The 56,138-nt window shown below is 61.3% G+C and carries 54 protein-coding genes and 1 pseudogene (1 of these 55 running past the window's edge); 32 read left to right on the plus strand and 23 right to left on the minus strand.

Going from position 1 to position 56,138, the window contains the following annotated elements:
* Positions 1-236 (minus strand): annotated as a pseudogene (locus tag L6D63_RS16695) (type II secretion system protein N); the annotation flags it as partial.
* A gap of 132 nt (positions 237-368) precedes the next feature.
* Here L6D63_RS16695 and gspH point away from each other — a divergent pair.
* Together gspH and L6D63_RS16705 are read left to right on the plus strand one after the other, a co-directional pair.
* Positions 369-821, plus strand: a complete 453-nt coding sequence (gene gspH, locus L6D63_RS16700) for a type II secretion system minor pseudopilin GspH (protein ID WP_131670272.1) — start codon at positions 369-371, stop codon at positions 819-821.
* Positions 818-1,426: a prepilin-type N-terminal cleavage/methylation domain-containing protein gene (locus tag L6D63_RS16705; protein ID WP_131670271.1), complete on the plus strand. Its 609-nt coding sequence runs from the start codon at positions 818-820 to the stop codon at positions 1,424-1,426. The genes gspH and L6D63_RS16705 overlap by 4 nt, the downstream gene beginning before the upstream one ends.
* 150 nt (positions 1,427-1,576) lie before the next feature.
* On the opposite strand, the gene L6D63_RS16710 is transcribed toward L6D63_RS16705, so the two are convergent.
* Genes L6D63_RS16710 through L6D63_RS16720 form a run of 3 tightly spaced genes read right to left on the minus strand, consistent with a single transcriptional unit; the run spans position 1,577 to position 3,760 of the window.
* On the minus strand, positions 1,577-2,515 hold the full coding sequence (locus tag L6D63_RS16710) for a FecR family protein (RefSeq protein WP_131670270.1): 939 nt from the start codon (positions 2,513-2,515) through the stop codon (positions 1,577-1,579).
* A gap of 31 nt (positions 2,516-2,546) precedes the next feature.
* Positions 2,547-3,098 (minus strand): RNA polymerase sigma factor, encoded by a 552-nt coding sequence (locus L6D63_RS16715; RefSeq protein WP_041062424.1) that lies wholly within the window; start codon positions 3,096-3,098, stop codon positions 2,547-2,549.
* Positions 3,095-3,760, minus strand: a complete 666-nt coding sequence (locus tag L6D63_RS16720; protein WP_236170358.1) for a secretin and TonB N-terminal domain-containing protein — start codon at positions 3,758-3,760, stop codon at positions 3,095-3,097. Before L6D63_RS16720 ends, L6D63_RS16715 begins: the two co-directional genes overlap by 4 nt.
* Before the next feature lie 206 nt (positions 3,761-3,966).
* On the opposite strand from L6D63_RS16720, the gene L6D63_RS16725 reads away from it, so the two are divergent.
* Positions 3,967-4,311 carry a hypothetical protein gene (locus L6D63_RS16725; protein ID WP_131670268.1) on the plus strand — a complete coding sequence of 115 codons (345 nt, stop codon included), beginning with the start codon at positions 3,967-3,969 and terminating at the stop codon, positions 4,309-4,311.
* Positions 4,312-4,528: 217 nt separating this feature from the next.
* On the opposite strand, the gene L6D63_RS16730 is transcribed toward L6D63_RS16725, so the two are convergent.
* Together L6D63_RS16730 and L6D63_RS16735 are read right to left on the minus strand one after the other, a co-directional pair.
* Entirely contained in the window at positions 4,529-4,969 is a 441-nt protein-coding gene (locus tag L6D63_RS16730) for a carboxymuconolactone decarboxylase family protein (protein ID WP_041062432.1), read from the minus strand.
* A 56-nt stretch (positions 4,970-5,025) separates the two neighbouring features.
* A complete protein-coding gene (locus L6D63_RS16735) occupies positions 5,026-5,295 on the minus strand; it encodes a hypothetical protein (RefSeq protein WP_131670267.1) in 270 nt (89 codons plus the stop codon).
* Here L6D63_RS16735 and pdxR point away from each other — a divergent pair.
* From pdxR to L6D63_RS16755, 4 genes are all read left to right on the plus strand, one after another.
* Entirely contained in the window at positions 5,284-6,717 is a 1,434-nt protein-coding gene (gene pdxR, locus L6D63_RS16740) for a MocR-like pyridoxine biosynthesis transcription factor PdxR (RefSeq protein ID WP_131670266.1), read from the plus strand. The genes L6D63_RS16735 and pdxR overlap by 12 nt on opposite strands.
* A gap of 123 nt (positions 6,718-6,840) precedes the next feature.
* Positions 6,841-7,134: a putative quinol monooxygenase gene (locus L6D63_RS16745; protein ID WP_047293918.1), complete on the plus strand. Its 294-nt coding sequence runs from the start codon at positions 6,841-6,843 to the stop codon at positions 7,132-7,134.
* Between the two features lie 197 nt (positions 7,135-7,331).
* On the plus strand, positions 7,332-7,733 hold the full coding sequence (locus L6D63_RS16750; protein ID WP_131670265.1) for a cupin domain-containing protein: 402 nt from the start codon (positions 7,332-7,334) through the stop codon (positions 7,731-7,733).
* A gap of 241 nt (positions 7,734-7,974) precedes the next feature.
* The gene (locus L6D63_RS16755) at positions 7,975-8,688 is read left to right on the plus strand and encodes a hypothetical protein (protein ID WP_047293914.1); all 714 of its coding nucleotides are present in this window, start codon (positions 7,975-7,977) and stop codon (positions 8,686-8,688) included.
* A 205-nt stretch (positions 8,689-8,893) separates the two neighbouring features.
* Here L6D63_RS16755 and L6D63_RS16760 read toward each other — a convergent pair whose 3' ends face one another.
* Positions 8,894-13,789: an NAD-glutamate dehydrogenase gene (locus L6D63_RS16760; protein ID WP_047293913.1), complete on the minus strand. Its 4,896-nt coding sequence runs from the start codon at positions 13,787-13,789 to the stop codon at positions 8,894-8,896.
* Positions 13,790-14,292: 503 nt separating this feature from the next.
* Between L6D63_RS16760 and L6D63_RS16765 the strand changes: the two genes are divergently transcribed.
* From L6D63_RS16765 to L6D63_RS16810, 10 genes are all read left to right on the plus strand, one after another.
* Positions 14,293-14,646, plus strand: a complete 354-nt coding sequence (locus tag L6D63_RS16765; protein ID WP_131670264.1) for a hypothetical protein — start codon at positions 14,293-14,295, stop codon at positions 14,644-14,646.
* 290 nt (positions 14,647-14,936) lie between these two features.
* A complete protein-coding gene (locus L6D63_RS16770; protein WP_003218556.1) occupies positions 14,937-15,896 on the plus strand; it encodes an AAA family ATPase in 960 nt (319 codons plus the stop codon).
* A 5-nt stretch (positions 15,897-15,901) separates the two neighbouring features.
* Positions 15,902-16,846: a DUF58 domain-containing protein gene (locus L6D63_RS16775; RefSeq protein ID WP_047293911.1), complete on the plus strand. Its 945-nt coding sequence runs from the start codon at positions 15,902-15,904 to the stop codon at positions 16,844-16,846.
* The gene (locus tag L6D63_RS16780; RefSeq protein ID WP_047293910.1) at positions 16,843-17,340 is read left to right on the plus strand and encodes a DUF4381 domain-containing protein; all 498 of its coding nucleotides are present in this window, start codon (positions 16,843-16,845) and stop codon (positions 17,338-17,340) included. The genes L6D63_RS16775 and L6D63_RS16780 overlap by 4 nt, the downstream gene beginning before the upstream one ends.
* Positions 17,333-18,412: a vWA domain-containing protein gene (locus L6D63_RS16785; RefSeq protein ID WP_131670263.1), complete on the plus strand. Its 1,080-nt coding sequence runs from the start codon at positions 17,333-17,335 to the stop codon at positions 18,410-18,412. Before L6D63_RS16780 ends, L6D63_RS16785 begins: the two co-directional genes overlap by 8 nt.
* The gene (locus L6D63_RS16790) at positions 18,409-20,145 is read left to right on the plus strand and encodes a tetratricopeptide repeat protein (RefSeq protein ID WP_131670262.1); all 1,737 of its coding nucleotides are present in this window, start codon (positions 18,409-18,411) and stop codon (positions 20,143-20,145) included. Before L6D63_RS16785 ends, L6D63_RS16790 begins: the two co-directional genes overlap by 4 nt.
* On the plus strand, positions 20,142-21,779 hold the full coding sequence (locus L6D63_RS16795) for a BatD family protein (RefSeq protein WP_131670261.1): 1,638 nt from the start codon (positions 20,142-20,144) through the stop codon (positions 21,777-21,779). The genes L6D63_RS16790 and L6D63_RS16795 overlap by 4 nt, the downstream gene beginning before the upstream one ends.
* Positions 21,780-22,077: 298 nt before the next feature.
* A complete protein-coding gene (locus L6D63_RS16800) occupies positions 22,078-23,322 on the plus strand; it encodes an exonuclease SbcCD subunit D C-terminal domain-containing protein (RefSeq protein ID WP_131670260.1) in 1,245 nt (414 codons plus the stop codon).
* Positions 23,319-26,960, plus strand: coding sequence for an AAA family ATPase (locus tag L6D63_RS16805; RefSeq protein WP_131670259.1), 3,642 nt, complete (start codon positions 23,319-23,321; stop codon positions 26,958-26,960). The genes L6D63_RS16800 and L6D63_RS16805 overlap by 4 nt, the downstream gene beginning before the upstream one ends.
* Entirely contained in the window at positions 26,957-27,541 is a 585-nt protein-coding gene (locus tag L6D63_RS16810) for a glutathione S-transferase (RefSeq protein WP_131670258.1), read from the plus strand. Before L6D63_RS16805 ends, L6D63_RS16810 begins: the two co-directional genes overlap by 4 nt.
* 160 nt (positions 27,542-27,701) lie before the next feature.
* On the opposite strand, the gene L6D63_RS16815 is transcribed toward L6D63_RS16810, so the two are convergent.
* From L6D63_RS16815 to L6D63_RS16850, 8 genes are all read right to left on the minus strand, one after another.
* Complete coding sequence (locus L6D63_RS16815; RefSeq protein WP_047598405.1) at positions 27,702-27,959, minus strand: hypothetical protein; 258 nt, start codon at positions 27,957-27,959, stop codon at positions 27,702-27,704.
* A complete protein-coding gene (locus tag L6D63_RS16820) occupies positions 27,956-28,165 on the minus strand; it encodes a hypothetical protein (RefSeq protein ID WP_047293899.1) in 210 nt (69 codons plus the stop codon). The genes L6D63_RS16815 and L6D63_RS16820 overlap by 4 nt, the downstream gene beginning before the upstream one ends.
* 261 nt (positions 28,166-28,426) lie before the next feature.
* Positions 28,427-28,606 carry a hypothetical protein gene (locus L6D63_RS16825; RefSeq protein WP_041062495.1) on the minus strand — a complete coding sequence of 60 codons (180 nt, stop codon included), beginning with the start codon at positions 28,604-28,606 and terminating at the stop codon, positions 28,427-28,429.
* A gap of 157 nt (positions 28,607-28,763) precedes the next feature.
* Positions 28,764-29,939: a lactonase family protein gene (locus L6D63_RS16830; RefSeq protein ID WP_131670257.1), complete on the minus strand. Its 1,176-nt coding sequence runs from the start codon at positions 29,937-29,939 to the stop codon at positions 28,764-28,766.
* On the minus strand, positions 29,939-30,238 hold the full coding sequence (locus L6D63_RS16835; protein WP_131670256.1) for a DUF5629 family protein: 300 nt from the start codon (positions 30,236-30,238) through the stop codon (positions 29,939-29,941). Before L6D63_RS16835 ends, L6D63_RS16830 begins: the two co-directional genes overlap by 1 nt.
* A gap of 154 nt (positions 30,239-30,392) precedes the next feature.
* Entirely contained in the window at positions 30,393-31,973 is a 1,581-nt protein-coding gene (locus L6D63_RS16840) for an aldehyde dehydrogenase (NADP(+)) (protein WP_131670255.1), read from the minus strand.
* Between the two features lie 9 nt (positions 31,974-31,982).
* Positions 31,983-32,975 carry an AraD1 family protein gene (gene araD1, locus L6D63_RS16845; protein WP_121185031.1) on the minus strand — a complete coding sequence of 331 codons (993 nt, stop codon included), beginning with the start codon at positions 32,973-32,975 and terminating at the stop codon, positions 31,983-31,985.
* 158 nt (positions 32,976-33,133) lie between these two features.
* Positions 33,134-34,456: an MFS transporter gene (locus L6D63_RS16850; RefSeq protein ID WP_047293892.1), complete on the minus strand. Its 1,323-nt coding sequence runs from the start codon at positions 34,454-34,456 to the stop codon at positions 33,134-33,136.
* A 194-nt stretch (positions 34,457-34,650) separates the two neighbouring features.
* Here L6D63_RS16850 and L6D63_RS16855 point away from each other — a divergent pair, with 194 nt between their 5' ends.
* Together L6D63_RS16855 and L6D63_RS16860 are read left to right on the plus strand one after the other, a co-directional pair.
* Positions 34,651-36,387: an IlvD/Edd family dehydratase gene (locus L6D63_RS16855; protein WP_095666801.1), complete on the plus strand. Its 1,737-nt coding sequence runs from the start codon at positions 34,651-34,653 to the stop codon at positions 36,385-36,387.
* 186 nt (positions 36,388-36,573) lie between these two features.
* Positions 36,574-37,293: a FadR/GntR family transcriptional regulator gene (locus L6D63_RS16860; RefSeq protein WP_131670253.1), complete on the plus strand. Its 720-nt coding sequence runs from the start codon at positions 36,574-36,576 to the stop codon at positions 37,291-37,293.
* Positions 37,294-37,471: 178 nt separating this feature from the next.
* Here the strand turns inward: L6D63_RS16860 and L6D63_RS16865 are convergent, their stop codons facing one another.
* Positions 37,472-39,856, minus strand: a complete 2,385-nt coding sequence (locus L6D63_RS16865) for an efflux RND transporter permease subunit (protein ID WP_047293887.1) — start codon at positions 39,854-39,856, stop codon at positions 37,472-37,474.
* Positions 39,853-40,896, minus strand: a complete 1,044-nt coding sequence (locus L6D63_RS16870) for a WD40/YVTN/BNR-like repeat-containing protein (protein WP_047293884.1) — start codon at positions 40,894-40,896, stop codon at positions 39,853-39,855. Before L6D63_RS16870 ends, L6D63_RS16865 begins: the two co-directional genes overlap by 4 nt.
* Before the next feature lie 448 nt (positions 40,897-41,344).
* Here L6D63_RS16870 and L6D63_RS16875 point away from each other — a divergent pair, with 448 nt between their 5' ends.
* From L6D63_RS16875 to L6D63_RS16905, 7 genes are all read left to right on the plus strand, one after another.
* Positions 41,345-41,935 (plus strand): amino acid synthesis family protein, encoded by a 591-nt coding sequence (locus L6D63_RS16875; RefSeq protein WP_007968626.1) that lies wholly within the window; start codon positions 41,345-41,347, stop codon positions 41,933-41,935.
* A 31-nt stretch (positions 41,936-41,966) separates the two neighbouring features.
* Entirely contained in the window at positions 41,967-42,800 is an 834-nt protein-coding gene (locus L6D63_RS16880) for an alpha/beta fold hydrolase (protein WP_095666804.1), read from the plus strand.
* Entirely contained in the window at positions 42,797-44,278 is a 1,482-nt protein-coding gene (locus tag L6D63_RS16885) for an aldehyde dehydrogenase (RefSeq protein ID WP_121185025.1), read from the plus strand. Before L6D63_RS16880 ends, L6D63_RS16885 begins: the two co-directional genes overlap by 4 nt.
* Before the next feature lie 12 nt (positions 44,279-44,290).
* Complete coding sequence (locus tag L6D63_RS16890) at positions 44,291-44,776, plus strand: flavin reductase family protein (RefSeq protein ID WP_041062538.1); 486 nt, start codon at positions 44,291-44,293, stop codon at positions 44,774-44,776.
* A 206-nt stretch (positions 44,777-44,982) separates the two neighbouring features.
* Positions 44,983-45,372, plus strand: coding sequence for a carboxymuconolactone decarboxylase family protein (locus tag L6D63_RS16895; protein WP_047293876.1), 390 nt, complete (start codon positions 44,983-44,985; stop codon positions 45,370-45,372).
* Positions 45,373-45,430: 58 nt separating this feature from the next.
* On the plus strand, positions 45,431-46,183 hold the full coding sequence (locus L6D63_RS16900) for a GntR family transcriptional regulator (protein ID WP_007968636.1): 753 nt from the start codon (positions 45,431-45,433) through the stop codon (positions 46,181-46,183).
* 1 nt (position 46,184) lies between these two features.
* Positions 46,185-46,748: an NUDIX hydrolase gene (locus tag L6D63_RS16905; protein ID WP_047293875.1), complete on the plus strand. Its 564-nt coding sequence runs from the start codon at positions 46,185-46,187 to the stop codon at positions 46,746-46,748.
* Positions 46,749-46,805: 57 nt separating this feature from the next.
* Here the strand turns inward: L6D63_RS16905 and L6D63_RS16910 are convergent, their stop codons facing one another.
* The 3 genes from L6D63_RS16910 to L6D63_RS16920 are packed head-to-tail and all read right to left on the minus strand — an operon-like array spanning position 46,806 to position 48,461.
* Positions 46,806-47,282 carry a hypothetical protein gene (locus tag L6D63_RS16910; protein WP_047293872.1) on the minus strand — a complete coding sequence of 159 codons (477 nt, stop codon included), beginning with the start codon at positions 47,280-47,282 and terminating at the stop codon, positions 46,806-46,808.
* Positions 47,257-47,955 (minus strand): hypothetical protein, encoded by a 699-nt coding sequence (locus L6D63_RS16915; protein ID WP_052912742.1) that lies wholly within the window; start codon positions 47,953-47,955, stop codon positions 47,257-47,259. The genes L6D63_RS16910 and L6D63_RS16915 overlap by 26 nt, the downstream gene beginning before the upstream one ends.
* The gene (locus L6D63_RS16920; RefSeq protein WP_080963269.1) at positions 47,955-48,461 is read right to left on the minus strand and encodes a PAAR domain-containing protein; all 507 of its coding nucleotides are present in this window, start codon (positions 48,459-48,461) and stop codon (positions 47,955-47,957) included. The genes L6D63_RS16915 and L6D63_RS16920 overlap by 1 nt, the downstream gene beginning before the upstream one ends.
* 523 nt (positions 48,462-48,984) lie before the next feature.
* Here L6D63_RS16920 and L6D63_RS16925 point away from each other — a divergent pair.
* A complete protein-coding gene (locus L6D63_RS16925) occupies positions 48,985-49,251 on the plus strand; it encodes a hypothetical protein (protein ID WP_047293867.1) in 267 nt (88 codons plus the stop codon).
* Positions 49,252-49,345: 94 nt separating this feature from the next.
* Here the strand turns inward: L6D63_RS16925 and L6D63_RS16930 are convergent, their stop codons facing one another.
* On the minus strand, positions 49,346-49,639 hold the full coding sequence (locus tag L6D63_RS16930) for a DUF1330 domain-containing protein (protein WP_131670252.1): 294 nt from the start codon (positions 49,637-49,639) through the stop codon (positions 49,346-49,348).
* A gap of 65 nt (positions 49,640-49,704) precedes the next feature.
* Here L6D63_RS16930 and ribBA point away from each other — a divergent pair, with 65 nt between their 5' ends.
* The 5 genes from ribBA (at position 49,705) to L6D63_RS16955 (ending at position 55,066) form a co-directional block, all read left to right on the plus strand.
* Positions 49,705-50,814 (plus strand): bifunctional 3,4-dihydroxy-2-butanone-4-phosphate synthase/GTP cyclohydrolase II, encoded by a 1,110-nt coding sequence (gene ribBA / locus L6D63_RS16935; protein WP_131670251.1) that lies wholly within the window; start codon positions 49,705-49,707, stop codon positions 50,812-50,814.
* Positions 50,815-51,141: 327 nt separating this feature from the next.
* On the plus strand, positions 51,142-52,167 hold the full coding sequence (locus tag L6D63_RS16940; protein ID WP_047293862.1) for an ABC transporter substrate-binding protein: 1,026 nt from the start codon (positions 51,142-51,144) through the stop codon (positions 52,165-52,167).
* Entirely contained in the window at positions 52,164-53,078 is a 915-nt protein-coding gene (locus L6D63_RS16945; protein WP_047293860.1) for an ABC transporter permease, read from the plus strand. Before L6D63_RS16940 ends, L6D63_RS16945 begins: the two co-directional genes overlap by 4 nt.
* Positions 53,079-53,084: 6 nt before the next feature.
* The gene (locus L6D63_RS16950) at positions 53,085-53,894 is read left to right on the plus strand and encodes an ABC transporter permease (protein ID WP_025111627.1); all 810 of its coding nucleotides are present in this window, start codon (positions 53,085-53,087) and stop codon (positions 53,892-53,894) included.
* Positions 53,895-53,911: 17 nt separating this feature from the next.
* The gene (locus tag L6D63_RS16955) at positions 53,912-55,066 is read left to right on the plus strand and encodes an ABC transporter ATP-binding protein (RefSeq protein WP_131670250.1); all 1,155 of its coding nucleotides are present in this window, start codon (positions 53,912-53,914) and stop codon (positions 55,064-55,066) included.
* A 112-nt stretch (positions 55,067-55,178) separates the two neighbouring features.
* On the opposite strand, the gene map is transcribed toward L6D63_RS16955, so the two are convergent.
* Both map and L6D63_RS16965 read right to left on the minus strand, forming a co-directional pair.
* Positions 55,179-55,970 carry a type I methionyl aminopeptidase gene (gene map, locus L6D63_RS16960; RefSeq protein ID WP_047293856.1) on the minus strand — a complete coding sequence of 264 codons (792 nt, stop codon included), beginning with the start codon at positions 55,968-55,970 and terminating at the stop codon, positions 55,179-55,181.
* Positions 55,967-56,138, minus strand: partial view of a ParD-like family protein gene (locus tag L6D63_RS16965; RefSeq protein WP_003225727.1) — the 3' portion only. It continues 56 nt past the right edge of the window; 172 of the gene's 228 nt are visible here — the last part of the coding sequence; its start codon lies off the right edge, out of view — the gene reads right to left on this strand; its stop codon occupies positions 55,967-55,969. Before L6D63_RS16965 ends, map begins: the two co-directional genes overlap by 4 nt.

A 56,138-nucleotide genomic window follows, 5' to 3' on the forward strand; every position in this document is an offset into this window, starting at 1 on the left:
CGACTGCCCGCCATCACCCCGCTCACTTTGATATCTACCGGCGCCGTCTGGTTAGAAAACCACTGCAACGCCGGGCTATCGCTGCGTGCCGCAAGCATTTGCGGGGGCGCTGGTGGGGTGTGGGATTCGGCGGAGGTCAGGAGCAGAGACGACCAGGTCGCGACGCCGACCAGGGCGGCGAGCAGTGCGAGGGCCTGGACGGTTTGCGGGGGGGAAATGCGGGTGGTGAGCATCATGGGCTGAATCTCCTTTTAGTCCCTGCTGACAGGCTACGCGGCAATTCTCACGGTTTTATTTCACACGCCTTACATGTTGGCCGTGCAGGATGTTTTTTTGGGACGGGCAAGACGCAACGGAGCGCGCAACCGATGAAGGTGGGCAAGCAACAGGGCTTTACGCTGATCGAGTTGATGGTGGTGCTGGTAATCATCGGGATCGCCAGTGCGGCGATCAGCCTGAGTATCAAGCCGGATCCGCTGCAGTTGCTGCGCAAGGACGCCGAGCGTGTGGCGCAGTTGCTGCAGGTGGCGCAGGCGGAGGCCCGCGCCGATGGCCGGCCGATTGTGTGGGTGAGTGATGGCAAGGGCTTTCGGTTCAGTCGGCGCAGTGACGGTGGTCGGGGGTTTGAGCATTTCAAGGATGACCCGCAGTTGCGGCCGCGCACCTGGCAGAGTCCGAAGCTGGAGGTGCGGGTGGAGCCGAAGCAGAAGGTTGTACTTAACGCCGAGTGGATCAATCCGCCGCTGCAATTGACCTTGTCTGATGGGCTCAATCGGCTGAGTGTGCTGCGTGATGCCAGTGGAAGGATCAGTGTGCAATGAACGATCAACGGGGCTTTACCCTGATCGAGGTGATGGTCGCTATTTTGCTGATGGCGGTGGTCAGTTTGATTGCCTGGCGCGGGCTGGACAGTGTGACGCGGGCGGACAGTCATTTGCAGGCGAGCAGTGAGCAGAGCGACCGTTTGTTGCGGGCGTTGAATCAGTTGCAGCGTGATGTGGAGATGCGCGCGGGTATTGAATTGACTGAGCCAAAGAAGGTTGGCGTGGATGAGGAGCCGCCGAGTGCGCCGCCTGCGATTACTGTGCGGAGCAGTGACGGCAAGGGGTTTCGGCTGGACATTATTCGCCGTGCGGCGGATCAGGTTGGGGCTTTGCAGCGGGTGCGTTGGTGGGTCAAGGGGGATACGTTGTATCGGGCGGTGGCTGAAGCGCGCAGTCGCTATCCATTGCCCGCGCCGGGGAATGGAGTGGCGGTGTTGCAAGGCGTGAGTGATGTGCAGGTGCGGGTTTGGGAGGTGGATAAGGGTTGGCGGCAGTTGAGTGGCAATCGGCGGGAGGATCCGTTGGGGTTGGAGGTGCGGTTGACGCGGGAGACGGCGCAGGGGGTGGAGCGGTATCGGCAGGTGATGGGGCCGTTGCAGTGATGCATGCCGGTTATGGCGATATCCCTGCATATCGGAGATTTCTGTAGGAGCTGCCGGAGGCTGCGATCTTTTGATCTTCAAAATCAAAATCAAAAGATCGCAGCCTTCGGCAGCTCCTACATTGGGATTGGTGGGGTTGGTGGGATTGGGTTAGCTGAGGACGACGACGCCGCCGGGCAGTTCGGTGCATTTAACGCCGTAGGCGTCGCGGATCAGCAGGGCGACGCCGGCGAGTTGGTCGAGGTTGAAGCGGGCCTGGACGCGGCGTTGGCCGAGTTCGCGGTTGAGCAACAGCAGCATGCCGGGGCGGTAGCGGTTGATCTCGTCGATCATCTGGCTGAGGGTTGCGCCGTTGAATACCAGCACTTGTTGGCGCCAGTTCATTACTGCGGCGGTGTCGACGCTTTGCACTGCGCCCACCTGCTGCGCGTCGTAGGTCAGTTGTTCACCGGGCTGCAGGCGCAGGCTGTGGCCATCGACATTGACGTCCACCGAACCATCAAGGCACGTCACGCACACTTGCTGATCGGTGTTGCGCAGGTTGAACCGTGCCTGACTGGCGCGCAACCACCCTCCTCCAGCCTGCATCGCCAATGGCAGCCGCGCGGTCTGCACTTCAACCTCACCGCTGACCAGTTCAAAACCCTGCACACCATCATCGCCAGCGCGCTGGTTGATGCGGGTCTGGGTGTTGAGTTCCAGGCGCACGCCGTCGGCGGGTTCAAAGCGCTTCTGCTGGCCGACTTCGGTGATGTAATCGGCGCCGAGCCCTTCAAAGCCACCGGGGATCGTGCCGCGCACCAGCAGGAACGCCGCCGATGCCGCGATAGCACCACCGAGAAACGCCCGGCGACCGAAGCGCCGAGGCGACTGCAGCCTTTCAGCGGCAGGCTGCAGGTTGTGCCACAACACCTTGGCCTGCTCGAAAGCCTGAGCATGTTCGGCGCTCTGCGCACACCAGTCGCGCAAGGCGCGGGCGTCGGCCAGGGTGGCGCGGCCCGAGGTCAGCAAGATCAACCAGTCGTAGGCTTCGCTGTGCAGATTGTCGGCCGCCGATGGCTTGGCAGGTGTCAGTCGAAAGATGTTCAAACGCGCAGGTTCTCAACGAAATGATCGGGCACTATTCAGAAGACGGTTTTCCGGCCCCGCGACCGAACCGCTGAAACACTTTTCTTTCCAGTTTCGCGGCGCAGAAGCCCAATGCAGCTTTGATTTCCTTTTCGACCATGCGCGTGGAGATGCCGAAACGCTGGGAGATTTCCAGGTGCGGGGCCTCCTCCAGCCGCGCGGCGATGAAAATTCGGCGACGCCGCGCGGGCAGCTCGTAGAGAGCACTGAGCAGCGACTGAATTTCCTTTTGCCCGCCCACCACCCGCGCCGGGTCCAGCGCCTCGTCGCCGACTTGCAGCAGCTCTTCGACTTCCTCGCCGGTGAGCAGGCGCGCATCGGCCTGACGGCGGTCGGCGGCGATGTTCAGGGCCATGCGATAGAGGTAGGCGTTGGGCCGCAGCAGGTTCGGCGGCGTTTCCATGCGGTCGACCCGCAGGTAGGTTTCGTGCAGCACGTCGTTGGCCAGGTCTTCCGAGCCGAGACGGCGTCGCAAGCGCACCCGAAAGTCCTCATAGGACGTCAGGAACAGCTGGACCATCGAACCTTGTCCGGTGTCTTTCATCCCCCGGAAACTCCTTCCCATTTGGTGCATTCCATGCGTTTCCCTGAAGACTCCGGTAACAACAGCAACGTGACCGGCTGACGCAACGCGCTGGGCGTCGGCCGGTCGATCCTCAGATTGCGAAAGCTCTCCACCAGCGCGGTATCGCGCCGTACATCACCGGTGGTGGTGACCAACCGGTTGTGCTGCACCACGCCGTCGCGCCCGACCCAGACCTGCAACACTGCGCGATAACTGCCCGGACGGGTCAGCGGCGAACGGCACAGGTTGCGCTCGATCGCCGCTTGCACGGCGGTGGCGTAGCTGCGACTGACAGCGGCACTGGCCGGGGTGGTTCTGTCCAACGCCGACGGCACGTCCTCGACCTGCGCCACCTGCAAGGTGAACGCGTCGTCGCGGGCATAACGCGCCATCAGGCCGCTGCCGCCGAGCAAACGACGCAGCGCATCGGCAGCGGTGTATTCGCCATCGACCGCCAATGAGCGCCGGCCACGACTCAACTGGCTGTCGACCAGCACCGCAACGCCCGTGGCGTGGCTGTACTGATCCAGCGCCCGGGCCAGATCCTGCGCCGGAATGTGCAGGGTCATGCGCAGGTCGGCCGGCAACGGTCCGGCTGTCGCCCCGCCGCTGAACCAGCCAAGCAGCAGCCCCAGACTCACCCGGCGCACGAGAGTCGCTGAACGCTGAAGACCGTCCCTGGAACTGCCTCGCTGCACGGCTGACGTACCCCTGAAAACCGTCATCCTGATGGCTGTTTATGAATCTGGTGTGACGGGCGGTGCAAAAAAACCATCACGGGATTCGCGCAAGGCTTGCACTAGACTGCCAATAGAGAGCGGCCGCTTCGGCCGGCCAGGAGGCTTGCATGAAATCACTGTGGAAAATCGCCCTCGGCGGGCTGCTGCTGAGCGCCTTCGCCAGTGCCCACGCCGAACAGCCGCTGGGCTGTGTGGAGGTGACGGTGGGCGGCTACAAGGCGCCGAATTACGATTGTCTGAGCCAGCAGATGGGCAACAACCTCGAGGGTGCTGCCGCCGCGCAGAAGAATCAGGAGGCAATGAACGTTCCCGTGAACAAACGGCCGCCAAATCAGGTTGGCCTCGCGACGCCGGCCGCAACAGGCACACGCATGGGCAACACCTTCGGCACCTCAGTCAAACCACAACGCCCAGCCGCGAATAACGGAATCTCCCCATTAACCAATAAATGAGTCAAACACCTGAGGCTAAGAAACTCACACACCTACAGGAAGGGGAAACACACCTGTGGCGAGGGGATTTATCCCCGATCGGCTGCGCAGCAGTCGTCAATCCCGCTGACTCGGTTTATCTGACGGACCCGCGTCGGATAGTGTTGGGCCTGCTACGCAGGCCATCGGGGATGAATCCCCTCACCACAAGGAACACCTCAATCACAGGGTGTGTACGTCAGTCGCTTGGGATTTGGCGGAAGCTCACCGCCAGGCGATTCCAGCTGTTGATGGTGGTGACGGCCATGGTCAGATCCACCAGTTCAGCTTCACTGAATTGCGCTTTGGCCAACTGGTAAACATCATCCGGCACATGACTTTCAGCCAACAACGTCACCGCCTCGGCCCAGGCCAACGCGGCGCGCTCGCGGGGATTGAAAAAGCCGCTGTCGCGCCACACCGCAATCGCATACAAACGCCGCTCACTCTCCCCGGCGCGCCGCGCATCCACTGAATGCATGTCGGTACAGAACGCGCAGCCGTTGAGCTGCGAAGCGCGGATCCTGATCAGTTGCAATAGCGGCGCCTCGATGCTCAGGTCGCGGGTCAGCGCTTCCATGGCGAGCATGGCTTTCATCGCCTTGGGTGAGGCGTTGTAGTAGTCCAGACGCGGGGACATGGGCAGGTCTCGGAATGCGGGATAGTGGATTTACGGTAAGCGCTGATGCGCCTGCGTTACAGCCCCAATTCCACGAAAAACCGCCACACCATTGCCCCCCGGCCAAACACAAATCCCCTGTAGGAGCTGCCGCAGGCTGCGATCTTTTGACTTTGATTTTTTTCAAACAAAAGCAAGATCAAAAGATCGCAGCCTTCGGCAGCTCCTACACGGGTTGGGGCCAATTTGGAGTTTTTCGGGTAGACAACTATTGTCGATCCGGCAACAGCGGTAATCTGGCCGACACCCCAATCGCCCCCCGGAGCCGCGTCGGTATGGAACTTCACGTCGTGATCAATGGCCGCAAGGACCTGGCCGGCCAGTTGTACAACCAGCTGCGCGGCGCCATCGAGTCCGGGCGTCTGGCCGCCGGCACACAGTTGCCGCCGAGTCGCTTGCTGGCCGAGCAACTGGGGATCTCGCGCAAGACCATTTCCGACACCTACGCGCAGCTGACTTACGAAAACTTCCTCACCGGCGTCATCGGCAAAGGCACTTACGTCAACGCCCGTCCGGCGCAGATTCAGCGCAAGCAAAGCCACACCGAACTGGCCAGCGCCGAACAGATCGAGCGCTGGCGCAACCTGCCGATGTTCCTGCAGCACCCGACGCTGGAAGGTTCGCTGCGTTACGATTTTATCGGCGGCGCCACCAGCAAGGGCCAGTTCCCGCATGACGACTGGCGCCGTTGCGTCTCGCATGCGATGCGCCAGATGGCCGGCTCCAAAGGTTTCTACAGCGTCCCCGAAGGCTTGCCGGCACTGCGCAATGCGATTGCCCGGCACATCGCGTTTTCGCGCGGGATCAACGGTCGGGACGAGGACATCGTGGTGTGCAACGGCGCGCAGCAGGCGCTGGACCTGATCACCCGCGTGCTGATCAGCCCCGGCAGCCGAGTGGCGATGGAAGACCCGGGTTATCCGCCGGCCCGCCTGCTGTTCGGTAGCCACGGCGCCGCAGTCAGCGGAGTTCCGGTGGATGCCGAAGGCATTGTGGTCGACCAGATTCCCGAGGGCACGCGGCTGATTTACGTCACCCCGTCGCACCAGTTTCCGCTGGGCATGCCAATGAGCCAGGCGCGCCGCGAGGCGTTACTCGCCCGGGCGTATGAACTGGGCGCGATCATCATCGAGGACGACTATGACAGCGAGTTCCGCTATGAAGGCCGGCCTACGGACTCCCTGTTCAGCCTCGACAAGCGCGGGATCGTTGCCTACGTCGGCACCTTCTCCAAGACCCTGCTGCCGGAGCTGCGCCTGGGTTACGCAATTCTGCCGCCGGCGATCCTCGAAGCGGTGATCCGCGCGAAAAAGCTCACTGACCAGCACGCTTCAACCTTGCCGCAATGGGCGCTGGCCAAGTTCATTGCCGAAGGTTGCCTGCTCAAGCACATCCGCCGCTGCCACGCGATTTACGCCCAGCGGCGCGAGCGGATTCTGGCGCGCATGGTCACGGATCTGTCGCCGTGGCTGGAGGCGATTCCGCCCAGCGCCGGGTTCCACATGGCGGTGCTGTGCAAGGTGCCGGTCGATCTGGCGCTGGTGATCGAGCTGGCGAGAAAGGTCGAGGTCGGGTTGTATCCCATCGACATTTTCTATTATCAACAGCCGGTGAGGAGCGGCCTGTATTTCGGCTTCGGCGCCATCGAAACCCTCGATATCGACACCGCTCTGGATCGCCTGCGCGATATTCTGCAACAAGTGGCGTGAATGATTGGTCTGCGCGATTAACCGCCGATTGGTTATTGGTGATCAACCGGTGCGGGCCTATTCTGCATGGGCGTTATCCCTCAATGAGCAGGATTCGTCCGGCCTGATTCAGGAGAGTGAGCAATGTCCAACGAAGTGATCAACACCGTCCAGGTGCGCGCTGCCGCCGGCCGTTCGGAAGAGCTCGGCCGGCAGTTGCAGAAGATCGTCGACACCCTGCGCCAGACACCGGGCTGCGACGCCTATATGGTCGACCGCTGCCCCGAGGACAACCAACGCTGGATGGTGAGCGCACGCTGGCAGTCGGAAGCGGCGATGCAGGCGCACTTCAACCGGCCCGAGGCGCAGGGGTTTATTGACCTGATCGATAGCCGTCTGGCCAATAGTGTGGATTTCAATAGTTTCCCTATCGTCTGACCGGACGCCTTCGCGAGCAAGCTCGCTCCCACATTTGGAATGCGTTCAACTGTGGGAGCGAGCTTGCTCGCGAAGGCGTATTCAGCCGCACTGCCGAACGATCGATTGGTCACCCGATCTTCCCGAATATTGGCCGTTTGCACGCCCCACCCCGCAGACTACTGTGGTCACCACCCCTCCCCAACTGGTGATCCGCCATGAAAGCCCTGCACCTTTTCACCGCCATTCTCGCCCTGTCCATGTCCGCTGCCGCGCTGGCCCATGACCCGTCGGAAAAAGTCACCGTCCTGCAAGACCAGATGCTGAAAAACGCCCCCGGCAAGAAAGCCATGATGATTGAAGTCGACTACAAACCCGGCCAGTCCTCCATCGCCCACAAGCACGACGGTACCGCCATGGCCTATGTGCTCGAAGGCGAAGTGACTTCCCAGGTCAAGGGCGAACAGCCGATCACCTACAAGAAAGGCCAGTTCTGGTACGAACCGGCCGGCTCCGAACATCTGGTGTCGAAGAACGCCAGCAAAAGCAAACCGGCGAAGTTGCTGGTGTTCATGGTATTGGCGCCGGACGAACAAGTGCTGATCCCTTTGAAAAACTGATGGTGGTTGGCACAGCCATAAATAAAAAGGCGCAAAACCCTGTTTTGCGCCTTTTTATGTCCGGACGAAATTAACCGTTTTGCCTTAAAGCCAATAAAACTAATACATCGCCACAACACGGAAAATTGTCAGCTTATTTACAGGTTGGCGGGTTTAGTCTGAATCAACTGTCGTGCGCCCGTCACAAACAGCCGCGACAACTCTGACGTTCCGACTGAAGTTGCTTCACGGGAGACTCACCATGAAACTTGCCTTTGCCAGTACCCTGGCGATATCCGTTTTAGCCTTGTCCGCCTGTTCCGTACCCACCGCGCCGAAAGCGGTTTCGTCCCTCGACACGCTGTTTACCCAACCGGTCGGCCGCAGCAGCGCCGCCCAAGTGCAAAGCGGTCCCGACGTGTCACTGGGCGTGGTCTACAGCCCGAGCACCCAGACCAACCGCGAATACCTGCGTGACTATCAGGCCAACGCCGGCACCGGTTTCGGCCAGAGCCTGCTGGTGCAGCCGATCCACGACGCCTACGTCAACACCTCGAAACCGGACATGGCCGTGGACTGGGTCAAGGCCTCGCTGCAACGCCAGTTCGGCTCCGTCACGGTGTACCCGGACATGCAGAGCCTGCGCGCGGCGCATCCCGACGTGGTGGCGATCATCGACACCCACAGCCAGTTGATCACCTCGCGCAGTTCCGACATCAAGGCTGATGTGAGTGCGGATTTTTATGATGCGAAGTTGAACTACATCGGTACAGCAAAAGGTTCTGAAGCGAAAGAACTGACGCCAGTTTGGGCCGACTTCAAAGGCTCGGAAGAAATCGTCGCGGATATTAATCAGCAACAGGATGTGCAAGTTCGGGCGTTGCAGAAGTTTGATCAGTCGTTGAGTAATTTATTGACCAGACCGACAGATAAAGTGTCGATGCTTGATAACAAACAAGTACATAAGTTGTATTGACTCCAAGGCCCTCATCGCTGGCAAGCCAGCTCCCACAGGTTTTGTGGTGATACCCCATCCCTGTAGGAGCTGCCGAAGGCTGCGATCTTTTGACTTTTAAAATCAAAAGATCGCAGCCTTCGGCAGCTCCTACAGGGAGCGGATCAACGAGCATAAAAAAGCCCCGGCATCTCACGACACCGGGGCTTTTTCATTCAACCACTACTCAGGCCGGTTCAAGCTCGGCATTCGCAGCAGCCGCAGGCACCACCGCCTGACCGCTCAACGCGAGGTCCAGCAGCTCACGGTTGGCAACGGCGTACATGGCGTAATCGGTGCCGCTCGCAGCACGGATTTCCACCAGCATGGCGCGCCAGCGTTCGATCATGCCTTCGTGCTGTGCCATCCACAGCGCCAGACGTGCTTCCACGTCCTGGGTGCCGTCGCCCTGTTGCAGGACGGAGATGGTGATCGCACGTTGCTGCCAGTCCACATCATCACGGAACGCTTCACGGGCCAGAGCCTGCCAGTTGTTTTCAACCGGCAGCGCGCTGATCTGTTGCAGGTACCAGGTGATGTCCAGCGCACTGCCCACGGCGAAGTAGGCTTTGGCCACTTCGGCCGGATCCTGGCCAGTGACGTCGGACGCTTCGATGATCGGCAGCAGCGTGTACAGGTGCGAGGTACCCGCCACCATACGCGCCAGCAACTCCGGCACACCGGCCGCGACGTAAGCCTGATAACGCGCCTGCCAGTTTTCACGGATTTCGCCGCTCAGCAGTTCGTCGAGCTTCAGGCCCAGCTCCTTCAGGTGCGGACCGAAGTGCGCGACGTCACGGGCAGCGTTCTGCTCGTTGCGACGGGCACGCAGGAACCAGCGGGTAGCGCGACGGCCCAGGCGCATCAGCTCGTCCATCAGCTCCAGTTGCACGTCAGCGGAAACCTGGTAGTCCAGCGCTTCGATCTGACGGAACCAGTGCGGGAGGTGGAAGATGTCACGCACGATCACGTAGGCGCCGGCCACGTTGGCCGGGCTCATGCCGGTCGACTCTTTGAGTCGCTGCACGAAGGTGATGCCCATGTGGTTGACCAGATCGTTGGCGATCTGGGTGCTGACGATCTCGCGCTTCAGACGGTGACGACGCATGGCTTCGGAGAACTTGCTGACCAGGGTCGGCGGGAACGCCGTTTCCATGTCGCGGGTCAGGTAGTCGTCGTCCGGCACCAGCGAGTTCAGCAGCTGTTCCTTGAGGTCGATCTTGCTGTACGAGATCAGCACCGACAGCTCCGGACGGGTCAGACCATGGCCTGCCGCAACGCGCTCGTTGATCTGCTCTTCGGTCGGCAGGAACTCGATGGCACGGTCCAGCTTGCCACGGCCTTCCAGATCGCTCATCAGACGCTTGTACTCGGCAATGCGCTCGTAGGCACGACGCGCCGCCAGGGACAGAGCCTGGGTCTGCTTGTAGTTGTTGCCCAGCACCAGACCACCGACTTCGTCGGTCATGCTCGCCAGCAACTGGTTGCGTTGCTTGTCGGTCATGTCGCCGGCCTGAACCACTTCGTTCAGCAGGATCTTGATGTTCACTTCGTGGTCGGAGCAGTCCACGCCACCGGCGTTGTCGATGAAGTCGGTGTTGGAACCGCCGCCATTGAGGCCGAATTCCACACGACCCAGTTGGGTCATGCCGAGGTTACCGCCCTCGCCCACGACTTTGCAGCGCAGCTCGTTGCCGTTCACGCGCAGCGCATCGTTGGCCTTGTCGCCGACGTCAGCATGGCTTTCGCTGCTGGCCTTGACGTAAGTGCCGATACCGCCGTTCCACAGCAGATCCACCGGCGCCTTGAGCAAGGCGTTCAGCAGCTCGGTCGGGGTCAGCTTGTCGGCCTTGATGTCGAAGCGTTCTTTCATCTGCGGCGAGATGGCGATGCTCTTCGCGCTGCGCGAGAAGATGCCGCCGCCTTCGGACATGATGCTGGTGTCGTAGTCGGTCCACGCCGAACGCGGCAGGTCGAACATGCGCTGACGCTCGACGAAGCTGGTCGCCGGGTTCGGGTTCGGATCGATGAAGATGTGCATGTGGTTGAACGCGGCAACCAGTTGCAGCTTGTCGGACATCAACAGGCCGTTACCGAATACGTCACCGGCCATGTCACCGACGCCGACCACCGTGATGCTGTCTTCCTGGACATTGATGCCGCGCTCGCGGAAGTGGCGCTGTACGCCGACCCACGCACCCTTGGCGGTAATGCCCATTTTCTTGTGGTCGTAACCGGCGGAACCACCGGAGGCGAACGCGTCGCCCAGCCAGAAGCCGTAGTCGATGGCGATGCCGTTGGCGATGTCGGAGAAGGTCGCAGTGCCCTTGTCCGCGGCCACCACCAGGTACGGGTCATCGTCGTCATGCCGCACGACGTTGGCCGGCGGTACCAGCGCGCCGTCTTTCAGGTTGTCGGTGATGTCCAGCAGACCGGAAATGAAGATGCGGTAGCAGGCGATGCCTTCGGCCGCGATCTCGTCACGGCTGCCGCCCAGTGGCAGGCGACGCGGCAGGAAGCCGCCCTTCGCGCCCACCGGCACGATGACCGAGTTCTTCACTTGCTGGGCTTTTACCAGACCGAGGACTTCGGTACGGAAGTCTTCTTCACGGTCGGACCAGCGCAGGCCACCACGCGCCACGTTGCCGAAGCGCAGGTGCACGCCTTCGACACGTGGCGAGTACACGAAGATTTCGAACTTCGGTACTGGCTTGGGCAGCTCAGGGATCGCGTGCGGGTTGAACTTGAAGCTGAAGTACGACTTGTTCTGGCCGTTGGCGTCAGTCTGATAGAAGTTGGTGCGCAGGGTGGCTTTGATCAGGTCCAGGTAACGACGCAGGATGCGGTCTTCGTTGAGCACCTGAACATCGTCCAGTGCGGTGAGAATCGCCTGTTCCAGACGCTGTTGCTTGTCTTCCAGATCGTCGCTGCCCAGCTTGCGCGCCAGGTAGAAACGGGTTTTGAACAACCGGGTCAGCTCGCGAGCGATGTCGGTGTGGTTGTTCAGGGTGCTGGCGATGTAACCCAGGTCGAAGCCCAGACGGATCTGCTTCAGGTAACGGGCGTAGGCGCGCAGCAGCGCCACGTCGCGCCACGGCAGACCGGCGGTCAGCACCAGACGGTTGAACGCATCGTTCTCGGCATCGCCACGGACGATGTGGACGAACGCGTCCTGCAGGGTGTCGTTGAGTTGCTGGATGTCGAGGTCCAGACCTTCGGCTGCGGTGAACGCGAAGTCGTGAATCCAGAACTCGCGGCCATTGGTGTGACGCAGACGGTACGGGAACTCACCCAGCACGCGCAGGCCGAGGTTTTCCAGAATCGGCAACACGTCGGACAGCGCCAGCGGGGTGTCGGCGTGGTACAGCTTGCAATGCAGCTCGCGCTGACCAGACACCTGGCCCAGCGGCTGATAGAAGCTCATCACCAGCGGATTTTTTTCGTTCAGGCTCAGCAGGTGCTGCATGTCGACCACGGCCGAATGCGCCGCGAAACGCTCGCGGTAACCGGCCGGGAAGCCTTTCGGGAAGTCCGCCAGCACGTTGGTGCCGTGGGCTTCGCCGAAGCTTTCGACGGTCAGGGCGGCGTAGTCGTCCTGCCAGCTGCGGCAGGCCTGTACCACTTCTTTTTCCAGCAGCAGCGGATCGATGTCGATGCGGTTCTTCGGATCAACACGCAGGATCAACTGCACGCGAGCCAGCACGGACTCGGAGAAGAAGGTCCAGAACTCGCAGTCGGTGGCCTTCAGGCGCTCCATCAGCACCTGCTGGATCTTCTGGCGCACTTCGGTGGAATAGATGTCGCGTGGCACGTAGGCCAGGCAGTAGCAGAAGCGACCGTACGGGTCTTTGCGCAGGAACACGCGGATCTTGTTGCGTTCCTGGATCTGCACGATCGACATCACGGTGCTGAACAGTTCGTCGACCGGGGTCTGGAACAGGTCATCACGCGGCAGCACTTCGAGTACCTGCGCCAGTTCCTTGCCCAGGTGAGCCTTGGACTGGAAGCCGGAACGGCGTTCGATTTCTTCGACCTTGCGACGGATGAACGGGATGACCCGCACGCTCTCGCCATACACCGAGGAGGTGTACAGGCCCATGAAGCGGTGTTCCTTGATGACTTTACCGTCGGCGTCGATTTCACGGATCGACACGTAGTCCGGGTAGGCCGGACGGTGTACGCGGCTCGGATGCGCAGCCTTGGCGAACGACAGCAGGGTCGGTTCGCGCAGGTAGTTCACCGCGTAGTCTTCGATGTGACGGTCTTCGTTGGTCAGACCGGTGCGCAGCAGCTTGGTCAGACCGAGGAAGGAATTCTGGTCGTATTCGATATGGCCGCCATCGGCCTGATCGACAACGGTGAACTCTTCGTAGCCGAGGAAGGTGAAGTGGTTGCCCACCAGCCATTCCAGGAAGCTCTTGATTTCGCTCTTTTCGTCGGCATCGACGGCGAATGCGCTGTGATCGAGCTTGGTGAGGATCTCCTGCACCTTGGCCTTCATCGGCTCGAAATCAGCGACCGCGACGCGCACTTCACCGAGCACTTGCTCCAGCTCTTTGCTCAGCACATTCAGTTCGGCCGCGTTGGCGCAGCGGTCGATTTCCAGGTACATCAGCGACTCGTGCAGCACGCCTTCGCCGGTACTGCCTTTTGGCAGGATTTCCAGCAGTTCGCCCTTGCTGCCACGACGCACGCTGAGCACGGTGGTCTGCAGGGTATGGATGCTGTAGCCGCGACGGTTCAGCTCGGTGCGGACCGAGTCGACCAGGAACGGCAGGTCGTGGTGAAGCACTTCGACCGCAGTGTGAGTCGACTGCCAGCCATGACGCTCGTAATCAGGGTTGTAGACGCGCACTTGCGGTTGCGCGTGATCGAAGCGCTCAAGCAGGCGCCACGCGGAAAGAGTACAGCCAGCGAGGTCGGAGAGGCGACGTTGAGTCAGCTCGTCCAGGGAAATGATGCCGAAGAATTGTTCAGCGAACAGCGCCACTTGTGGCAGTGCCTGTTCACTGATGTGCTGCGCCAGTGCCGCTTGCAGTTGGTGCTGGAAGTCGGCTTTGCTGGCTGCGGTGAAGAACGCCATCTGTGGTACTCCGCTTAAGCTTGTTATTGATGGAAAGCGTCGCGTGCAACACCCCTTGCGGGGCTTGTGTCGCCCTGTTCCTGAATCTCGGGCAGAGGAAACAGGGGGACAGGTGGGTGAAGCTGGACGAGACACTCAGGTCACATTCACCTTCCATTGAATGGGCATCTGCAAAAACGACTGTCGAGGCCGCCGACAATGTCTTTACGGGTGCTCATCCGTTGCGCAGCTTAATGGGTGCGACAATGTGTCTGCTTGCGGTGCTGCGACATATTCGGTCATTGGCACGTAAACCAAGGCTTTGGCAACGGTAAACACTAGCAGTCATGGCGCAAAACGGCGGCTTGAATGCCCGTATTTACGGTACATCTGTGCCAGAAGTGACCATTGACCTGTGTCGCGTTCGCGACACATCCTCTGACACTCTCACATGCAGAAATTCCCGAGGGCTGGCAGAATCGCGCCCAATTGCGACCAACACGCCCGCCGAGGCAGGAATTCCCATGCAAATGACCACCGCCCTACTGATCGTCAACCCGTGCGACGACGAAGAAGACAACATGGCCATGCTCTGCTGCCATAGCGACAAGGGCGAGATGTTTCTGATGAGCCGTTATCCCGATGAGGATGAGCTGGAGATCACCCTGGATGGCGAGCCTTCGACCCTCGACGGGGTGAAAGTCACCCTGGGCAAGACGCTGCTGAAGATCGAGATCGCGGCGGCGGATGCCGATGCGCTGAATGGCGATGATGTGCTGGAGATCACTTTCAATCCGGATATGGTGGATCTGGAGGAGGTTGAGGAAACCTTGAAGAATATTCTGGATGGCACCGGGACCTATATCAGCCAGATTTAAGGGTGCCTGAGTCGGCCTCTTCGCTGGCAAGCCAGCTCCCACAGAGAGCGATGTGTTGCATAAATCGCATTCGCACCGCTGATACCTGTGGGAGCTGGCTTGCCAGCGATGGGGCCAGAACTGCCACCTCACCACTCCCCTGCTACAAAATTCCAACAAATCCCCCGGTCATTTCCCGCACTTTGCGCAAAATGCCGTTAGTCGCCACCCCCCTCGATGGATTAAAGTAACGCCCCCAGCCCCGGCGTTATCCGAACGCCTGGGGCCACCCTTTCCAGGAACAGTCACCGATGGAACATCGTGAAGCGCTGCTGGCGCTGCGAACCTTTCTTTCAACGCAGATTCTCGGCCAGGAAAAACTCATCGAGCGTTTGCTCATCGCCCTGCTCGCCGACGGCCACATGCTGGTCGAGGGCGCTCCGGGTCTGGCCAAGACCAAAGCGATCAAAGAACTCGCCGAGGGCATCGAAGCCCAGTTCCATCGCATCCAGTTCACTCCCGATCTGCTGCCGGCCGACATCACCGGCACCGAGATCTATCGCCCGGAAACCGGCAGTTTCGTGTTCCAGCAAGGGCCGATCTTCCACAACCTGGTGTTGGCGGACGAAATCAACCGGGCCCCGGCCAAGGTGCAATCGGCGCTGCTCGAAGCCATGGCTGAACGGCAGGTCAGCGTCGGGCGCAGCACGTATGAACTGTCACCACTTTTTCTGGTGATGGCGACGCAGAACCCGATCGAGCAGGAAGGCACCTATCCGCTGCCGGAAGCCCAGCTCGACCGCTTCCTGATGCACGTCAAGATCGGTTTCCCGGACGCCGCCGTCGAACGCCGGATCCTGCAGCAGGCCCGTGGTGAAGCGCTCAACGGCGAAACCAAGCCTGAACGCCGGGTCAGCCAACAAGCGATCTTCGCCGCGCGCAAGGAAATCCTCGGTCTGTACATGGCTGACGCCGTAGAGGAATACCTGGTGCAACTGGTCATGGCCACGCGCACCCCGGCCAAGTTCGACCCGGAAATGGCCGAGTGGATCGCCTATGGCGCCAGCCCGCGCGGCTCGATTGCCCTCGACCGTTGCGCCCGGGCTCACGCCTGGCTGGCGGGTCGCGATTTCGTCAGCCCGGAAGACATTCAGGCGGTGCTGTTCGACGTGTTGCGTCACCGCATCATTCTGTCGTTTGAAGCCGAAGCCGCTGGCATCGATCAGGATCGGGTGGTGCAGCGGATTCTCGACGTCGTAGCCGTCGCTTGACCCCCATGAACGCCCCCCTGCCGTCCGAACCGGGCATCCGCATCAGCCTCACCGACCTGATCGAGATGCGTCACCGTGTGCGCGAAGTGCAGTTGTTTTCCACGCCAAGTCAGCGCAGCCCGCTGATCGGCCTGCATCACTCGAAATTTCGCGGACGCGGGGTCGACTTCGATCAGGTGCGGGTGTATCAGGCCGGCGACGACGTGCGCACCATCGACTGGCGCGTGACCGCGCGCACCCAGGAGCCGCACACCAAGCTGTTCCACGAGGAGCGCGAACGACCGATTTTCATCATGGTCGAGCAAAGCACGCGGCTGTTTTTCGGCTCCGGGCTGATGTTCAAATCGGTGCTGGCGGCGCAAGCGGCGGCGCTGATCGGCTGGGCCGCGCTGGGGCACAATGACCGGGTTGGCGGGCTGGTGTTCGGCGACAACGAGCATTACGAAATCAAACCGCGCCGCAGCAAGCAGAGCCTGCTGCAACTGCTCAATCGCCTGGTCAAGGTCAATCAGTCGCTGCACAGCGAACGCGAGCCGGACCGCGACGCCCTCGGCGTGGCGCTGCGCCGGGCGCGCGAAGTGTTGCGCCCGGGCAGTCTGGTGATCGTCATCTGTGACGAGCGCGCGCTGACCGACAGCGCCGAGCAGCAACTGAGCCTGCTGGCGCGCCATTGCGACCTGCTGATGCTGCCGCTGTCCGATCCGCTGGACCACGCCCTGCCCGCCGCCGGGCTGCTCAGATTCGCGGAAAGGGGCGCGCAACTGGAACTCGACACCCTCAATTTCGAGCTGCGTCAAACCTATCGCGCTCAGGCCGAAGCTCGTATCGCCCGCTGGGAATTGCTCGCGCAAAAACTGCGGGTGCTGCTGATGCCATTGAGCACGCAAAGCGAAATGGTCGAGCAGATGCGCGAGTTCCTCAATCCGCAGCGCCCGGGGAGCAGTCGATGAACGGCCTCGAGCAACTGCAACCGCTGATTTCGCCACCGCCGATCGACTTTTGGCCGCCAGCGCCGGGCTGGTGGCTGCTGCTGTTATTGCTGCCGCTGCTCGGGTTCGCGGCGTGGCGTTTGCGCCGGTTCATTCCGGTCAAGAAACGCCCGATCGTACGCGCCGAACAGCCGCTCGATCCGGTGCGCATCGCCGCGCTGGCCGAACTGGCACAAATGCCCAAACCCTACGACGGCGCACCGGCCGGGGCCTGGCTGCAGCAGCTCAACGGCCTGCTCAAACGCCTGTGCCGCAACCACTACCCTTACAGCCAGAGCCACACCCTCAATGGCCGCAAATGGCTGGCGTTCCTCGACAACCGCTGCCCGGCGGCCGGTCTGACGCGCTGGATGGTGCTGGTCGAAGGCGCCTACAAACCGGAATGCAAACTCGACGACAAAGCCATCGCCGGCCTGACCCAAGCCGTCGACACCTGGATTCGCAAGCATGTTTGAGTTCGCCTGGCCGTGGATCTTCGTGCTGCTGCCGCTGCCGTGGCTGATGCGTCTGGTGTTGCCGGTGGCCGACAGCGGCGAGCCGGCGTTGCGCGTCAGTTTTCTCTCGGACCTCGAAGGCCTCGCCCGTCGCCGGGCCCGAGCCAATCTGCCGGCGTGGCGCCAGCAGGCGCCGTTTCTGTTGCTGTGGCTATTATTGCTGAGCGCCGCCGCCCGCCCGCAATGGCTCGGCGAACCATTGCCGATTGCCGCCAGCGGCCGTGATCTGCTGGTGGCGGTGGACGTGTCCGGTTCGATGGATTTTCCCGACATGCAGTGGCAGGACGAAGACGTCAGTCGCTTGTCGCTGGTTCAGCATCTGCTCGGGGATTTCCTCGAAAGCCGCGATGGCGACCGCGTCGGTCTGATCCTGTTCGGCAGTCAGGCGTACCTGCAGGCACCGCTGACGTTTGACCGCCACACCGTGCGCGTCTGGCTTGATGAAGCGCGCATCGGCATTGCCGGCAAGAACACCGCCATCGGCGACGCGATCGGTCTGGCGCTCAAGCGTCTGCGCCTGCGTCCGGCGCAAAGCCGGGTGTTGATTCTGGTCACCGACGGTGCCAACAACGGTGGCGAAATCGATCCGTTGACCGCAGCAAAACTGGCCGCCAGCGAAGGGGTGAAAATCTACCCGATCGGCATTGGTGCGGACCCGGAAGACAGTGGCAGCACCGGGCTGCTTGGGGTCAATCCGAGCCTGGACCTCGACGAGCCGGCCCTCAAGGCGATTGCCGCAGCCACCGGCGGCCAATACTTTCGCGCCCGCGACGGCAAAGAGCTGCAAACGATCCGGGACACTCTCGACCAACTCGAACCGGTGACCCAGCAACCGACCCAGGCGCGCCCGGCGCAAGCCTTGTATCAGTGGCCGCTGGCCTTTGCCCTGCTGCTGAGCCTGTTGCTGGTCGCCCGCGAATTGTGGCCGGATAACCCGCTGCAACGCCTGTTTACCAAGGAGCTGTATCTGCAAAGTCCGTTGCCTGACTGGCGCGAGCGTCTCAAGCGCCTGCGTTTGCGGAGGCGCCGATGATCGCGCTCTGGCCGCACTGGTTCCGCCCCTGGTGGCTGCTGCTCCTGCCGCTGCTCGGCTGGCTGATCTGGCAACTCTGGCACCGGCAGAAACGTGCTGGACGCTGGCAGATGATTCTGCCGCCGGCGTTCCACTCGACGCTGCTCAGCGGCGGCAATGGCCGCGCCAGCAAGCTGCCGTGGGTCGCCCTCGGCGTGGCGTGGCTGCTGACCCTCGTCGCCCTGCTCGGCCCCAGTTGGGAACGCGTCGAACAGACCAGCCAGAAACCCGCCGACCCGCTGGTCGTCGTTCTGGAGCTGACCCCGGAAATGCTCGCCACCGACTCACCGCCAACGCGACTGGAACAGGCCCGGCGCAAGCTGTTCGACTTGTTGCAGGCGCGCAGCGATGCGCAGACCGCGATCGTCGTCTACGCCGGCAGCGCGCACACGCTGGTGCCGCTGTCGGATGACCTGGCGACCAGTCGCAATCTGCTGGACGCGCTCAAACCGTCGCTGATGCCGGAAAGCGGCCATCGCGCTGATCTCGGCATAAGCAAGGCACTGGCCTTGCTCAAGCAAGGGGCTCTGGGCCAGGGACGCATCCTGCTGATCGGTTCCTCGCTGACCGAGGAAGAACGCCAAGGTATTCGTCGAGCCCTCGGCGAGCAGTCAGCACAACTATTGATGCTCGGCATCGGCACCGCTGAAGGCGCGCCCATCGCTCAGGAGGACGGCAGTTTCCTCAAGGATGAACAAGGCGCGATTCGCGTGCCGCAGCTCGACAGCCCGGGCCTCGGCGCGTTCCTTGCCAGCGTCGGCGGTGAATACCACAGCGCGCGTCTGGACGAATCCGACTTGCGCGCCCTCGGCCTGCTCGATGGCCCGCGCAGCCTGCGCAACGATGGTCAGACTGTGCGCCTGGACACCTGGGCCGATCAGGGCTACTGGCTGTTGTTGCCGCTGTTGCTGCTCGCCGCGTGTGCTGGACGGCGTGGCTGGTTATTCTGCCTGCCGCTGCTGCTGTGCTTGCCGCAGCCGAGCTACGCTTTCGACTTCGAAGACCTGTGGCTGCGTCCTGACCAACAGGGTTTGCACTTGCTCAAGCAGAAGCGCCCGGCCGAGGCCGCCGAACACTTTGAAGATCACCAGTGGCAAGGGCTGGCGTTGTATGAAGCCGGCGATTACAGTGGCGCCGCTCAGCGTTTCGCCGAAGGCAGCGACGCCCGCGCCCACTACAATCGAGGCAACGCGCTGGCGAAAAGTGGCGAGCTGGAAGCGGCGATTGATGCCTACGAGCAAGCGCTGGAACTGCAACCGGATTTGCGCCCGGCGCTGACCAACAAGGCCCTGGTGGAAAACCTGCTCAAGCAGAAGAACACCCCGCCGCCGGCCGAACCACAGCCGCAACCGGCCCAGCCGAGCGTGCCCGGCGATGAACCACCGCCAGCGACCGCGCCGCCACCGACGGTCAAAAACGAGACCCCGAGCGAGGCCCAGCCCGGCGAGTCGGCCACCGAGCCGCCGCCGACCACCCCGCCGCAACCGGGCCCCAACGAGGTGCCGGGCATCGACGAGACGGAAGAAACGGACACCGTGCCGACGCTGCGCCCGAGCGAGGACAACCTCGAAGGCGAGCAACGTCAGGCGCTGGAACAATGGCTGGGCAAGATCCCGGACGACCCGGGCGAACTGCTGCGACGCAAATTCTGGTACGAACAGCAACAACATCAGGATCAGGAAAAAACTCGATGACCCGCTTCAGCGCCCTCTTGCTGCCCCTGCTGCTCTGCACGGCCACCGCTCAGGCGGCCGAGTTGACGGCCAGCGTGGATCGCAGTCGCCTGAACTCCGGCGAGACGGTCGAACTCACCCTCGAAACCAGCGACGTCACCCAGTTCGGCAAACCCGACCTGACGCCGCTGGAGCCGTTGTTCGAGGTGCGCGGCACGCGTCAGGTCAACCAGTTGAACACGCTCAATGGTGACAATCGCGCCACCACGCGCTGGATCATCACCCTGCTGCCGAAAGAGAACGGCAGCGTGGTCATTCCGCCGCTGCAACTGGGTGACGTGCAGAGCCAGCCGATCACCGTGCAAGTGGTCGAGAGCGATACTCGCGCAGAAAAAAACAACCCGAACCCGGTGTTCATCGAGGTCAGCCTCGATCAGTCCAGTGTTTACGTGCAAGCCCAGGCGATCCTGACCCTGCGCATCTACCATTCAGTGTCGCTGTACGACGACAGCAGCCTGACCCCGCTGCAAATCGCCGATGCGCGGATCGAACAACTGGGCGACATGCGCACCTACGAGAAAGACATCAACGGCGTGCGCCATGGCGTGATCGAGATGCGCTATGCGATCTACCCGCAGCACAGTGGTTTGCTGCTCATCGCTCCGCAAACGTTCAGCGCCACGCTGGTCGACACCCAGCCCAGCCAGGACGCCACCGCGCAAGGCCCGAAACCGGGCAAATTGCTGCGGGTCAATTCCGCCGAGATCGCCCTGACGGTCAAACCGAAACCGCTGACCTATCCGGCCGATGCGCCGTGGCTGCCGGCGCGCAGCCTAAGCCTGAGCGAAAGCTGGAACCCGGAGCCTGAGCACATTCAGGTCGGTGACTCGCTGACCCGCAGCCTGACCCTGAAAGTCGAAGGCCTAGCCAGCTCGCAGCTGCCGGCCCTGCCCGGCACCGAAGCCAACGGCCTGCGCCGTTACCCGGATCAACCGGTGCTGAGCAACCAGAGCGGCGAGCGCGGCCTGATCGGCAGCCGTGAAGAACGCGAAGCGCTGGTACCCAGCCGCAGCGGCAGCATCGAGCTGCCCACCGTCGATGTGGTCTGGTGGAACACCTTCGAAGATCATCTGGAACACACCAGCCTGCCGGCGCGCACCCTGCAGGTGGCGAACAACCCGAGCCTGCAAGTCGACACCCCGGCGGGCACCCTGCAATCGGCCATTGTCGACAGCGATACCGTGTGGTGGTGGAAACTCAGCACGCTGATCCTCGCCTGTACCACCCTGCTCGGCTTCGGCCTGTGGTGGCGTGCGCGCTGGCAACCGGCGGTGCATCGCGCCGCCCAGACCGGCCCGAGCCCGCGCACCTTGCTGGACGACATCAAGCGGGCGTGCCAGGCGAATGATCCGCAAGCGACCCGCCAGGCACTCGATGCCTGGGCGCGGCAGCAGCCGGAGACCCTGGCGGACATGGCGGCGCGGTTTGTGCCGTTGTCCGATGCGCTGGACGGGCTCAATGGTGCGCTGTACAGCGAGACGGGGCAGCATTGGCAAGGTGAGGATCTGTGGCGGGCGATCCGCACGATTCCGGCGGCGGAGCGGGTGCAGGATCCGGTGGGTGACAGCGGATTGCCGCCGCTTTATCCGAAGTAACCCTCCCCAAGAGGTAATGAAACCCTGTGGCGAGGGGATTTATCCCCGATGGGCTGCAAAGCAGCCCCGAACTCTACAAATCAAGTCTGCCTGACACACCACATAGCCTGATTTTACGACTGCTTCGCAGTCGATCGGGGCGGTGCGACGTTTCGCTAAATCCCCTCGCCACAGAGACCTTCACTTGACTTGGGCACTGCTCGACCACAGCGAGTGCTTTTGCCAGTAAACTCCCTCCTCTTTCGCCGCCCGTCATTTCCCCCCGCGGCCATCACCTCTTTCTGTAGCGGAGTCCACCTTGCGTCTGTTCCACACCTCCGACTGGCACCTTGGGCAAAACCTGCATGGCCAGGAGCGCGATTTCGAGCATGCGTGCTTTCTCGAATGGCTGCTGCGCCAATTGCAACTGGCGCAGCCGGATGTGCTGCTGATTGCCGGGGACATCTTTGACACGGTCAACCCGCCGGTCAAAGCCCAGGAACGCCTCTACGATTTCATCGTCAGTGCCCACGAGCAGCAGCCGTTGCTGACCATCGTGATGATTGCCGGCAACCACGATTCCGGCTCGCGTATCGAGCTGCCGGCGCCGTTGATGCGCCGTTTGCGCACCCATGCACTGGGGCGGGTGTTGTGGCTGGATGACGGTCAGCTCGACGCCGAACGTTTGCTGCTGCCGTTGCCGAACGCTGAAGGCGAGATCGCCGCGTGGTGCCTGGCGCTGCCGTTCCTGCGTCCGGCGGAAGTGACTGGTGCGCATCTGGGCGACGACTATCTGCGCGGTATCGGACAGGTGCATGAATGGCTGATCGAAGCGGCGAATGCCAAGCGCCAGCCGGGTCAGGCGCTGGTTGCCATCAGCCACGCACACATGGCTGGCGGCTCGGTCTCGGAAGACTCCGAGCGCAGCCTGATCATCGGTAACGCCGAGGCGCTGCCCGCCAGCCTGTTCGGGCCGAGCATCAGTTACGTTGCCCTCGGCCATTTGCACAAGCCGCAGAAGGTCAACGGTGAAGAACGCATCCGCTACAGCGGCTCGCCGATTCCGCTGTCGTTTTCAGAGATCGGCTATCAACACCAGATTCTCGACATCACCCTCGACGGCGAAACCCTGGTCAGCGTCGAGCCGAAACTGATCCCGCGCTCGGTCAACCTGCAACGCATCGGCCCGGCGCCGCTGGCAGAGATTCTGCTGCAACTGGCTGACCTGCCGAACATCGATCTGCTCGCTGAAACCCAGCGTCAGCCATGGCTGGAAGTGCGCGTCACCCTCGACGAGCCGCAGCCGGATCTGCGCCATCAGGTGGAAAACGCCTTGCAAGGCAAAGCCGTGCGCCTGGTGCGGATCGCCGCCGAGTACGCCGGCAACCGTGGCGCCGAGGGCAGCGACGACGGCAGCGCGCTGGTCGAGCTGGATCAGCTCACCCCGCAGGAATTGTTCAGCCGTGCCTGGCTCGACAACTACGGCAACGAGGTCGATGAACAGACGCTGAAGGACTTCGCCGAACTGCTGCAGGACGTACAACTGGAGGGCGAGCAGCCATGAAGATTCTCGCCATTCGTTTGAAGAACCTCGCCTCGCTGGCCGGACCGTTCGAGATTGATTTCACCGCCGAACCGCTGGCCAGTGCCGGTCTGTTCGCGATCACCGGGCCGACCGGCGCCGGTAAAAGTACCTTGCTCGACGCCTTGTGCCTGGCACTGTTTGGCGCCGTGCCACGGCTGAACAACACCGGCCGTGACGCCAAGGTGCCGGATGCCGACGGCGAAATCGCCACCGGCGACCCGCGTACCTTGCTGCGCCGTGGTACCGGTGAAGGTTACGCGGAAGTGGATTTTGTCGGCGTCGATGGCCGCCGTTACCGCGCGCGCTGGGAAGCCAACCGTGCCCGGGAAAAGGCCGGCGGCAAGTTGCAGGCCAGCCGCCAGAGCCTGCGCGACATCGATCAGGATCAACTGCTCGCCAGCCAGAAAGGCGAATACAAGACCCAACTCGAAGCCGCGCTGGGCCTGAACTTCGAACAGTTCACCCGCGCCGTGCTGCTGGCCCAGAGTGAGTTCAGCGCGTTCCTCAAGGCCGACGACAACGACCGCAGCGAACTGCTGGAGAAACTCACCGACACCGCGCTCTACACCCGCCTCGGTCGCCGCGCCTTCGACAAGACCAAAGAGGCCCGCGAAGCGCACAAGTTGCTGCAGGATCAGGCCACCGGCGTAACCCCGCTGACGCCCGAGGCGCGGGCCGAGCTGGACGAACGCTTCAACGCCGCCCAGCAACAGCTGAAGTTGCAGCAGGCGCAGCTCAAGCAACTGGAGCAACAACACAGCTGGCTCAAAGATTTGCGCCAGTTGCAGGATGCGCAACAAGCGGCCGCCGAACAACTGCAGAGTGCGCAGCAGCAGTGGGAAGGTCTGGCTGGCGAGCGCCTGAAGCTGACACGCCTGGAGCAACTCGCGCCGCAACGCCACCAGTTCGCGCGCAAGACTGAACTGGATGCGCAACTGACGCCGCTGGCGGCACAGATTGCCGCGCATACCCAGCAACACGGCGAGCTCAACGAGCGCCAGACGCAACTGGAACAGGCGCTCAATGCGGCAAACATCGCCCTGAGCGAAGCGCAGCAGCGGCACAGCGAAAGTGCCCCGCTGCTGCGTCAGGCCTTCGACGAGCAAAGCACCCTTGCCCGCCTCGCCAAGGACACCGCCCTCAGCGCCGAGGCCCGCCAGTCCGCCGAGCAAGCCTGCACGCAAGGCCAGAGCGCGATTCAAGCCTTGCAGGCGAAACAGGCCGAGGTCGCTGAACGCCTGCAGAAAATCGCCGCCGGGCTGGAACAGAGTGCGGGCCTGGCGCCGCTCAGCGATGCATGGAATGCCTACCGCGATCGCCTGCAACAGCTGATGCTGATCGGCAATCGTCTGAACAAGGGGCAGGCCGAACTGGCGTCCCTCGAACAGAACGCTGCGCTTAGCGCCGAGACGCTGGCCGCGCAAAAACAACAACTGGAAGTGCTGTTCAAGGAGGCCGGCGCCGAGCCGAATGCCGTCGCCGAACAGATCGGCATCCTCGGCACGCTGTTGCAGGACAATCGCAAACAACTGCGCGCCATCGAAGACCTGACGCGGCTCTGGGCCAGTCAGCAGGAGCTGGAAAAACGCGGCGCCGAGCTGCAACAGCGTCTGCTCGATGCACAGCAGGAACGTGAACGTCTGACCCAGGACGGGGTGAAAACCAAGGCCGAGCTGACCGTCGCTGAACATACCCTCAACGTCACCCGTGAACTGCTCGAACGCCAGCGACTGGCGCGCAGCGCCAGTGTCGAGGAGCTGCGCGCGCAGTTGCAGGACGACCAGCCGTGCCCGGTCTGCGGCAGCCTCGAGCATCCGTATCATCAGCCGGAAGCGCTGCTGCAAAGCCTTGGCCGTCATGATGAATCCGAGCAGGCCAGCGCGCAGCACGCAGTGGATCAGCTCAAGGAAAAACTCACCGAGTTGCGCGCTGAAGTCGGTGGTGTGATCGCCCGGCAGAAAGAGCTGCTGCAACAGCAGGAACAATTGAGCGCCCAGCTGCTGGCACTGGCGCCGAGCCTGGAGGCGCATCCGCTGGCGCCTCAGTTGCTGAATCAGGACGCCGACAAGCGCGACGCCTGGCTGACCCGGCAGAACGATCAACTGAACCAGAGCATCACTCAGGACGAACAACGCCAGAGCGCCCTGCTCACCCTGCAACAGGACGCGGCGCGCCTGACCCAGCAACTGCGCAACGCCGAAACCGCACATCAGCAAGCGGCACAGCACCTGAGCAATCAACAGCGCGAGCTGAGCAGCGACCGTCAACGTCTCGACGAAGAGCTCACCGCGTTCGCCAGCCTGTTGCCAGCCGACACCCTCGAAGCCCTACGCGTTGAACCGGCGGCAACCTTCATGCAACTGGACCGGCAGATTGCCGAGCGTCTGGCGCAAGTCGAGCAGCAGAAGGAAGAACTGGCCGAACAGCAGCAGCGCCAGCAGACGCTGGAGAAAGAACAGGATCGCCAGCTCAGCCGCGTCCAGCAGCTGCAAAGCGCCGAGCAGCAGTTCAGCGCCCTGGCCGAGCAGCAACAGGCCAGTCAGGCGAAACTGGCGCATCTGCTGGGCGAGCACAGCAGCGCCGAGCACTGGCAGCAGCAGCTGGAACAGGCCGTGGAACAGGCGCGCAACGCCGAAACCAGCACGGCTGCGGAACTACAGAACGTGCGCACGCAACAGGTGCAGGTCAGTACTGAACTCAAGGCGCAGCAGGAACGCTTGCAGGTACTGCAAAGCGAAGACGACGAACTGACGCAGAAGATTGCCGAATGGCGCGCACGCCATCCTGAACTGGATGACGGCGGCCTCGAAGACCTGTTGCGCGTCGATGACACGCAGCTCAGCGAACTGCGCCAGCGCTTGCAGCACAACGAAAAAGCCATCGAACAGGCCAAGGTGCTGCTGCAGGAACGCGATCAGCGCCTGGCCGATCATCAGGCGCAGCACAACGGCAATCTCGATGCCGAACAACTCGCCAGCGCTCTCGCCGAGCTGCAGATCCAGTTCAACCTCAGCGAGCAACAGTGCGCCGAACTGCGTGCCGAGCAGGCTGAAGATCAGCGCCGGCAAAACGCCAATCAGGCATTGGCGCAGCAGATCGCCGACGCCTATGCCGAGTACCAGCGCTGGGCGCGCCTGAACGCGTTGATCGGTTCGGCCACCGGCGACACCTTCCGCAAGATCGCCCAGGCCTACAACCTCGACCTGCTGGTGCATCACGCCAACGTGCAGTTGCGTCAACTGGTCAAACGCTATCGCCTGAAACGCGGCGGCAGCATGCTCGGCCTGCTGGTGCTGGACACCGAGATGGGCGATGAATTGCGCTCGGTGCATTCGCTGTCCGGTGGCGAGACCTTCCTGGTGTCACTGGCCCTCGCACTGGGCCTGGCCTCGATGGCCTCGAGCTCGCTGAAAATCGAATCGCTGTTCATCGACGAAGGCTTTGGCAGCCTCGATCCGGAATCGCTGCAACTGGCCATGGATGCCCTCGACGGCCTGCAGGCGCAGGGGCGCAAGGTCGCGGTGATTTCCCACGTGCAGGAAATGCACGAGCGGATTCCGGTGCAGATTCAGGTGCAGCGCCAGGGCAACGGCTTGAGCACCCTGGAGGTGAAATGAACACGCTGTACTCATTCCGCCGCTGCCCCTACGCGATGCGCGCGCGAATGGCCCTGCGCTATTCGGGGGTAGCGGTGGAGATCGTTGAAGTCAGCCTCAAGGCCAAACCGGCCGCGATGCTCGCGATCTCACCCAAAGGCACGGTGCCGGTGCTGGAGGCCGATGGCCGGGTGATCGACGAGAGTCTGGAGATCATGCGCTGGGCGTTGGCGCAGCATGATCCGGACGATTGGCTGCTCGGCGGTGATTCACGAATTGCCGAATTGATCGAAGCCAATGATCAAGTGTTCAAAGTGCATTTGAACCGCTACAAATACGCCGAGCGCTATCCCGAGCAGCCAATGGAGGTTTATCGGGCCGAAGGGGCGGTGTTTCTGCAGCGGCTGGATGGGTTGCTTGAAGGTCGGGATTATTTGCTGAGTGATCACTTGAGTCTGGCAGATGTGGCGTTGCTGCCGTTCGTTCGACAGTTTGCGCATGTGGATCGCGAGTGGTTCGCGCAGACGCCCTATGTTCGCTTGCAGGCGTGGCTACAGCGCTTCCTCGAATCCAACCTCTTCACCTCCATCATGAAGAAATAACCCCAGGGAATCCCTGTGGCGAGGGGATTTATCCCCGATGGGCGGCGAAGCTGCCCTGAAATCAGACACCTTGGTGTATCAAAATAATCCGGTTTGCCGGGTCTGGGGCCGCTTCGCGACCCATCGGGGATAAATCCCCTCACCACAATGATCGGGTTGTCTAAGCCAGTGCGTTGCACATGCCCAGTGCCATGCAATCCACTTCAAACGGCCCAAGAAAATCGACCTCAGCCTTGATCGGCGGATTACCGGCCAGCAACCCCTGCGAGTTGGCCCGTTCGATATTGTGAGCAATGCTGTGATTGGCCTCTATGGCCCGCGCCAGCGCACCGACCGAGCCTTGACCAAAACCGAGTAACGCCGCGCCATTGGTCATCAATGCCAGACCGGCGATGACCCAGAGTCTGTAGCCTTTCATGCGCCGCTCACTCCTGCGAGTTCAGCACGATCAACCAGCACGTCTGCGCGGTGTTCGAACTGGATGCCGGGGTGTGCGACTTCGATCGGTGCGTCGACGCTGTGTTGGGTTTGCGCGGCGATGCTGACGAACAGCACCAGGGCCAGGTAAAGACCGATGGCCAGGTAGGCGCCGCGCTTGGCTGAGGTGATGATTGAACTGGCCATGATGTGCTCCGTGGGCATGTTTCAGTGCCGTCAGGATCAATCAAAAAAGCCGTGGTAACCACTCAGGGTTTGCCATAGTAAACATCAGCTTGGTTGATTATTTAGGCCTTCTATCTCAGCGTTGGAGAAAACCTATCGAGCGGAGATTTTTTGATCACGCATACGTGCAGGAGCTGCCGAAGGCTGCGATCTTTTGACGTTGAAGATCAAAAGATCGCAGCCTTCGGCAGCTCCTACAGGGAGTGGTGCCAAATCAGACTTTCAGTGTTGGGCTTTGTGATCCAGTGCGGCGTAGAAGTTGGCGCTCTGTTGCAGGTATTTCTGGGTGTAGCTCTGGGTGTGGGATTTTTTGCTGGCGATTTCAACGTTGGCACTGGCTGGCAATGCAACGGTGGCGGAGATGGCGGAAGCGGCGATGACGGAGAAGAGATTGAAGTTCATGGCGGTAACCCTCGTGTTCGGTTGGCTTGCTTTGCCCGGTTGGGCCGTGAAGCAAACTTAACGCTCGAGGGTTGATCGCTTGAAATGCTTTGTAGCATTACCGGATATCAGCGCGATTAATACAAAGAGACAGGCCCCGTAAACCGGGGCCTGTGGCTTATTGTCGCACGATAAACTTCAGGTCACTGGGCGCGTCCATCGGTAGTTTCTGCACGGTTTTGCCGAGCAGACCGGTCTTGGCGTCACGCTCGACGACGACAATTTCGTTGCTCTTCTGGTTGGCGATCAGCAGGAATTTGCCACTTGGATCGAGGCTGAATTCGCGCGGGTGATCGCCCTCCACCGAACGTTTTTGCAGTTCCTTGAGCTGGCCGCTCGCCGGATCGATCGCAAAGACCACCAGTTGGTTGGCGGTACCACGGTTGCTGACGTAGAGGAACTTGCCATCGGCCGACGCATGCAGCGCGGCGGCGGCTTTGTCCGAGGTCGGCTGACCGGCAGCCAGATCGACCAGTTGCGTCTGGGTCAGCACGCCGTCGTGATAGTCGAACACTGCGACCTGTGCGCTCATTTCCATGGTCAGCCAGGCATGCTTGCCGTCCGCGCTGAACAGCAAGTGACGCGGGCCGCTGCCGGCCGGCAGGCTCACCGAAGCAGTTTTCGCCGGGGTCAATGGCAGCTCCGGGTTGGCTTTCGGGTCGAACTGGTAGATGAAGACCTTGTCCGCCCCCAGGTCGTTGGAGAACACGTAGCGGCCATCCGGCGAGGACACCGTCGAGTGCACGTGGTTCGAGGCCTGACGCTCGGGGTTGACCCGGCTCGCCGGGTGCGCGCTCATCTGCACCACCGGTTTGAGTTTGCCATCGGCACCGACCGGCAACACCGCGAGGGTGCCACCCGGATCTTCCATCACCGAATAGTTGCTGACGAACAGATGGCTGGCATCGCCGCTGAGGCTCGAATGGGTCGGCTCGTTGCCCAGGCTCTGCACTTGATTGATCAGCGTCAGGACGTGGGTCTTGGGATCGATCGAATAGCTGCTGACGCGGCCGACCGGGTCTTTCTGGCCGGGACCGTTTTCATTGACCACGAACAGCTGCTTCTGGTCTTTGGACAAGGTCAGCCATGACGGGTTTTCGCTCTTCACCACTTGCAGCGGCTTGGCGGCGATCTGGCCGGTGGCGCTGTCGAAATTCATTCGATAGATGCCCTGGCTGGTGCCGGCGGTGTAGGAGCCGACCAGCAATTGATAGCTCTCGGCGCTGGCACTGGACAGGCCCATCGCACCGACGCTGCCGGCCATCAGCAATGGCCAGAATTTACGCATGTTCATTAATTGTCGTCCTCGTCGTCGCTGCTGCTGACCACATCACCGAGGCAGACCAGACGGTGCTCGCCGGTGGTCTTGGTGTCGCTGGCATAGCCAATGATCAGCCAGCTTTGCAGGTCTTCATCAAACGTTGCTGCTTCAACCTGAGCCGGGGTGAATTCCCAATGCTTGGCCTCTCGGCCGTCGATGCATTCAATGTGCAGGTTGTCGTCTTCGTCGAGGGCGAATTCGAAGGCGTGCAAGCCATCGATTTCGACCATGCCGCAGTGTTCGAGGGCGTTGAGAAGGGTTTGGGCAGTCATGGCAAACAGTCTTTCTAGGGGGAAAGGGCCAATGATAGCTTATAGCGCCTCGATCCCTCTGTAGGAGCTGCCGAAGGCTGCGATCTTTTGATCTTGTTTTTTAAAATCAAAGTCAAAAGATCGCAGCCTTCGGCAGCTCCTACAGAGTGATGGGTCAGAGGGCGTCGCGCGAGGGCTTGCCGTCTACCAGCCGCTGAATGCGCAACGGGTTGGCGTTTTTCAGTGGTTCGGGCAGCAAGAAATCCGGGTAGTTCTGAAAGCATACCGGGCGCAGGAACCGATCGATCGCCAGCGTCCCCACCGAGGTACCGCGCGCATCGGAAGTCGCCGGATACGGCCCGCCATGCACCATCGAATCACACACCTCCACACCCGTTGGATAACCATTGAGCAGAATGCGTCCGACTTTCTGTTCGAGCAGCGGCGTCAGTTCCGGGAAGCGTTCGAAGTCGGCCTGCTCGCCGATCATCGTCGCCGTCAGTTGCCCGTGCAGGCCCGACAGCGCCGCGCTGAGTTCGGCCTTGTCCGCCACTTCGACGATCACCGTGGTCGGGCCGAACACTTCTTCCTGCAGCACTTCATCGCCGTTGATCAACAGGCTGACATCGGCCTTGAACAGTTGTGGCTGCGCCTGATTGCCCTGTTGCGGATTACCCGCCAGATGCTCGATGCCGGAATGCGCCAGCAACCTTTGCAGACCCTTGCCGTAGCTGCCGAGGGTGCCGGCGTTGAGCATGGTTTGCGCCGGTTGGTCGCCAATCAGCCCGGCGACTTGCTGGACGAAGGCGCTGAACTGTGGCGAGCGAATACCAATGACCAAACCCGGGTTGGTACAGAACTGACCGCAGCCCTGCACCACGGAGGCGGTCAGGTCACGGGCGATGGCTTGCGAGCGCTCAGCCAAGGCTTGCGGCAGAACGATCACCGGGTTGATGCTCGACATTTCGGCGAACACCGGGATCGGTTGCGGCCGTGCCGCGGCCATGTCGCACAGTGCGCGGCCGCCCTTCAGCGAACCGGTGAAACCAACCGCCTGAATCGCCGGATGCTTGACCAGCCATTCGCCAACGCCAGCGCCGTAAATCATATTGAACACGCCTGCCGGCATCGCGGTTTTTTCCGCCGCGCGAACCAGAGCCTCGGCCACACATTCAGCGGTTGCCATATGACCTGAATGCGCCTTGAACACCACCGGGCAACCAGCGGCCAGCGCGGCAGCGGTATCGCCGCCCGCAGTGGAAAACGCCAACGGAAAGTTGCTCGCACCGAACACTGCCACCGGGCCGAGGCCGATGCGGTACTGGCGCAGATCCGGACGCGGTAACGGCTGGCGTTCCGGCAGCGGCAGATCAATTCGCGCGCCGTAGAAATCACCGCGCCGCAGGACTTTGGCAAACAGGCGCATCTGCCCGCTGGTGCGCCCGCGCTCGCCCTGAATGCGTCCGGCGGGCAGCGCGGTTTCACGGCAGACCAGCGCGACGAAATCATCATCCAGCGCATCCAGTTCGTCGGCAATCGCGTCGAGAAATTGCGCGCGGCGTTCGGCGCTGAGGCTGCGATAGGCCGGGTACGCTGCGGCGGCGGCTTTGGCGGCGGCATCGACTTCGGCTTCAGTCGCTTGAATGAATGCGTACGGCAGCTGTTCGCCGGTGGTTGCGTCGACGCTGTGCAGTGTCACGTCGCCCGCTGCGCTGCGCTGTCCGCCAATGAAGTTGTGTCCAGGAATCTGCGTCATGGGAGCTCCTTAAAGGGTGCCGATGCTGTCCGGTTGAAAGGCCGCTGCTGCCGGCGCGATGCCGTTGACCAGCGGTGCGCCGAATTCGGCCTGGCTGATTTCAAACTGGTCGCCGGGTTGGGTGCGAACGCCATCGGCGAACGACAGGGTCGCAGTGCCGAAGAAGTGAATGTGCACGTCGCCCGGGCGCAGGAACTGGCGGTATTTGAAATGGTGGTATTCAAGGTTGGCGAGGCTGTGGCACATGTTGGCTTCGCCACTGAGAAATTCGTTCTGCCACAGCACTTCGCCGTTACGCAGGATGCGACTGCTGCCGGCCAGATGTTGCGGCAGTTCGCCGGTACGCAGTTCCGGGCCGTAGCTGCAACTGCGCAGTTTCGAGTGGGCCAGGTACAGGTAATTCTTGCGCTCCATGACGTGATCGGAGAACTCGTTACCCACGGCGAAACCGAGGCGATAGGGTTTGCCGTCGTGGCCGATGACGTAGAGCCCGGCCATCTCCGGTTCCTCGCCGGCGTCTTCGGCGAACGGCGGCAACGGGAAGGCTTCGCCCGGACGCACGACGATGCTGCCGTCGCCCTTGTAGAACCATTCCGGCTGCACGCCCGCCTGCCCCGCCGCTGGTTTGCCGCCCTCCACGCCCCATTTGAAGATGCGCATGGTGTCGGTCATTTGTGCTTCGTCGCCGGCCTGCTGGTGCATCTTGTCCCGCGCCGAGGCGCTGCCCAGGTGTGTCAGACCGGTACCGCTCACCAGCAGGTGCGCCGGGTCCGGATGATCCAGCGGCGGCAGGATGCGCCGGTCTTTGAGCAACTGCGCATAGTCATGACCGATGCCCAGGCCGTGGGTTTGTACTTGCTGCTCCAGAGTGCCGCCGGCTTCGATGGCGGCCAGCGCGAGATCGCGTACGCTACGGGCGTCCTGCACTTCGCGGATCAGCCCGTTGTCGACCACGCCGACGCGGCGCTCGCCGTTGATCAATTCGAATTGAACCAGATGCATAAATTTCTCCTGTAAACAAAACGTCGAAACACTGCAAAACCCTGTGGGAGCTGGCTTGCCAGCGATAGCAATCTGTCAGATACCGCTATGTTGGATGTGCCGCCGCCATCGCTGGCAAGCCAGCTCCCACAGGGTTTGCGGTGATGGTTCGTTTGATATCAGGTTCGGGTGGCACCGCGTGCGCTGGCGGCGAATTGCTCGGCTGGCAGGACGTGTTTGCGCTCAAGCACGCGGTAAACCACGCCGGTCAAAATCAAACCGAACACCATCACTGCGCTGAGGAAATACAACCCCGAACCCAGATTCCCGGTGTATTCCTTCAATGCGCCAATCACGAACGGCCCGATGTAACCACCGAGGTTGCCCACCGAGTTGATCAGGGCGATCCCCGCTGCCGCACTCGCACCGGCAAAGAACCGCCCCGGCAAGGTCCAGAACACCGCCGTGCAGGAAAACAGCGCGAACGCCACCAGACACAGCGCCGCCAGTTGTGCCACCGGCAGGGTGAGCCAGGCGCTGAAAAACAGGCCCAGTGCACCCAGCACATAGAGCACCGCCAGGTGGCCGTAGCGATCGTTCATGCGGTCGGAGCTGCGTGGCACGATCAGCAGACCGACGATGCCGAAGATGTAGGGCACCGACGAGACGAAACCGGTCACCAGATCGCTGCCGCCAAACTGTTTGATCAGCGTCGGCAGCCACAGGCCAAGGCCATAAATGCTCAGGGTCACCGGCAGGTAAAACAGCGCCAGCAGCAACACCCGTTTGTCCTTGAGTGCATGCAGCGGGTTGCCGTGACGGGTCTGGCCGTATTCCTGCAAATCCTTTTTCAGCTCGCCGGTCAGCCAGTCTTTCTCGGCCTGATCCATCCACTTCACGTTTTGTGGGCCATCAGGCAGCCAGCGCAGGACCGGCCAGGTCAGCAGGATCGCCGGGGTGCCGATGACGATGAACAGCCACTGCCAGCCGTGCAGCCCAAGGATGCCGTCCATACCGAGCAAACCACCGGACACCGGGCCGGTGATCATCATCGCAATCGGTTGGGAGAGGATGAACAGGCCGAGAATCTTGCCGCGATGGCGTACCGGGAACCATTGGGTGATGTAGTACAGAACGCCGGGGAAGAACCCCGCCTCCGCCGCGCCGAGCAGAAAGCGCATGACGTAGAAACTGTGCGGGCCCTGGACGAACGCCATGCCGATGGTGATCGCGCCCCAGGTGATCATGATCCGCGCGAACCAGCGCCGCGCGCCGAAGCGTTCGAGCATCAGGTTGCTGGGGATTTCGAGAAGAAAGTAGCCGATGAAAAACAGCCCGGCGCCCAGCCCATAGGCCGCATCACCGATGCCGATGTCAGCGCCCATGTGCAGCTTGGCAAAGCCGACGGCGGAGCGATCCACATAGGCGATCAGGTACAGCAGGATCAGGAAGGGAATCAGTTTCAGCGTGATGCGGCGGATAAGCCGCAGTTCCTGGCTCATGGGATCGGTCTCCGATTGTTGTTTTTATAGAACCTCGGGGGACGCCTCTCGCGAAAAATCGCCAGGGCCGATCCCTCCGTCGAAAACGACTATATAGTAATACTAATTACGCAACAACACTTCCAAAGCGACGATTTTGCGCTTATGTTTAGCCATGACTCGCAAACAATAGTCTTACAATAAGAGAATCGATCATGTCTGAGAACAAACCCACCCTGCGCTCCGCCCAATGGTTTGGCACGGCCGACAAGAACGGCTTCATGTACCGCAGCTGGATGAAGAATCAGGGCATCGCCGACCACCAGTTCCACGGCAAGCCGATCATCGGCATCTGCAATACCTGGTCGGAACTGACCCCGTGCAACGCGCATTTCCGCCAGATTGCCGAGCACGTCAAACGCGGCGTGATCGAGGCCGGTGGCTTTCCGGTGGAATTCCCGGTGTTCTCCAATGGCGAGTCGAACCTGCGCCCCACCGCCATGCTCACCCGCAACCTGGCGAGCATGGATGTCGAAGAAGCGATTCGCGGCAACCCGATTGACGGCGTGGTGCTACTGACCGGCTGCGACAAGACCACCCCGGCGCTGCTGATGGGCGCGGCCAGTTGCGACGTGCCGGCGATCGTCGTCACTGGCGGACCGATGCTCAACGGCAAGCACAAGGGCAAGGACATCGGTTCCGGCACGGTGGTGTGGCAGCTCAGCGAGCAGGTCAAGGCCGGCACCATCACCCTCGACGATTTCCTCGCGGCCGAGGGCGGCATGTCGCGCTCGGCGGGTACCTGCAACACCATGGGCACCGCGTCGACCATGGCCTGCATGGCCGAAGCGCTGGGCACCTCGTTGCCGCACAACGCGGCGATTCCGGCAGTGGATGCGCGGCGTTATGTGCTGGCGCACATGTCCGGCATGCGCGCGGTGGAGATGGTGCGCGAAGATTTGCGCCTGTCGAAGATCCTGACCAAGGAAGCGTTTGAAAACGCCATTCGGGTCAACGCGGCGATCGGCGGTTCGACCAACGCGGTGATCCACCTGAAAGCCATCGCCGGGCGCATCGGCGTCGAGCTGGATCTGGACGACTGGACGCGTATCGGGCGCGGCATGCCGACCATCGTCGACCTGCAACCGTCCGGGCGCTTCCTGATGGAAGAGTTTTACTACGCCGGAGGCTTGCCGGCGGTGCTACGGCGTCTCGGTGAGGCCAATCTGATCCCCAATCCGAACGCGCTGACCGTGAATGGCAAGACGCTGGGCGAGAACACCAAAGACGCGCCGATCTATGGCGAAGACGAAGTGATCCGCACCCTCGACAATCCGATCCGCGCGGACGGCGGTATCTGCGTATTGCGCGGGAATCTGGCACCGCTGGGAGCGGTACTCAAGCCATCCGCCGCGACCCCGGAATTGATGCAGCATCGGGGGCGCGCGGTGGTGTTCGAGAACTTCGACATGTACAAGGCGCGGATCAATGACCCGGAGCTGGATGTCGATAAAGACTCGATTCTGGTGATGAAAAACTGCGGGCCGAAGGGTTATCCCGGCATGGCCGAGGTGGGCAACATGGGCTTGCCGGCCAAGCTGCTGGCCCAAGGCGTGACCGACATGGTACGCATCTCGGATGCGCGGATGAGCGGCACCGCATACGGCACCGTGGTTTTGCACGTTGCCCCGGAAGCGGCGGCTGGCGGGCCGTTGGCGGTGGTGCAGGAAGGCGACTGGATCGAGCTCGATTGCGCCAGCGGGCGTTTGCATCTGGACATTCCGGATGCCGAACTGGCAGCGCGCATGGCGGATCTGCAGCCGCCGCAGCAGCTACTGGTCGGCGGCTATCGTCAGCTGTACATCGATCATGTGTTGCAGGCGGATCAGGGTTGCGATTTCGACTTCCTGGTCGGCTGCCGTGGAGCGGAAGTCCCGCGCCATTCCCACTAACACCGTCGCCCCTGTGGGAGCTGGCTTGCCAGCGATTACGGTCTGCCAGCTGACATTCATGTTGACTGACACCCCGCCATCGCTGGCAAGCCAGCTCCCACTTTTGCTTTGTGTATCCACCTCAAGATTGTCTGGTGCCTGCTATGATGCGCGGCATCTCCATCGCTCAGGATCGCGCCGTTCCCCATGGATTACCGCAAACCTTCCGACCGTAAAAGCATGCACTCGCGCATTGTCCAGGAACTGGGCATGCAGATCGTCTCCGGACGCTTTTTGCCCGACGACAAACTGCCCGCCGAAGCGCTGTTGTGCGAGGAATACGCGGTCAGCCGCCCGGTGTTGCGCGAAGCCACGCGGGTGCTGGTGGCCAAGGGGCTGGTGTATTCAAAACCGCGCGTCGGCACGGTGGTCAAGGCGCGCCGCGAATGGCACATGCTCGACCCGGACGTGCTGCACTGGCTGATGCAAAGCAGCCCGCAGAATGAATTCTTCAATGTGCTGACCAGCGTGCGCAGCATCATTGAACCGGCCGCTGCCGCCCTCGCCGCCCAGCACGCGACCGAGGCCGACATCGCCGCCATTGGCGAGGCCTATCAGCGCATGGAAGCCGCGCCGACCCCGGAGGCCTTGCTGCAACCGGACCTGGACTTCCATAGCCGGATTGCCGACGCGACCCATAACGATCTGCTGGCGAACCTGTGCAATATGCTCTCGGTGGCGATTGCCGAGGCGTTGAAACATTCCAACCAGCGGCCGAATCTGCATGAACTGGCGTTGCCACGGCACAAGGCGATTCTTACCGCGATCCAGAACCGTGATGCCCTTGGCGCGCGCCATGCGACGCTGGTGCAGCTGGATGATGCGCGCAGTGCGTTGAGTGCTGTGCTCGGTACCGAGCTCTCTTGACCAACACAAATCCTGTGGGAGCTGGCTTGCCAGCGATGACGGCTTAACATTCAACATTGATGTTGGCTGATAGTCCGCTATCGCTGGCAAGCCAGCTCCCACAGGGTTTTGTATGGATCCTAAAATGGAAAAAAGCCGCAACCCTCGGGTTGCGGCTTTGTCGTTTCAGGCGCCCGGATCAGTGGGCAAACAGCGAATTGCCCTTCTGCCCCGCCAGTTTCTCCGGCTTGATCAGGAACTTGGCCAGCGCTGGCAACAGCCACAGCGCACCGAACATGTTCCACAGCAACATGAAGGTCAGCATCAGGCCCATGTCGGCCTGGAACTTGATTGCCGAGAAGATCCAGGTGCATACGCCGATGGCCAGGCACAGGCCGGTGAACAGCACCGCTTTACCGGTGGATTTCAGGGTCTGGTAATAGGCTTCCTGCAATGGCAGACCGGCGCGCAGGAAACTCTCCAGACGGCTGTAGATGTAGATGCCGTAGTCCACGCCAATCCCCACGCCCAGCGCCACCACCGGCAGGGTCGCGACCTTGACGCCGATGCCCATGAACGCCATCAGCGCGTTGCCCAGCACCGAGGTCAGCACCAGCGGCAGGACGATGCACAGGGTCGCCGCCCACGAGCGGAAGGTGATCATGCACATCACTGCGACGCAGATGTACACCAGAATCAGGATGGTCAGCTCGGCCTGTTTGATCACCTCGTTGGTGGCTGCCTCGATCCCGGCGTTACCGGCGGCGAGGATGAATTCCAGACCGTCCTTGTTGTTGGCCTTGGCAAATTCCTGCACCGCATGCACCGCGCGGTCGAGGGTCTCGGCCTTGTGGTCGTTGAGGAAGATCAACACCGGCGCCAGCGAACAGCTGTTGTTGTACAGGCCGTCGGCGCGGGCAATCGAGTTGTTCAGCACGTCCGGGTTGCGCGACAGGGTTTCCCATTTCAGGTTGCCCTCGTTCATGCCCTTGATCATCTGTTTGGACACGGTCACCAGCGAGATCGCCGACTGCACGCCCTCGGTGTTCTGCATCTTCCACATCAGCTCGTCGATCGGCGCCATCGCTTCGTAGCGCGAGCAGCCCTCGGTGGCGGTCTTGACCATCACCACCAGTACGTCGGAACTGGTGGAATAGTTGTTGATGATGAAGTTGTTGTCCTTGTTGTAGCGCGAGTCCGGACGCAGCTCCGGCGCGCCCTGGTCGAGGTCGCCGATCTTCAGGTTCTGGCTGTACCAGAGGCCGCCACCGAAGGCGAGCAGCGCCAGGGCAATCGAGACCGGGGCGACTTTCGGGCTGGCGAAGTTCGACAACAGGCGCCAGAACGGGTGTTCGCGGTTCGCGTCCTTCTTGCTCTTGGCGATGGCGCGCTTGCTGATGCCGACATAGGAAATCGCCACCGGCAGCAGGATCAGGTTGGTGAACACGATCACCGCCACGCCGATGGACGCGCCGATCGCCAGTTCGCGGATCACCCCGATGTCGATGATCAGCAGGGTGATGAAGCCCACGGCGTCAGCGAGAATCGCGATCATCCCCGGCAGGAACAGTTGCCGGAAGGTGCGCCGCGCCGCAGTCAGGGCGTTGTCCGCTTCACTCGATTGCAGGGCGATGCCGTTGATCTTCTGCACGCCGTGGGAAATGCCGATGGCGAAAATCAGGAACGGCACCAGCATCGAATACGGATCCAGCCCGAAACCGAAGAAGTGCATCAGCCCCAGTTGCCAGACCACCGCCACCAGCGTGGTGCTCAACACCGCAATGGTGCTGCGCAGGCAGTTGGTGAACCACAGCAGCAGAATCAGGGTGATGACGAACGCGATGCCGAAGAACATCACCACCATCACCAGGCCGTCGATCAGGTCTCCGACCTTCTTGGCGAAGCCGACGATGTGGATCTTGACGTTGGGGTTCTGCGCTTCGAACTTGTTGCGGATCTTGTCTTCAAGCTCATGGGAGAACTGGCGGTAGTCCAGCGCCAGCAGCTTGCCCTGATCCTGCGGGTCCGGGTAGGACTCCAGCAGCGGGATGTCGACGATGCTCGATTTGAAGTCGTTGGACACCAGGCGCCCGACCTGCCCTGACTTGAGCACGTTGTTGCGCAGCATGTCGAGGCTGTCCGGCGAGCCGTCGTAGCTCTGCGGAATCACTTCACCGCCGGCGAACCCCTCTTCGGTCACTTCGGTCCAGCGTACGCTCGGGCTCCACAGCGATTTGAGGCCGGAACGGTCGACGCCGGAGATGTAGAACACCTCGTCGTTGATCTGGCGCAGGGTCTCCATGTATTCCTTGGAGAAGATGTCGCCGTCTTTGGCTTCCACCGAAATCCGAACGGTATTGCCCAGGTTCGCCAGATCGTTGCGGTGCTCCATCATCTTCTCGATGAACGGATGCTTGAGCGGGATCATTTTTTCGAAACTGGTGGAGGGGCGAATCAGCGTGGCCTGCCAGAACAGGAAGATACTGACCACCAGACAGATCAGGATCACGGCCGGGCGGTTGTTGAAAATCAGACGCTCGAGGAACGTCGCCTTGTCCTGATGATGAGTGCTCAAGGAAGTCATAGCCCCGCCTTCTTATTATTGATTTCGGCGCCGTTGGGCTGCGTGGTGTGCACGCCGCCCTGCCCGGTCAGAATCAGATTGCCGTCGCCGGCCGCTGTCACCGAGGACAGCGAAATGCGGTCCGGGCGGTTGAACACGCTGAAGGTTTCGCCGTTGTCGCTGCTGCTGATCACCGAGCCGCCGTTGCCGACGATCACGATCGAGCCATCCGCGAGCAGCGTGGCGCCGGACAGGCCGAACTCCAGCGCACCACGCGCGGCTTTGAGTTCGACCTGCTGCCAGGTGCTGCCGAAATCGCTGGAACGATAGAGGTTGCCGCGCAGGCCGTAGGCCAACAAGGTCTGCGCCTGGGCGGTGCCGATCACGCCGAACAGCGAGCCTTGATATGGGCCCTGGAGTTTTTCCCAGGTCTGGCCCCAGTCCGGGGAGCGGAACATGCTGCCCTGCTCGCCGACGATGAACAGCCCGGCGTCCTTGACCGCCGCGATGGCGTTGAGGTGGAACTGGTCCTGATTGTCGAGGCGGTCGCTGACGTCCTGCCAGTTCTTGCCGCCATCGGTGGTTTCCAGCAATGCGCCGTAGGCACCGACCGCGACGCCGTGGTTGACGTCCTGGAACCAGACGTCGAGCAGCGGTGCTTCGCGCTTGAGGTCTTCGAATTGTTTGCTCCAGGTCAGGCCGCCGTCGGCGCTGGCGAGGATCTGCGCGTCGTGGCCGACCGCCCAGCCGTGCTTGTCGTCGACGAAGTACACCGCCGTCAGCAATTGCCGGGTCGGCACTTTGGCCTGGGTCCAGGTCTTGCCCTGGTCGTCGGAAAAGAGAATGTGCCCGCGGTCACCCACCGCCACCAACCGGGTGCCGGCGTGGACAACATCGAGTATCAGGCTTTTGGCGGCTTTGGCCGATTCGGTGGAGTACACCCCGTCGGCGGGCGCTTCGGCAGCCAGAACGGGTGCCGACAAGGCAGCACAGCCCAGCAGTGTGAGTGCTGTGGCCAGCAACGCGGTGTTGCGTAACGCCGGCGGGCGGCAACGACTCATAGACCTTCCCCTATTTATTATTGTTAGGCCATTGGGCCTTAGGGCGCCGCAAGGGTGCTCGTGGTGACTGATGGGTCACAAGCATAGCCGTGAAACCCGCAGTCCAGAGCGCCTTGGGAAGCTGGCTCATCCTATCGGGCTTTGGAAACGTCTGACAATCGGCGCCACGTTATCTTTTGTTAACCAAATGACCCCGACACAACCCCCTGTAGGAGCTGCGGCACGCTGCGATCTTTTGATCCGGGTTTTTAAAAACAAGATCAAAAGATCGCAGCGTGCCGCAGCTCCTACATCGATATCGCGTCGTGCTGGATTGATGAGGACGGCAGGCGAATACACCGCCATTCGCCGGATCGATGCGGCAAATCTTGCGTGGGGGACTTGCACGATCGGTATTATGGTATACCATCAGACGCACAGACACTTTCAATCCCCAACGGAGCAGCTCATGAGTTTCGAAATTCGCAAGATCGTCAGCTATGTCGAAGAAACCTTCATCGAAGGCGGCAAGGCCACGGACAAGCCAGTGACCATGGTTGGCTTGGCTGTGGTGATGAAGAACCCGTGGGTCGGCAACGGCTTCGTCGAAGATCTGAAACCGCAAATCCGCGCCAACTGCTCCGACCTCGGCGCCATGATGGTCGAGCGTCTGGTGGGCATCATCGGTGGCGCCGAGAAAATCGAGGCTTACGGCAAAGCGGCAGTGGTCGGCGCTGACGGCGAAATCGAACACGCCTCGGCCGTGATCCACACCCTGCGCTTCGGCAACCACTACCGCGAAGCGGTCAAGGCCAAGAGCTACCTGAGCTTCACCAACAAGCGCGGCGGCCCGGGCACGTCGATCCAGATCCCGATGATGCACAAGGACGACGAAGGTCTGCGCTCGCACTACATCACCCTGGAAATGCAGATCGAGGACGCGCCGCGTGCCGACGAAATCGTCGTGGTGCTCGGTTGCGCCGACGGTGGTCGCCTGCACCCGCGCATCGGCAACCGCTACATCGATCTGGAAGAACTGGCCGCCGAAAAAGCCCAGTAATCACAATAAAAAGGCATTGCAGGAGCGCTCCATGATTCGGCTCACCGCTGAACTCACCCCGGCTGGCACCAGTTACCTGGCGACCGGCCAAGGCCAGCCCGTGGTCTTGATCCACGGCGTGGGCCTGAACAAAGAAATGTGGGGCGGCCAGATCGTTGGCCTGTCTGCCCAATACCAGGTGATCGCCTACGACATGCTCGGCCACGGCGCCAGCCCGCGCCCGGCCAGCGGCACCGGCCTGCTCGGTTATGCCGATCAGTTGCTGGAGCTGCTCGATCACCTGAATCTGCCCCAGGCAGCGGTGATCGGTTTCTCCATGGGCGGTTTGGTGGCGCGGGCGTTTGCCCTGCATTACCCCGAGCGTCTGCAAAGCCTGGTGGTGCTCAACAGCGTGTTCAACCGCAGCGAAGAACAGCGCGCCGGGGTCATCGCCCGCACCGCGCAGGCCGCCGAACACGGGCCGGACGCCAATGCCGAAGCGGCGCTGTCGCGCTGGTTCAGCCGCGAATATCAGGCGGCGAACCCGGCGCAGATCGCGGCCATTCGTCAGACCCTGGCCGGCAACGACCCGCAGGGCTACCTGACCACCTACGAATTGTTCGCCACTCAGGACATGTACCGCGCCGACGACCTCGGCAGCATCCAGGCACCGACGCTGATCGCCACCGGCGAACTTGACCCCGGTTCCACCCCGGAAATGGCCGAGCAACTGGCCCGGCGCATCCCCGGTGCGAAGGTTGCGGTACTGCCCGAGCAACGGCATATGATGCCGGTAGAGTCGCCGCGCCTGGTCAACCAGACGCTGCTGCAATTTCTCGACTACGCACACGCCCGACAAAACCCTATAAAGGGGATCGTTGCATGACACTCCAACGCTTCCAGATGTGCATCGGCGGAGAATGGGTCGACGCCCTCTCCGGCAAGACTTTCGAAAGCCTCAACCCGGCCAGCGCGCAAGCCTGGGCCGAACTGCCTGACGCCGATGAAGCCGATGTCGAACGCGCCGTGCAAGCGGCGCAGACTGCCTTCGACAGCCCGGCCTGGCGCGGCCTCACCGCCACCGCCCGCGGCAAACTGCTGCGGCGTCTCGGCGACCTGATCGCGGAAAACAAGGAACAACTGGCGCAGCTGGAAAGCCGCGACAACGGCAAACTGATCCGCGAAACCCGTGGTCAGGTCGGTTATCTGCCGGAGTTCTTCCACTACACCGCAGGCCTGGCCGACAAGCTCGAAGGCGGCACCCTGCCGCTGGACAAGCCCGACCTGTTTGCCTACACCGTGCACGAAGCGATGGGCGTGGTCGCCGCGATCATTCCCTGGAACAGCCCGCTGTACCTGACCGCGATCAAACTGGCGCCGGCCCTCGCCGCCGGTAACACGATTGTGATCAAGCCGTCCGAACATGCTTCGGCGACCATCCTTGAGCTGGCGCGTCTGGCTCTCGAAGCCGGGATTCCACCGGGCGTGGTCAACGTTGTCACCGGTTACGGCCCGAGCACCGGCGCCGCCCTCACCCGCCATCCGCTGATCCGCAAGATCGCCTTCACCGGCGGCGCGGCCACGGCCCGGCACGTGGTGCGCAGCAGCGCCGAGAACTTCGCCAAACTGTCGCTGGAACTCGGCGGCAAATCGCCAAACATCATCTTCGCCGACGCCGACCTGGACAGCGCGATCAACGGTGCCATCGCCGGGATCTACGCGGCTTCGGGCCAGAGCTGCGTGTCCGGTTCGCGCCTGCTGGTGCAGGACGAAATCTACGACGAGTTCGTCAACCGTCTGGTCGAACGCGCCCGTCGCATCCGCATCGGCAACCCGCAGGACGACCACAGCGAAATGGGCCCGATGGCCACCGCGCAGCAATTGGCGGTGGTCGAAGGTCTGGTGGCTGACGCCCTTGCTGAAGGCGCGCGGTTGCGCACCGGCGGCAAGCGACCGGCCGACCTCGGTGACGGCTGGTTCTACGAGCCGACGCTGTTCGAGTGCGACCGCAACTCGATGAAGATCATGCAGGAAGAAGTCTTCGGCCCGGTGGCATCGGTGATTCGCTTCAAAGATGAAGCCGAGGCGCTGACAATCGCCAACGACTCGCAGTTCGGCCTCGCCGCCGGCATCTGGACCCGCGACCTGGGCCGCGCCCATCGTCTGGCCCGGGACGTGCGCTCAGGGATCATCTGGGTCAACACCTACCGCGCGGTATCGGCGATGGCGCCTATTGGCGGCTTCAAGAACAGTGGCTATGGACGCGAAAGCGGCATCGATTCGGTGCTGGCCTACACCGAACTGAAAACGGTGTGGATCAACCTCTCTCAGGCCCCGATGCCTGACCCGTTTGTGATGCGCTAGGAGTCCTGCGACATGATCGAACCCGGCATTTACAAAGACGTCATGAGCTCGTTTCCGTCCGGGGTCACGGTGGTCACCACCCTCGACCCGGACGGCGCCATCGTCGGCATCACTGCCAGCGCCTTCAGCGCGCTGTCGATTGACCCGGCGCTGGTGCTGTTCTGCCCCAACTACGCCTCCGACACCTACCCGGTGCTGCGCGACAGCCAGAAATTCGCGATCCATTTGCTGTCCGCCGAGCAGACCGCCGAGGCCTACGCCTTCGCCGGCAAAGGCAAGGACAAAGCCAAAGGCATCGAGTGGCACTTGAGCGAACTGGGTAACCCGATCCTCGCCAAGGCCACGGCGATCATCGAGTGCGAGTTGTGGCGTGAATACGACGGTGGTGATCACGCGATCATTGTCGGCGCGGTGAAGAACCTGATCCTGCCCGAGCAACCGGTGACGCCGATGATTTATCACAAGGGCAAGCTCGGGCCGTTGCCGACCCTGGCCTGATGGATACATAGATCCCACTGTGGAACTGCCCATTGTGGTGAGGGGATTTATCCCCGACCGGCTGCGAAGCAGTCGTAAGATCCTTGCACGCGGTGTGTCTGGCAATTCGCAGTTGCAGGTTTGGGGGCGCTTCGCGCCCCGTCGGGGATAAATCCCCTCACCACAGGTTTCATTCCAAAAGGGGGTCTCTGTTGTGAGGAGGCATGATGAGCAACGAAAAGTACAAAAAAGGCCTGAAGATCCGCACCCAGGTGCTGGGCGAAGCCTACGTGCAACGCTCGATCGAGAACGCCGACGACTTCACCCGCCCGCTGCAGGAAATGGTCACCGAATACTGCTGGGGCCATGTCTGGGGCCGTGAGGGTTTGTCGCTCAAGGAGCGCAGCATGATCAACCTGGCGATGATCTCGGCGCTCAACCGTCCGCACGAACTCAAGCTGCATGTGCGCGGCGCCTTGCGTAACGGCCTGAGTCGTGAGCAAATACGCGAAATTCTGCTTCAGGTCGGTATTTATTGCGGCGTCCCGGCAGCCGTGGACAGTTTCCGGCTCGCCCGTGAAGCCTTCGCCGAAGCCGACGCCGAGGCCTCCAGTTAACCCCTCGGCTGTTTAGATGCCCGTCTGGCATGGACAGCCAACATCAAGAGCGGACCCCATGAAACGCCAGCCACTCGACGACAGCTTCAAGGTCAATCGCAACCCCGTTACCCTGCGCGAAATCGTGCTGGACAAACTGCGTAGCGCGATCATGAATTTCCAGCTCATGCCCGGCGATCGTCTGGTTGAGCGCGATCTGTGCGATCGCCTCGGTGTCAGCCGCACGTCGGTGCGCGAAGCCTTGCGTCACCTGGAGTCCGAAGGCCTGGTCGAATTCGCCGATGCCAAAGGCCCGCGCGTAGCGATCATCACCCTCGCCGATGCAGTCGACATCTATGAACTGCGCTGCGTGCTCGAAGGCCTGATCGTCCAGCTGTTCACCCTGCGCGCCAAGGCCAAGGACATCAAGGCCCTGGAAAAAGCCCTCGACGAGAACCGCAAGGCGCTCAAGGACGGCGAACTGCAACAGGTGATCGACTCGGTGCAGGGCTTCTACGACGTGCTGCTCGAAGGCTCGGGCAACCATGTTGCGGCCACGCAGTTGCGCCAGTTGCAGGCGCGCATCAGCTACCTGCGCGCAACCTCCGTATCGCAGGAAAACCGGCGCGGCGCGAGTAACCACGAAATGGAAAAAATGGTCGAGGCGATCAAGAGCGGTGATCCGCTGGCGGCGCATCAGGCCTGCGTCGACCACGTGCGTGCGGCAGCCGCCGTGGCCCTCGATTACCTCAAGCGCAAACAGGAAGAGACCGGCGCCACGCCGAACATCACCCTGCCGATCGCGCTGAAAGAACCGCGCATAGGTCACTGACATGTTCAGCCCGAGCTTTTGCCCGAAATGCGGTGGCCCTGACCTCGGTCAGCAAGTTCCGCCGGGCGATACGCACGAGCGCCTGATGTGCCGCGGCTGCGGCTACATCCACTACGTCAATCCGAAGATCATCGCCGGCTGCATCATCGAGCAGGACGGCAAATACCTGTTGTGCCAACGGGCGATCCCCCCGCGCCCCGGCACCTGGACGCTGCCGGCCGGCTTCATGGAAAGCGGCGAAACCACCGAGCAGGCCGCCCTGCGCGAAGTCTGGGAAGAAAGCGGCGTACGTGCGGAAATCGTCTCGCCGTATTCGATCTTCAGCGTGCCGAAGATCAGCGAGGTGTACATCATCTTCCGCGCGATCGCGCTGGAGATCACCGGCCAGTTCGGGCCCGAGACGCTCGACTACAAGTTCTTTGCCCCTGAAGACATTCCGTGGGAGCAGATCTACTACCCGGCGATCCGGCAGATCCTCGAGCGCTATATCGAGGAGCGTCAGGCCGGGGTCTATGGCATGTACATGGGCAATGACGACAGCGGCAAGATTCATTTCATGCGTTGATCAGCCGTCACTTGCAAGAGATACAGAGCCCGGCCCGATTCCTCGGTAGATAGGTGCTCAGTCCGGCATCGCACGAATGATATCCGCCAGATCATCTTTGGTGATTTCATTGGCTTTGAGAGCAGCGGAGATATCTTTTTTGGAGAGCGGGAAACGCTTGAAAATGTCTTTCAAGGTATCGGCATCAATATTGGCCAGCCAAAGAGGATCGATAAATGAACCGCCATATTCAGGCTTCATTGGGACCTCTTCGTGGGCAATGGCACCTTTGTGATTCAGATACACAACATAACGATCGTGCCCTTCTGGAAAGCTTTTATCGTGATATAGCGTTGTCCCCATCGGCAGGACATAGTAATTGTCATCGCCACCTTGCCCTTCGATCAGCAGGGGTTCTTTGGTTTTAATCATCTTCATAGTGTGTTCCTTTGCAGTATCGCCAAAAATAAGAAAAGCCATAAAGACTGCATTTACAAATAAAGCCGCCGTCAGCCAAAAGCCAATCTGCCTATTTGTAAACATTCTTTTTATCATAGTGCGCCTCAGTATTTCCTTCGAGCATGGCTTGTAAATCCGCAGGCATGAAAATCCCGTCCTGAGGTTTAGTCTGCGTGCGCGCAGCTTGCCTTTCCAGGAATGACAATCCACGCATTTCGCTATATTTAGAGGGATTCTGCACGATTGGCTTACCCGAAATTTTGGCTCCTGCAATCGTTACAGTCGTGCAGTTATTGGTGGTTGGATGATAGTTGGACGGCAATACATAGCGCGCAGACGTTGCTGTCTTTCTTCTCAGCTCCTTTTTCTGGGCGACAATACCGTCGAAGTGAGCGATAACGGCCTCAGCGGTTGCACTATCCAAAAAATAAACAAAGCCAGTTGTTGTGCGCCCCAAGCTGTTCTCACCCGAGATGTACGCTTTGAAGGATGTCCAAACGTTCAGCACTCCCTCCCCTTCGCTATCAAACGTCCCCCAGGTTTTTCCATAGCGCCCAAAGTCATAGGTGATGTCTTTAGAACCAACCACTACATGTAAAGCAGCATGCCCGAAAGGATGCTCTTCCTTGTCACGGGTGTAAGGGCCACCCACAAGTATCTCCATATATGCACCCGACACGACGACTTGGTTGGTTTTCGTAGTTTTCCCCGATGCGCCTGTACTTTTTGCTGCCTGTGTTGTGCTGGTAGTTTTAGTAGGCTGAACCATTAAAGATGTTCCGTATCTTCAAGTTTCGGGAATTTTATACTGCAACTTCCCCTAGGAATGTTTGCGACATGCACGAAGCCGTTTTCGTCAAGGACGCCTGTCATCAACGTTCCATCGGGGAGTGTCAGTTCGTACGCCTCGTTGGCGACAGGCTCATCTCTATCGTTCAGCAACTGAAACTCGACAAACGTCTTTTCTTTCAGGAACTGCGAGAAAAAGCTAGTGGGCGCCCCTCCACCGGATTCACCCACGAAGGTATCGGGAGATCCGGCAGTGATCGTCGCTCCGCATGCTGTCTGCGAGCCGACGTGTGCTACATCTTTTCCCAGCCCGAACACGTGAGGAGCACCGGACGTTATGGGATTACTGCCGTGAACAGGGCAGGAATAGGTGTCTCCTACCAAAGCTACAGGCATCGAGTTAACGAAAATTGGGCTCGATCCAGTGGTGATATTTCCGCCGTGACTTCCTGGATCTCCAAGTCGCGCTACTGGCTTTCCTGCCATCGTTTCTCTCCTTTGAACATCACAATGGCTGGATAGTAACCGATCCTTGATCCCTCCTGAACGAGCAAAATACGAAACGGAACCGGCTTACAGGACACGCAGCGTTTTCCGGCGCGACTCTGGTTGACGACCCTAGTACCACTCCCTATCCTCGCGCCTGTCACGACTCATTCGTGATCGGGTTTGACGGCCCGTAATCTTCTCACGACGTGCATAGCCTTCTCTGCTCGAGCACTCCTGTGTCCGATGCATTCTTAATGGCGACTGTGCGCGGGGCATCTTCGGATGCGCCGGTGTCCGTGAGAGCCGGTCCGTCAACCCACGCACAGTTGCCACCCAATTTCGTTTGACGGCGTTTTTGTGGCAGCTCTACTGGATCTTACGGAGCTACACCCATGACGGAATCGACCATAGAAATCATCCCCTACACTCGCCGCGATCGACTCAGACAATTCCTAGTCGACAATATGTCGATAGCGCTGAGAAGAACCTTCACATGTCATCTTCAGGCAGGTGCTGGCGTATGAATACCCACATTTCTATGACCCACAACGAAGACAGCATTCCAGTGCTCCTGGTCTCAACACAGGCACCGCTGGACATTTTGCACAGCAGCGCGGCGAGCAGGTTTTTGGCAGCTACACAGATGATGGAAAGCCTCGCCAGCCTGGATATCTCAGCTGCCAAGGGTGTCGATGTGCAGCAACTCGCCCACGCAGCAGCGATTTTGCTTCGTGATGGCTGTGATGTAATGGACGTATTAGGGCGGAAGATTCAAGCACAAGGCTGAGCAAAGAATCACAGTCCTTAACCGCTGATAGCTGCGATCTTCTGATCACGAAAAAGAGCATCAAAAGATCGCAGCTGGACTCGTAAACAAGCGCTTACGGCGCCATCCCTTCCACAATAATGATCTCCGCCCTCGCCCACTCCTCGCGGTAGCTTCTCGCCTCCTGATACGCCGCCGAGCGGTAGCACGCCACCGCCTGTTCGTAGTTGTCGAATTCGATCACCACGCTGCGCTGGGGCGTCGTCCGGCCTTCCATCGCTTCGCTGCGCCCGCCCCTGGCCAAGAATTTCGCGCCGAACTTGGCGAACGCTTTCGGCGCGCGCTGGGTGTATTGGCTGTAGTGATCGGGATCGGTGATGTCCACGTGAGCAATCCAGTACGCCTTCATAGTGACCTCTTGGTTGAATTTGTATTATGGTATACCACGAATTTCATCCATATCGAGAGTCCAGCATGGCCTTCAACAGCATCGAAGAAATCCTCGAAGATTATCGCCTCGGCAAAATGGTCCTGCTGGTCGATGACGAAGACCGAGAAAACGAAGGCGACCTGCTGCTGGCCGCCGATTGTTGCACGCCCGAGGCGATCAGCTTCATGGCCCGTGAGGCTCGGGGGCTGATTTGTCTGACGTTGACTGACGATCATTGCCAGCGCCTGGGGTTGGAGCAAATGGTGCCGAGCAATGGCAGCGTATTCAGTACCGCGTTCACGGTTTCCATCGAAGCAGCGGTTGGCGTGACCACCGGCATTTCCGCTGCCGACCGCGCTTGCACGGTGGCTGCCGCGGTGGCGCCGAACGCTCGTACTGAAGACCTGGTGCAGCCCGGCCATATCTTCCCGCTGCGCGCCAAGGAAGGCGGCGTGCTGACCCGCGCCGGCCACACCGAGGCCGGTTGCGATCTGGCGCGCCTCGCCGGTTTTACCCCGGCCTCGGTGATCGTCGAGGTGATGAACGACGACGGCACCATGGCCCGGCGTCCGGACCTGGAAGTGTTCGCGCGCAAGCACGGGATCAAGATCGGCACCATCGCCGATCTGATCCACTATCGCCTGAGCACCGAGCACACCATCGAGCGCATCGGTGAGCGTGAGCTGCCGACGGTGCATGGCACGTTCCGCCTGATCACCTTTGAAGACCGCATTGAGGGCGGTGTGCACATGGCGATGGTCATGGGCGATCTGCGCCGCGAAGAGCCGACGCTGGTGCGTGTACATGTGATCGATCCGCTGCGTGATCTGGTCGGCGCCGAGTACAGCGGGCCGAGCAACTGGACGCTGTGGGCGGCGCTGCAACGGGTCGCGGCCGAAGGTCATGGGGTTGTGGTGGTGTTGGCCAATCATGAATCGTCGCAGGCGCTGCTCGAGCGCGTGCCGCAATTGACCCAGCCGCCACGGCAGTTCAGTCGCTCGCAATCGCGGATTTATTCGGAGGTCGGCACCGGGGCGCAGATTCTGCAGAACCTCGGCGTCGGCAAACTGCGCCATCTTGGGCCGCCGCTGAAGTATGCGGGGCTGACCGGGTATGACCTGGAGGTGGTGGAGAGCATTCCGTTTACCGAATAACGCCCAGACACAGGTGATTTCCTGTGGCGAGGGAGCTTGCTCCCGCTGGACTGCGCAGCAGGCCCCAGCTTTTCAGAGAAGCGAGGGTCGCTTCGCAACCCGGCGGGAACAAGCTCCCTCGCCACAATTTCATCTATAGAAAATCCTTCAGCGGTCAAAAAACAGCTTCGCCAGATAACCGGTAAGGCAAAGTGCTTGCACAAAGTTTGGAATACCATAATATGATATTCCATAGACCGAACGACCTGAAAAACCGTCCGGCTACTGCTCCCGACAGGCGGGCAACAACGCAAGCCCGCTCAAAAACACAACAATGAGGGCGTAAAAATGGTGTTGAACAAAGCTGCAACCGCAATCCTTTTTGCGGGACTGCTGAGCGTGACTGGCCAGGCTGCAATGGCCGCCGAGAGTGTGAACTTTGTCAGCTGGGGCGGAAGCACCCAGGATGCGCAGAAACAGGCCTGGGCCGATCCGTTCAGCAAGGCCAGCGGCATCACCGTTGTGCAGGACGGCCCGACCGACTACGGCAAACTCAAGGCCATGGTCGAGAGCGGCAACGTGCAATGGGACGTGGTCGATGTCGAAGCTGACTTTGCCCTGCGCGCCGCTGCCGAAGGCCTGCTCGAACCCCTCGACTTCAACGTCATCCAGCGCGACAAGATCGACCCGCGTTTCGTCAGCGACTACGGCGTCGGCTCGTTCTTCTTCTCCTTCGTCCTCGGCTACAACGAGGGCAAGCTCGGCGCTGCCAAGCCGCAAGACTGGAGCGCCCTGTTCGACACCAAGACCTACCCCGGCAAACGCGCCCTGTACAAATGGCCAAGCCCCGGCGTGCTCGAGCTGGCGCTGCTGGCCGACGGCGTAGCGGCTGACAAGCTCTACCCGCTGGACCTGGATCGCGCCTTCAAGAAACTCGACACCATCAAGAAAGACATCGTCTGGTGGGGCGGCGGCGCGCAGTCGCAGCAACTGCTGGCCTCCGGTGAAGCAAGCATGGGCCAGTTCTGGAACGGCCGGATTCATGCCCTGCAGGAAGACGGCGCACCGGTCGGCGTGAGCTGGAAACAGAACCTGGTCATGGCCGACATTCTGGTGATTCCAAAAGGCTCGAAAAACAAGGACGCGGCGATGAAGTTTCTGGCCAACGCCAGCAGTGCCAAAGGCCAGGCGGACTTCTCCAACCTGACCGCCTACGCCCCGGTCAACGTCGACAGCGTGGCGCGCCTGGACTCGGTGCTGGCCCCGAACCTGCCGACGGCCTACGCCAAGGATCAAATCACGCTTGATTTCGCGTACTGGGCCAAGAACGGTCAAGCCATCGCGACACGGTGGAACGAATGGCTGGTCAAATGAAAATGGCGGCCACTGCGCCCCGCCCCGCAACGGTGACCGGGAGCGCCACTGGCGCTGCCGGCTCGTCCCCCACCTTCAGACAACGCTGGAAAGGTGCCGGCAATCTCATCCCGGCCCTGCTGTTCCTCGGTTTGTTCTTTCTCGCGCCGTTGATTGGCCTGCTGTTGCGCGGCGTGCTGGAACCGGTGCCGGGCCTCGGCAACTATGAACAACTGTTCGCCAACTCGGCATACGCACGGGTGCTGCTCAACACCTTTTCGGTGGCCGGTCTGGTGACGATTTTCAGCCTGTTGCTGGGCTTCCCACTGGCTTGGGCGATCACGCTGGTGCCACGCGGCTGGGGGCGCTGGATCCTCAACATCGTGCTGCTGTCGATGTGGACCAGCCTGCTCGCCCGCACCTATTCGTGGCTGGTGCTGCTGCAAGCCTCGGGGGTGATCAACAAGGCGCTGATGGCGCTGGGCATCATCGATCAGCCGCTGGAAATGGTGCACAACCTGACCGGCGTGGTGATCGGCATGAGCTACATCATGATCCCGTTCATCGTCCTGCCGTTGCAGGCGACCATGCAGGCCATCGACCCGATGATCCTGCAGGCCGGCTCGATCTGTGGCGCCAGTCCGTGGACCAACTTCTTCCGGGTGTTCCTGCCGCTGTGCCGGCCGGGGCTGGCGTCCGGCGGGTTGATGGTGTTCGTGATGTCGCTCGGTTACTACGTTACCCCGGCGCTGCTCGGCGGGGCGCAGAACATGATGCTGCCGGAGTTCATCATTCAGCAGGTGCAATCGTTCCTCAACTGGGGCCTGGCCAGTGCCGGCGCCGCGTTGCTGATCGCGATCACGCTGGTGCTGTTCTACTTCTACCTGAAGCTTCAGCCGGAATCCCCGGTTGGCGCCAGCAACGCGAGGTAAGCCGAGATGCTCCTGACTCCCAATGCCATGAGCCGCCGCATGCGTTTCGGACTCTACGCCACCACCGGTTTGATCGGCCTGTTTCTGCTGTTGCCGATCGTGTTCATCGTCCTGCTGTCGTTCGGTTCGTCGCAGTGGCTGGTGTTCCCGCCGCCGGGCTGGACGTTGAAATGGTACGGCCAGTTCTTCTCCAACGCTGACTGGATGAACGCCGCGGCGGCCAGCCTCAAGGTCGCGGTGCTGACCACGATCTGCGCCGTGGCCCTCGGCCTGCCGACGGCGTTCGCTTTGGTGCGCGGGCGTTTTCCCGGTCGGGAAATGCTCTACGGCCTGTTCACCCTTCCGATGATCGTGCCGCTGGTGATCATCGCCGTGGCGGTGTACGCGCTGTTTCTCAAGCTCGGTTACACAGGGACGATGTTCGCCTTCGTGGTCAGCCATGTGATCGTCGCGCTGCCGTTCACCATCATCTCGATCATCAACTCGCTGAAGCTGTTCGATCAGTCGATTGAAGACGCGGCGGTGATCTGCGGTGCCTCACGCCTGCAAGCGGTGTTCAAGGTGACATTCCCGGCGATTCGCCCGGGTATGGTTGCCGGCGCCCTCTTCGCCTTCCTCGTATCGTGGGACGAAGTGGTGCTGAGCGTGATGATGGCCAGCCCGACCCTGCAAACCCTTCCCGTGAAAATGTGGACCACCCTGCGCCAGGACCTGACCCCGGTGATCGCCGTCGCTTCGACGCTGCTGATCGGCTTGTCGGTTTTGGTCATGGTCATCGCCGCCGCGCTGCGCCGGCGCAACGAAATCAGCGCCTGAGCGCCCAGGAGTACGACATGAGTGCCGTGATCAAAGACGCCTCCCAGCAGAACGACAAACCTCTGGTCAGCCTGCGCAACCTGAACAAGCACTACGGTGACTTTGCCGCCGTCGACAACATCTCGCTGGACATCAAGGACGGCGAGTTCCTGACCTTCCTCGGCTCCAGCGGCTCGGGCAAAAGCACCACGCTGTCGATGCTCGCCGGGTTCGAAACGCCGAGCAGCGGCGAGATCCTGGTCAACGGTCAGTCGCTGGTCAACGTGCCGCCGCACAAGCGCGACATCGGCATGGTGTTCCAGCGCTATTCGCTGTTCCCGCATTTGTCGGTGCGCGACAACATCGCCTTTCCGCTGGCAATCCGCAAACTCGCCGCCGCCGAACGTGACAAGCGCGTCGACGCGATGTTGAAACTGGTGCAACTGGAACAGTTCGCCCATCGCCGCCCTTCGCAATTGTCCGGCGGCCAGCAACAACGCGTCGCCATCGCCCGCGCGCTGGTCTACGAGCCACGCATTCTGTTGATGGACGAACCCCTTGGAGCGCTGGATAAAAAACTGCGTGAAGACTTGCAGGATGAACTGCGCCAGTTGCATCGGCGCCTGGGCATCACCATCGTCTACGTGACCCACGATCAGGAAGAAGCCATGCGCCTGTCGCAGCGCATCGCGATCTTCAGCCACGGCAAGATTGTCGGCCTGGGCAGCGGTTATGACCTGTACCAGAATCCGCCGAACGCGTTTGTCGCGTCGTTCCTCGGCAACTCGAACTTCCTCAAGCTCAAGGCCCAAGGCAATGCGGCGGCGAGTTTTGAGGGGCAGTCGTTGTCGATTCGCCTGACCGCCGGCTTGCACACCGATCAGGATGTGCTGCTGATGGTGCGGCCGGAAAAGGCAGTGGCGCTGAGCGTGCAGCAGGCGAGCGCAGAACCGCTGGCAGCGGGTTGGAACGAGGTGTCGGCGCAGGTGGTGGAGGTGTTGTTTCTTGGTGAGAGCCAGACGTGCAGCGTGCTCACCGCAGGCGGTACTTCGATGACGGTAAAAGCGTTGTCCGCCGCCGGCATGCCGCTCAAGGCTGGCGATCCGGTGCGGGTACGCTGGGCGACGGCGGATGCCTGTGTCTACACCGAATGGGCTGAAAGCGACCTCAACAAAGCCGCCGGATCTCACTGACAATCCGTGTAGGAGCTGCCGCAGGCTGCGATCTTTTGATTTTGCTTTTCAAAGATCAAAAGATCGCAGCCTGCGGCAGCTCCTACATGAGATTGTATTTCAACGGCGCTATTCAGTTGATCGGAGTGAACCCTTCAATTTCGTCCGGCCACGCCGTGAGGATTTCGAAGCCTGTCTCCGTCACCGCCACCATATGCTCCCACTGCGCCGACAACGAGCCATCCTTGGTCAGCACGGTCCAGCCGTCCGGCATGTTCTTCACATGGCGCTTGCCGGCGTTGAGCATCGGTTCCACGGTGAAGATCATCCCCGCCTTGAGCTTCATGCCCTGATTGGGGAACCCGTAATGCAGGATCTGCGGTTCATCGTGGTAGACCTTGCCAATGCCATGCCCGCAATACTCGCGCACCACGCTGAAGCCTTCTTTCTCCGCCAGACTCTGGATCGCATGGCCGATGTCGCCCAGCGTCGCGCCCGGACGCACCCTGCGGATGCCGGCGCACATGGCGTCGTAGGTGGTCTTGATCAGGTGCTGCGCTTCTGGCGTCGCCTCGCCAACCACGTACATGCGGCTGGTGTCGCCGAACCAGCCGTCTTTGATCACCGCGATGTCGAGGTTGACGATGTCGCCGTCTTTCAACGGCGTGCCGGACGGAATGCCGTGGCACACCACGTCGTTGACCGAGGCGCAGACGGTTTTCGGGAAACCGTGGTAACCGACGTTGGCCGGAATCGCTTTCTGCACGTTGACGATGTAATCGTTGCACAACCGATCCAGCTCATCGGTGGTCACCCCCGCCTTCACATGCGGTACCAGCATCGCCAGCACCTCGGCGGCCAGCTTGCCGGCAGCGCGTGACTGAGCGATTTCGGCGGGGCTGTTGATCTTGATCTGGTTTCTCATGCGCTGACGGCTTCCTGAGTCAGTTGGTGCAGATCCAGCCCGCCGTTCTGTTCGGCGCGGATCAGCAAGCGGCAAATGGCGCTGTGGTCGAGGTTGGGGTGCAGTTCGGCAAGCATGCCGATGCGCATCCAGTGCTCGGCCTGCGCGTTGATCGAGCGGCTGAGTGCA

Source organism: Pseudomonas parakoreensis (assembly GCF_021602155.1).
GTDB classification, from domain to species: Bacteria; Pseudomonadota; Gammaproteobacteria; order Pseudomonadales; family Pseudomonadaceae; genus Aquipseudomonas; species Aquipseudomonas parakoreensis.

Coding starts and splice junctions, on each gene's coding strand:
- gspH (WP_131670272.1), top strand. CDS start 369: ATGAAGGTGGGCAAGCAACAGGGCTTTACGCTGATCGAGTTGATGGTG.
- L6D63_RS16705 (WP_131670271.1), top strand. CDS start 818: ATGAACGATCAACGGGGCTTTACCCTGATCGAGGTGATGGTCGCTATT.
- L6D63_RS16715 (WP_041062424.1), bottom strand. CDS start 3,098: ATGAAAGACACCGGACAAGGTTCGATGGTCCAGCTGTTCCTGACGTCC.
- L6D63_RS16725 (WP_131670268.1), top strand. CDS start 3,967: ATGAAATCACTGTGGAAAATCGCCCTCGGCGGGCTGCTGCTGAGCGCC.
- L6D63_RS16730 (WP_041062432.1), bottom strand. CDS start 4,969: ATGTCCCCGCGTCTGGACTACTACAACGCCTCACCCAAGGCGATGAAA.
- pdxR (WP_131670266.1), top strand. CDS start 5,284: ATGGAACTTCACGTCGTGATCAATGGCCGCAAGGACCTGGCCGGCCAG.
- L6D63_RS16745 (WP_047293918.1), top strand. CDS start 6,841: ATGTCCAACGAAGTGATCAACACCGTCCAGGTGCGCGCTGCCGCCGGC.
- L6D63_RS16750 (WP_131670265.1), top strand. CDS start 7,332: ATGAAAGCCCTGCACCTTTTCACCGCCATTCTCGCCCTGTCCATGTCC.
- L6D63_RS16755 (WP_047293914.1), top strand. CDS start 7,975: ATGAAACTTGCCTTTGCCAGTACCCTGGCGATATCCGTTTTAGCCTTG.
- L6D63_RS16760 (WP_047293913.1), bottom strand. CDS start 13,789: ATGGCGTTCTTCACCGCAGCCAGCAAAGCCGACTTCCAGCACCAACTG.
- L6D63_RS16765 (WP_131670264.1), top strand. CDS start 14,293: ATGCAAATGACCACCGCCCTACTGATCGTCAACCCGTGCGACGACGAA.
- L6D63_RS16770 (WP_003218556.1), top strand. CDS start 14,937: ATGGAACATCGTGAAGCGCTGCTGGCGCTGCGAACCTTTCTTTCAACG.
- L6D63_RS16775 (WP_047293911.1), top strand. CDS start 15,902: ATGAACGCCCCCCTGCCGTCCGAACCGGGCATCCGCATCAGCCTCACC.
- L6D63_RS16780 (WP_047293910.1), top strand. CDS start 16,843: ATGAACGGCCTCGAGCAACTGCAACCGCTGATTTCGCCACCGCCGATC.
- L6D63_RS16785 (WP_131670263.1), top strand. CDS start 17,333: ATGTTTGAGTTCGCCTGGCCGTGGATCTTCGTGCTGCTGCCGCTGCCG.
- L6D63_RS16790 (WP_131670262.1), top strand. CDS start 18,409: ATGATCGCGCTCTGGCCGCACTGGTTCCGCCCCTGGTGGCTGCTGCTC.
- L6D63_RS16795 (WP_131670261.1), top strand. CDS start 20,142: ATGACCCGCTTCAGCGCCCTCTTGCTGCCCCTGCTGCTCTGCACGGCC.
- L6D63_RS16805 (WP_131670259.1), top strand. CDS start 23,319: ATGAAGATTCTCGCCATTCGTTTGAAGAACCTCGCCTCGCTGGCCGGA.
- L6D63_RS16810 (WP_131670258.1), top strand. CDS start 26,957: ATGAACACGCTGTACTCATTCCGCCGCTGCCCCTACGCGATGCGCGCG.
- L6D63_RS16815 (WP_047598405.1), bottom strand. CDS start 27,959: ATGAAAGGCTACAGACTCTGGGTCATCGCCGGTCTGGCATTGATGACC.
- L6D63_RS16820 (WP_047293899.1), bottom strand. CDS start 28,165: ATGGCCAGTTCAATCATCACCTCAGCCAAGCGCGGCGCCTACCTGGCC.
- L6D63_RS16825 (WP_041062495.1), bottom strand. CDS start 28,606: ATGAACTTCAATCTCTTCTCCGTCATCGCCGCTTCCGCCATCTCCGCC.
- L6D63_RS16830 (WP_131670257.1), bottom strand. CDS start 29,939: ATGAACATGCGTAAATTCTGGCCATTGCTGATGGCCGGCAGCGTCGGT.
- L6D63_RS16835 (WP_131670256.1), bottom strand. CDS start 30,238: ATGACTGCCCAAACCCTTCTCAACGCCCTCGAACACTGCGGCATGGTC.
- L6D63_RS16840 (WP_131670255.1), bottom strand. CDS start 31,973: ATGACGCAGATTCCTGGACACAACTTCATTGGCGGACAGCGCAGCGCA.
- araD1 (WP_121185031.1), bottom strand. CDS start 32,975: ATGCATCTGGTTCAATTCGAATTGATCAACGGCGAGCGCCGCGTCGGC.
- L6D63_RS16850 (WP_047293892.1), bottom strand. CDS start 34,456: ATGAGCCAGGAACTGCGGCTTATCCGCCGCATCACGCTGAAACTGATT.
- L6D63_RS16855 (WP_095666801.1), top strand. CDS start 34,651: ATGTCTGAGAACAAACCCACCCTGCGCTCCGCCCAATGGTTTGGCACG.
- L6D63_RS16860 (WP_131670253.1), top strand. CDS start 36,574: ATGGATTACCGCAAACCTTCCGACCGTAAAAGCATGCACTCGCGCATT.
- L6D63_RS16865 (WP_047293887.1), bottom strand. CDS start 39,856: ATGACTTCCTTGAGCACTCATCATCAGGACAAGGCGACGTTCCTCGAG.
- L6D63_RS16870 (WP_047293884.1), bottom strand. CDS start 40,896: ATGAGTCGTTGCCGCCCGCCGGCGTTACGCAACACCGCGTTGCTGGCC.
- L6D63_RS16875 (WP_007968626.1), top strand. CDS start 41,345: ATGAGTTTCGAAATTCGCAAGATCGTCAGCTATGTCGAAGAAACCTTC.
- L6D63_RS16880 (WP_095666804.1), top strand. CDS start 41,967: ATGATTCGGCTCACCGCTGAACTCACCCCGGCTGGCACCAGTTACCTG.
- L6D63_RS16885 (WP_121185025.1), top strand. CDS start 42,797: ATGACACTCCAACGCTTCCAGATGTGCATCGGCGGAGAATGGGTCGAC.
- L6D63_RS16890 (WP_041062538.1), top strand. CDS start 44,291: ATGATCGAACCCGGCATTTACAAAGACGTCATGAGCTCGTTTCCGTCC.
- L6D63_RS16895 (WP_047293876.1), top strand. CDS start 44,983: ATGAGCAACGAAAAGTACAAAAAAGGCCTGAAGATCCGCACCCAGGTG.
- L6D63_RS16900 (WP_007968636.1), top strand. CDS start 45,431: ATGAAACGCCAGCCACTCGACGACAGCTTCAAGGTCAATCGCAACCCC.
- L6D63_RS16905 (WP_047293875.1), top strand. CDS start 46,185: ATGTTCAGCCCGAGCTTTTGCCCGAAATGCGGTGGCCCTGACCTCGGT.
- L6D63_RS16910 (WP_047293872.1), bottom strand. CDS start 47,282: ATGATAAAAAGAATGTTTACAAATAGGCAGATTGGCTTTTGGCTGACG.
- L6D63_RS16915 (WP_052912742.1), bottom strand. CDS start 47,955: ATGGTTCAGCCTACTAAAACTACCAGCACAACACAGGCAGCAAAAAGT.
- L6D63_RS16920 (WP_080963269.1), bottom strand. CDS start 48,461: ATGGCAGGAAAGCCAGTAGCGCGACTTGGAGATCCAGGAAGTCACGGC.
- L6D63_RS16925 (WP_047293867.1), top strand. CDS start 48,985: ATGAATACCCACATTTCTATGACCCACAACGAAGACAGCATTCCAGTG.
- L6D63_RS16930 (WP_131670252.1), bottom strand. CDS start 49,639: ATGAAGGCGTACTGGATTGCTCACGTGGACATCACCGATCCCGATCAC.
- ribBA (WP_131670251.1), top strand. CDS start 49,705: ATGGCCTTCAACAGCATCGAAGAAATCCTCGAAGATTATCGCCTCGGC.
- L6D63_RS16940 (WP_047293862.1), top strand. CDS start 51,142: ATGGTGTTGAACAAAGCTGCAACCGCAATCCTTTTTGCGGGACTGCTG.
- L6D63_RS16945 (WP_047293860.1), top strand. CDS start 52,164: ATGAAAATGGCGGCCACTGCGCCCCGCCCCGCAACGGTGACCGGGAGC.
- L6D63_RS16950 (WP_025111627.1), top strand. CDS start 53,085: ATGCTCCTGACTCCCAATGCCATGAGCCGCCGCATGCGTTTCGGACTC.
- L6D63_RS16955 (WP_131670250.1), top strand. CDS start 53,912: ATGAGTGCCGTGATCAAAGACGCCTCCCAGCAGAACGACAAACCTCTG.
- map (WP_047293856.1), bottom strand. CDS start 55,970: ATGAGAAACCAGATCAAGATCAACAGCCCCGCCGAAATCGCTCAGTCA.